32 protein-coding genes (1 of these 32 only partly in view) are annotated in these 46,197 nt (G+C 67.0%); 18 read left to right on the forward strand and 14 right to left on the reverse strand.

What is annotated here, in order from left to right:
• On the reverse strand, positions 1–85 hold the 5' end (the start) of the coding sequence (locus ASD21_RS04680) for a hypothetical protein (RefSeq protein ID WP_056437479.1). Its footprint begins 161 nt before the window's first position; 85 of the gene's 246 nt are visible here — the first part of the coding sequence; its start codon is at positions 83–85; the stop codon falls past the left edge of the window.
• 113 nt (positions 86–198) lie between these two features.
• Positions 199–1,482: an alginate lyase family protein gene (locus ASD21_RS04685; protein ID WP_056437482.1), complete on the reverse strand. Its 1,284-nt coding sequence runs from the start codon at positions 1,480–1,482 to the stop codon at positions 199–201.
• Between the two features lie 567 nt (positions 1,483–2,049).
• Here ASD21_RS04685 and ASD21_RS04690 point away from each other — a divergent pair.
• Positions 2,050–2,394, forward strand: a complete 345-nt coding sequence (locus ASD21_RS04690; RefSeq protein ID WP_056437485.1) for a hypothetical protein — start codon at positions 2,050–2,052, stop codon at positions 2,392–2,394.
• Positions 2,395–2,633: 239 nt separating this feature from the next.
• On the opposite strand, the gene ASD21_RS04695 is transcribed toward ASD21_RS04690, so the two are convergent.
• Together ASD21_RS04695 and ASD21_RS04700 are read right to left on the reverse strand one after the other, a co-directional pair.
• Positions 2,634–3,692 (reverse strand): PAS domain-containing sensor histidine kinase, encoded by a 1,059-nt coding sequence (locus ASD21_RS04695; RefSeq protein WP_056437488.1) that lies wholly within the window; start codon positions 3,690–3,692, stop codon positions 2,634–2,636.
• 20 nt (positions 3,693–3,712) lie between these two features.
• On the reverse strand, positions 3,713–4,381 hold the full coding sequence (locus tag ASD21_RS04700; protein ID WP_056437492.1) for a response regulator: 669 nt from the start codon (positions 4,379–4,381) through the stop codon (positions 3,713–3,715).
• 673 nt (positions 4,382–5,054) lie between these two features.
• Between ASD21_RS04700 and ASD21_RS04705 the strand changes: the two genes are divergently transcribed.
• Complete coding sequence (locus ASD21_RS04705; protein ID WP_082554634.1) at positions 5,055–6,164, forward strand: BamA/TamA family outer membrane protein; 1,110 nt, start codon at positions 5,055–5,057, stop codon at positions 6,162–6,164.
• A gap of 88 nt (positions 6,165–6,252) precedes the next feature.
• Positions 6,253–6,672 carry an EF-hand domain-containing protein gene (locus tag ASD21_RS04710; protein WP_162250205.1) on the forward strand — a complete coding sequence of 140 codons (420 nt, stop codon included), beginning with the start codon at positions 6,253–6,255 and terminating at the stop codon, positions 6,670–6,672.
• A 74-nt stretch (positions 6,673–6,746) separates the two neighbouring features.
• Here the strand turns inward: ASD21_RS04710 and ASD21_RS04715 are convergent, their stop codons facing one another.
• Positions 6,747–7,676, reverse strand: a complete 930-nt coding sequence (locus tag ASD21_RS04715; RefSeq protein WP_056437501.1) for an HAD family hydrolase — start codon at positions 7,674–7,676, stop codon at positions 6,747–6,749.
• Between the two features lie 17 nt (positions 7,677–7,693).
• Positions 7,694–8,605, reverse strand: coding sequence for a formylglycine-generating enzyme family protein (locus ASD21_RS04720; RefSeq protein ID WP_056437594.1), 912 nt, complete (start codon positions 8,603–8,605; stop codon positions 7,694–7,696).
• 399 nt (positions 8,606–9,004) lie between these two features.
• On the opposite strand from ASD21_RS04720, the gene ASD21_RS04725 reads away from it, so the two are divergent.
• The 5 genes from ASD21_RS04725 (at position 9,005) to ASD21_RS04745 (ending at position 13,484) form a co-directional block, all read left to right on the forward strand.
• Complete coding sequence (locus ASD21_RS04725) at positions 9,005–9,391, forward strand: DUF1622 domain-containing protein (RefSeq protein WP_056437504.1); 387 nt, start codon at positions 9,005–9,007, stop codon at positions 9,389–9,391.
• A 275-nt stretch (positions 9,392–9,666) separates the two neighbouring features.
• Positions 9,667–11,205 carry an arylsulfatase gene (locus ASD21_RS04730; protein WP_056437507.1) on the forward strand — a complete coding sequence of 513 codons (1,539 nt, stop codon included), beginning with the start codon at positions 9,667–9,669 and terminating at the stop codon, positions 11,203–11,205.
• A gap of 214 nt (positions 11,206–11,419) precedes the next feature.
• Positions 11,420–12,010 carry a DUF4136 domain-containing protein gene (locus ASD21_RS04735; RefSeq protein WP_162250206.1) on the forward strand — a complete coding sequence of 197 codons (591 nt, stop codon included), beginning with the start codon at positions 11,420–11,422 and terminating at the stop codon, positions 12,008–12,010.
• A 57-nt stretch (positions 12,011–12,067) separates the two neighbouring features.
• Positions 12,068–12,721, forward strand: coding sequence for a MarC family protein (locus tag ASD21_RS04740; RefSeq protein WP_056437514.1), 654 nt, complete (start codon positions 12,068–12,070; stop codon positions 12,719–12,721).
• A 58-nt stretch (positions 12,722–12,779) separates the two neighbouring features.
• Entirely contained in the window at positions 12,780–13,484 is a 705-nt protein-coding gene (locus tag ASD21_RS04745; RefSeq protein ID WP_056437517.1) for a sigma-70 family RNA polymerase sigma factor, read from the forward strand.
• Here ASD21_RS04745 and ASD21_RS04750 read toward each other — a convergent pair.
• Positions 13,469–14,833 carry an alginate export family protein gene (locus ASD21_RS04750; protein ID WP_056437520.1) on the reverse strand — a complete coding sequence of 455 codons (1,365 nt, stop codon included), beginning with the start codon at positions 14,831–14,833 and terminating at the stop codon, positions 13,469–13,471. The two genes, ASD21_RS04745 and ASD21_RS04750, sit on opposite strands and share 16 nt — an antisense overlap.
• Before the next feature lie 131 nt (positions 14,834–14,964).
• Here ASD21_RS04750 and ASD21_RS04755 point away from each other — a divergent pair, with 131 nt between their 5' ends.
• Entirely contained in the window at positions 14,965–15,582 is a 618-nt protein-coding gene (locus tag ASD21_RS04755) for a flavin reductase family protein (protein ID WP_056437523.1), read from the forward strand.
• A 12-nt stretch (positions 15,583–15,594) separates the two neighbouring features.
• Here ASD21_RS04755 and ASD21_RS23805 read toward each other — a convergent pair whose 3' ends face one another.
• The 7 genes from ASD21_RS23805 to ASD21_RS04790 all read right to left on the reverse strand — a co-directional run bounded on the left by ASD21_RS23805 (position 15,595) and on the right by ASD21_RS04790 (position 23,918).
• On the reverse strand, positions 15,595–16,260 hold the full coding sequence (locus tag ASD21_RS23805) for a hypothetical protein (RefSeq protein WP_056437525.1): 666 nt from the start codon (positions 16,258–16,260) through the stop codon (positions 15,595–15,597).
• Between the two features lie 8 nt (positions 16,261–16,268).
• Complete coding sequence (locus tag ASD21_RS04765) at positions 16,269–17,042, reverse strand: DUF2092 domain-containing protein (RefSeq protein ID WP_056437528.1); 774 nt, start codon at positions 17,040–17,042, stop codon at positions 16,269–16,271.
• Positions 17,043–17,169: 127 nt separating this feature from the next.
• Positions 17,170–18,321, reverse strand: coding sequence for a DSD1 family PLP-dependent enzyme (locus ASD21_RS04770; protein ID WP_056437531.1), 1,152 nt, complete (start codon positions 18,319–18,321; stop codon positions 17,170–17,172).
• Between the two features lie 22 nt (positions 18,322–18,343).
• Positions 18,344–19,618 (reverse strand): D-arabinono-1,4-lactone oxidase, encoded by a 1,275-nt coding sequence (locus ASD21_RS04775; protein WP_056437534.1) that lies wholly within the window; start codon positions 19,616–19,618, stop codon positions 18,344–18,346.
• Positions 19,619–19,658: 40 nt separating this feature from the next.
• Positions 19,659–20,360, reverse strand: coding sequence for a TetR/AcrR family transcriptional regulator (locus ASD21_RS04780; RefSeq protein WP_056437537.1), 702 nt, complete (start codon positions 20,358–20,360; stop codon positions 19,659–19,661).
• 94 nt (positions 20,361–20,454) lie between these two features.
• Entirely contained in the window at positions 20,455–21,642 is a 1,188-nt protein-coding gene (locus ASD21_RS04785; protein ID WP_056437539.1) for an MFS transporter, read from the reverse strand.
• The gene (locus ASD21_RS04790) at positions 21,639–23,918 is read right to left on the reverse strand and encodes a TonB-dependent receptor (RefSeq protein WP_056437542.1); all 2,280 of its coding nucleotides are present in this window, start codon (positions 23,916–23,918) and stop codon (positions 21,639–21,641) included. The genes ASD21_RS04785 and ASD21_RS04790 overlap by 4 nt, the downstream gene beginning before the upstream one ends.
• Before the next feature lie 216 nt (positions 23,919–24,134).
• On the opposite strand from ASD21_RS04790, the gene ASD21_RS23810 reads away from it, so the two are divergent.
• The 9 genes from ASD21_RS23810 to ASD21_RS04835 all read left to right on the forward strand — a co-directional run bounded on the left by ASD21_RS23810 (position 24,135) and on the right by ASD21_RS04835 (position 46,087).
• Positions 24,135–24,278 carry a hypothetical protein gene (locus tag ASD21_RS23810; RefSeq protein WP_156390843.1) on the forward strand — a complete coding sequence of 48 codons (144 nt, stop codon included), beginning with the start codon at positions 24,135–24,137 and terminating at the stop codon, positions 24,276–24,278.
• Positions 24,279–24,664: 386 nt separating this feature from the next.
• Positions 24,665–25,015 (forward strand): hypothetical protein, encoded by a 351-nt coding sequence (locus ASD21_RS04795; RefSeq protein WP_056437546.1) that lies wholly within the window; start codon positions 24,665–24,667, stop codon positions 25,013–25,015.
• A gap of 758 nt (positions 25,016–25,773) precedes the next feature.
• A complete protein-coding gene (locus ASD21_RS04805) occupies positions 25,774–29,325 on the forward strand; it encodes a hypothetical protein (protein WP_156398291.1) in 3,552 nt (1,183 codons plus the stop codon).
• A complete protein-coding gene (locus ASD21_RS04810) occupies positions 29,322–30,614 on the forward strand; it encodes a hypothetical protein (protein WP_056437553.1) in 1,293 nt (430 codons plus the stop codon). Before ASD21_RS04805 ends, ASD21_RS04810 begins: the two co-directional genes overlap by 4 nt.
• A 9-nt stretch (positions 30,615–30,623) precedes the next feature.
• Entirely contained in the window at positions 30,624–41,036 is a 10,413-nt protein-coding gene (locus ASD21_RS04815; protein ID WP_156398292.1) for a hypothetical protein, read from the forward strand.
• A gap of 738 nt (positions 41,037–41,774) precedes the next feature.
• The gene (locus tag ASD21_RS04820; RefSeq protein ID WP_235523779.1) at positions 41,775–43,517 is read left to right on the forward strand and encodes a Mu transposase C-terminal domain-containing protein; all 1,743 of its coding nucleotides are present in this window, start codon (positions 41,775–41,777) and stop codon (positions 43,515–43,517) included.
• Positions 43,511–44,383 (forward strand): TniB family NTP-binding protein, encoded by an 873-nt coding sequence (locus tag ASD21_RS04825; RefSeq protein ID WP_056437564.1) that lies wholly within the window; start codon positions 43,511–43,513, stop codon positions 44,381–44,383. The genes ASD21_RS04820 and ASD21_RS04825 overlap by 7 nt, the downstream gene beginning before the upstream one ends.
• Positions 44,384–44,394: 11 nt before the next feature.
• Complete coding sequence (locus tag ASD21_RS04830; protein WP_235524841.1) at positions 44,395–45,372, forward strand: TniQ family protein; 978 nt, start codon at positions 44,395–44,397, stop codon at positions 45,370–45,372.
• 130 nt (positions 45,373–45,502) lie between these two features.
• Positions 45,503–46,087, forward strand: coding sequence for a recombinase family protein (locus ASD21_RS04835; protein WP_056437571.1), 585 nt, complete (start codon positions 45,503–45,505; stop codon positions 46,085–46,087).
• Positions 46,088–46,197 lie beyond the last annotated feature (110 nt).

Here is a 46,197-nt window from a genome sequence, read left to right on the forward strand (position 1 = left end):
CCCGGGCGGTGATCTGGTGGATGCCGATGGATTCCAACAGGGCTGTCCAACGCGTCGCCTGACGCGTGTCCGGATGGTCGGACATGAGGTTCTTTCAGGCTGGCGATCCCGCATGGCGCGGGGCGATCACGAGCTCGGGCAGTATAGCGCGCTCACGCCCCAATAGCTCCGGCGCTTTTGGATCGCGCTGCAAAGACGTCAGGGCCTTGGCGCGACCAGCAGGCGGCTGAGATTGGCCGGATAACGCTCCGCCAGGGTCGCGGCCTTGTCGGCCAGGGCCTCGTCGCCATAGGCCTGGGCCGCCGCCGCGAACAGCGGCAGGGCCTCGGATGAGGCGTCTTGCGGCTTCAGCTCGGGATAGGGGAAGCTGGCCTCCTGGCCGACATAGGGCGCCAGGAAGTCGAACGCCGCGCGCAGGCCGCGGCCGTCGGCGGTCCGGTAGCGCCAGAGGTCCAGGTCCACGCAGCGTCCGAACTGCGCCGTGCCGACCAGGGCCTCCAGCGCGAAATAGCTGTAATGCAGGGCGCGGGTGCGGGTCAGCTCCAGCGGCAGCGAGCCGTTCGGCGCGATCTGGGTCGCGATCCGCCGCGCGCCCGCCTCGGCCACCACCTGGCGGGCCACCGCATCCTGGCGGGCGAACAGCGAGAACCCGGCCAGTTGGTAGTCGAACCAGATGCCGTGATTGTTGGCGGCGGCCTGCTCCTCGCGGCCGTTGGGATCGGTGCGCATCCAGATGGTGTAGTCGGCGAACCAGCGCTCCAGGCCCTTCTGGTCGGCGTTCGACAGCGCCTTGGACGGGGCCAGCAGGCCGACGCCCTCGATCACCCGCAACAGACGATAGGTGTCGAGCACGCCCTCGGCCCGGCCCGTGGTGCGCCCCGGCACGCCCTGGGCGTACTTGGCGTTGGGGTTCATCCGGGTGGCCGGATCCAGGAACCAGACGCGCAGCAGCTGGGCGGCCTTGGCCGCGTACCGCGCGTCGTCGGTGAACCAGTAGGCCAGGGACAAGGCCTCGACCGATGCGCTCATCGCGTCCAGGTCGGACACGTCGAAGGCGTTGGTGGCGCGCTCGGGATTGAACTCGCCGTCGCGGCGCAGATAGGGCTCGCCGTTCGGCCGGGTCGGGTCGGGCCACCAGTATGGGCCCATCGAGATATAGTCGTGCTTGTCGCCGCTGGGCGGGGTGCGGGTCTTGTCGACGACCGTATAGGTCGGCCCGGCCAGGGCGGCGTCGGCCCGCTTGATCACGGCGGCGTAGGCGGGCGCGACGGCGGGATCGGCGCGGTGGGCCTTGGCGTATTCCAGGCCCTCGGGGCTCCAGCGGAAGGTGCGGCGCCCGCCGAAGGCCGCGGCGGTTCCGTCGCCGCCCTGGCAGACGCCGGCCGGGGACGGCGGGACCGAGGGATCGGCGGCGAAGGCGGGAACGACCGCGCCCAGCGACACCAGAGCCGCGAGGCCGACGACAGCCGCTTTCGTTCGCATCCATCCGTCTCCCGAACGCCTCGACGCGCCTTGGAGCCGGCGTCGCTTCGGTCGGCACCATAACGGGTCGGATGAGGGGCGCAAGTAATTGGCCTGACCAAACGTCGCATTTGGTCAGTTGAGTCGACAGGCCTCGTGGCCGGGTCGGTGGGCCTGGTGCGCCAGGCCGCGGCGGAGCTCCAGGGCGCGATCCGGCTCGGCGCGCGCCGTGGCCAATTCTCCACAGTCCGACGCAATGCCTGATCACACATCACTTACTAGGTCGTTTTCCGTGCCCGAAAGCGGGGTTCGCCTGATTTCAGATCGGACGGCGCGCCCCGATAACGGTAACGGTCTTGAAGAAGCATCCCACCCATTGCACTAGTGTCTCAAGCGCGCTCCTCGCGTAGCGAGGATTTGGAACACGCGCGCCGTTCGTTCGAGGCCCGGAAAATTCACGAATGATCGGCTGTCGGCTCACGCTCTCCCAGCTTCTCATTGGCGTTGTTAACAACTGAAACGATCCGAGCAGCGTTTCGTCCGTTCCACCCTGGCGCCGTCGCGGGATTCGCCTACGGGGAGTCGGTCGTGGCGCAGCTTGAACTCCACAGTTATGATTTCTCGGTCGCCGACATCCGACCTTCCATCCGTTCGTATCTGCTCGCCCCCTGGTTTCGCAGCGACATACCGATGACAAATCTTGAGATCCGAGTTGCCGCGCTGCAGTTCCTCAGTCTCCGCCTCTGCGCGGCGCTGTCGCTCGAACAGCTCGAAGAAATCCGACAGTCGACCCTCGACGGCGTCCGGGCGTCGGATCTCGAATCGATGCAGATGCAATCGGAGTTCCTGAAGCTGCTCGACGACGCCATCGACCGGGCGCGCCAGAAGCAAGCCGCCGCGGCCACGATCAAGAATTCGGTTCACCTGGCCTGACGCAAATCAAGCGGTCATAAGGGTTTTCGCGTCTCGTCCTAGGGTTTGGCCCGATGGCGTTCGCGCCACGGCGGCCGCAATCTGGCTGGGCTCGCTCGTCAAGGCGTCACCCCCGATTTCCCTTGGCAAGCCGCGGCTCGCTCATCCCCCAAGAGCGCCGTCGTGGTCGCGAGTCGAGAGCCGGCCCGCATGTCCCGACGCATGTGTCGGGTCGGCTCTCCCTCGACCCTTGAACAGGATCAATCCTCGCCTTCGGGCAGGAGCGGAGCCCAGGCCTCCAGGGCCAGGCCCGGTTCGGCATTGCGCAGCGACAGATGCCCCTTCAGGAACTCGAGACGCAGACGCATGCCCTCGAGCCCGACGCCGGGAATGCTGTCGCGCCTCGGCGGCAGGCCGGAGCCGAAATCGCGAACCGTCAGCAGAACCATCTCGCCGGCGACCCGCAGTCGAACGACCGCCTGCTGGCTGCCGGAATGACTGTGGACGTTGGCCAGGGCTTCCTGAACCACGCGGTAGAGCGCGATCTCGGTGGCGTGAGACAGTCGTGGAAAATCGTCCGGAATGTCGATCGTCACCGCCACGTCCCCGCGTCGCGAGAAGCCGGTCGCGAACTGTCGGATCGCCGCGGCGAGCCCCAGGTGCTCCAGCGCCGGGGGGTGGAGCAGATAGGCGAAGCTGCGGATCTCGTCCAAGGCGCTGGACAGCAGGCCCGACACCTCGTCTCGGACCAGGCCGGTGCTGACCGGATCCTTGGCGTCCAGCCGCCGCAACATCAGTTTCGCGCCCGCCAGATGCTGAGCGGTGCTGTCGTGCAGCTCTCGCGCGATGCGCCGTCGTTCCGAATCCTCGGCATGCAGGAGGCGCGCCGTGGCCTCCCGCAATCCCAGCTCCGCCCGCCGCTGGATGGAGATGTCGTCGTGGGTCACGATCAGGAAGGGTTGGTCCCGGTGGCCGACACGCACCGCCGACAACTTCACCCAGCACGAACCGGTGTCGAGCGGCATGACGTATTCGTGCCGAAAGGGTCCGTCGCCCCCGGCGATCAGCGCCCGCAGGCCGGCGGCCACCGCGGCGGCGCCGGGCGTGCCCAGCCGATCGCAGAAGTTCAGATAGTTGCAGCCGACGCCGTGGTTGGCGATCTTGAGGTCGTTGAAATCCACGAACTGAACCCAGGCGTCGTTCACCGCCAGGATCTCGCCGGTTGCATCCACGACCGCGACGTTCGCCGTGAAGGCGTCCAGGGCCGACTCGTAGAACGCCGGGTCGAACCCGCCGGTCATGCTCTTGCCCGTGTGCATTCAGCGGAGTCTCGGGATGGCTAGGCCTCGATCAGCTTGTTGCGGATCGCATAGCGCACGATGTCCGCCAGTGAATGGGCGCCCAGCTTCCGCATGATGTTGCCGCGGTGGCTCTCGACGGTCTTGACGCTGATGTCGAGCATCGAGGCGATGACCTTGTTGCTGCGGGACTCGGCCAGCAGCTGGACGATCAGCAGCTCGCGCGTCGTCAGGGTCTCGGACCCTTCGATCACTTCCCCCAGCCCATGGCCGCCGGGCGAAAGGTATCCGCGCAGCACGGCGTCGGTGATCCCGGGGCAGAAGTAGGGCTTGTGGTTCAGCAGGGACGCCACGGCGGCGATGATGTTGTCGGTCGAGGCCGACTTGAGCACGAAGCCGCGCGCGCCGGCGCTGAACACCTCGCGCACCAGCTGCTCGCTGTCGTGCATGGTGAAGATCAGCAGCTCGGTATGGGTCTTCAGCTTGCGAACGTCGCGGGCGACGATCACGCCGCTCAGATCGGGCATGCTGATGTCGAGGATCATGACGTCCGGAACCAGTTCCTTGGCCAGGCGGACGGCGTCACGTCCGTTCGAGGCCTCGCCGCAGATGGTCCAACCCGGCTGGGATTCCAGCGCCTCGCGCAGCCCTGCCCGGACGATCGAGTGATCGTCGGCGAGCAGAATGGTCGGGGTGCTAGGCAAGGGCATCTTCGATTCCCGCTCCGATGGAAAAGTGTACTACAATCGTCTGCTTTTAGCTGAAATGCCTGCGGAGTTTTCTGCGCAAGGTTGTGAAAAACCCTATCGACGAACTTCCAGTCACCCCGCGAAACTCGTGTGCATTCCTGGGCGAAATCAGGGTGCGCCGACGACGAGATGGGCCGTCAGGCTGGGCGCCAGCCGGCCAATAGGGCCGGTTTGCAGACTTGGCGCCGTCTTCGGTGGCCGCTTCCTCCAGGAGGGTGGAGGAAATCGCCTCGAAACTCTGGGGGAATTGGCGGCAGGCCCTCGTGGACAGGCCCGCCCGCGGCGCAATCGGATCGATCGACGGCGCAACCGACGCCTGGGGTTTTCCCGCCGCAAATCTCGGCGAAATATCCAATCCCCCGGCGAAAAGCGCCTCGCCCGTGAAGGTTGTGGCCACTCCACGCATCTAAAAGCTCTTCCCTCTGCCCGGAAAGCACGGTTGCAGTGCTTGGGCGTGGTAATCTACCCGGTAAAACCCTTAGTCGACCCTCCTAAATCCCCCGATGGTTTGATGGTCGGGCCGATCCGCGACGCAAATACTGGGGCTTCCGGAAAAGGGGTAGGATTTCACCTGATTGTTCAGGCTCGGCCGGCGCCCAAAGTTGACGGCGACACCCGCTGAAGGCCGTCCGTCATGCGAAGCCTGCTCCTCTGCGGATTTCTCATCGCTTTGCCGACGGCCCTGCGAGCGCAGGATGTCGAGATCTCCACCACCAGTCTGCGCACGCCGGTGGAGCAGGTCGGGGGGCAGAAGGCCAGCTTCGTGGCCATGCCCATCCCGCTGTCGAACCCGGCGATCGGCACCGGCCTGGGCGTGGCCGCGCTCGCGATCTACCAGCCCCAGGGTTCGGTGCGGCCTTGGACCAGCGGCGCGGGCGGGCTCTATACCGACAGCAAGAGCTGGGGCGCCGTGGTGTTCCAGAAGGCCTATCTGGGCGGCGACAAATATCGGGTCGCCGCCGGGGCCGGAACCGGGGTCTTCAATGTCGACTTCTTCGGCATCGGCTCGGACGCGGGCTCCGACGGGCGCTCGATCGCCCTGGAACAGAAGGTCAGCGGCGCGGTCGTCGAAGTGCTGTCGCACCTAGGCACGAACGTCCACGTCGGCCTTCGCTATCGCTACATCAAGATGGACTCGACGTTCGACACCGCCAGCCTGTTTCCCAATTTGCAGTTGCCGCAGATCCAGCTCCAGAGCCAGGTTTCGCAACTGGGCCTCGCCGGCGAATTCGACACCCGGAACAGCGAGTACTTCCCCCAGTCCGGCCTCTACGCCAACGCCCAGTGGCTGGTGTCCGCCGACGCCCTGGGCAGCGACTTCGACTACCCGCGGTTCACCGGAGCGGTGAACGGTTATCACAGCGTCAACGACAAGACCGTGCTGGCCTGGCGAGGGTCGGTCTGCCGGGCGGGAGAGAACGGGCCGTTCTACGACCTGTGCAACTACGGCCAGAGCAACGACCTGCGCGGCTACACCGCGGGGCAATATCGCGACCACGCCATGTTCGCGGTCCAGGCCGAGGTCCGGCGCAAGATCCACGGGCGCTTCGGCGCGGTGGCCTTCGTCGGTGTCGGCGAGGTGGCCAACGAGTTCTCGAAGATGAACCCCAAGGACCTCCTGCCCGCGGCCGGCGTCGGCGCCCGCTTCGAGGCCTCCACCAAATACCACGTCAACCTCAGCATCGACTACGCCATCGGGGACGGCTCCTCGGCGCTCTACTTCTATGTCGGCGAGGCCTTCTGATGATCGTCGCGCGGAGATCTCGCGACGGCCAGGCCGCGCGATCCCCCTGATTTCACCGAGGGCCGAGGCCCGTTCCTTGGAGGTTCATATGCGTAGACTCGTGCTCATCACCGCCGTGGCGTTGCTGTCGACGTCCGCCGCGAACGCCCAGCAACTGCTCGCCGACACCAACAAGGACGGCAAGGTGACGCAGAAGGAATATCAGGACAGCCGCCGGACCTTCCTGATGCGCGCCGACAAGGATAAGGACGGCAAGCTCAGCGCGGCCGAATGGACCAAGGGCGCGGAGCAGGTGCGCAACGAGGTCCGCGCCGAGGGCGTCGACGGCTGGCCGAAGATCGGCAAGGCGGGGCTCTTCGGCATCCTCGACACCGACAAGGACGGCTTCGTGACCCCGGCCGAGGTCGACGCCTATTATGGCCCGAGGTTCGCCAAGTTCGACCTGAACCACGACGGCTTCGTCACGCGCACGGAAGCCGCCAAAGTCCAGAAGGCGGTCGGCGACTAGGCCGTCGCCGGCGATCTTCGAACGCGTTTCCATTCCGTCACGGCCCGTCGACCATCGTCGGCGGGCCCGTCCGCCTAGAGGGTCTTGTCCCGAAACAGCCGCGACCAGTCGTCCTTCATGCTGACGATCGTCCAGCCTCGCTCGATCGCCGTGGTCATGGCCACGTCCAGCTTTCCGACGTGGGTGTCCTTGTCGTAGGCGTATTCACGCTCCGGGTCGTCGTGATGCAGCAGCATCGGCAGGCGTCGGCCGGGACCCGAGGCGGTGTATTCGAGCATCGCCAGGTCGCCGTCGGAATTACCGAACGCCACGATGGGCCGTCGGCCAATGTGCAGGGCGATATTGACCGGCTTTTCCGAATACTCGTTGAACGACTGCAGTTCGGGCAGCTTGCGGATCTCGCCGCGGCGGCCGTTCAGCCGGAACTCGGTCTTGCCGCTGGAGCCGATCACCCGCTCACGCGGCACGCCGTAGATCTGCTCGCTGAACATCCGGACGATGTCGGTCCCGCCGGCGGTGACGATGAAGTTGCGAAAGTCGTTGGCCGCCAGATAGGCCAGCAGCTCGCGCATCGGCTGGTAGGCGAGGGCGGTGTAGGGCCTGTCGAAACGGGGGTGCCGCGCCTCGACCAGCCAGGTCGCCACCTCCAGCGCGAAGGCCTCCTCGGTGGCGTGGGCGTGCAGGTGCAGCAACAGCTCGACCACCGCCTGCTTTCCGCAGGCGGCCAGCCCCGCCATGTCCTGGTTGACGAACGCCTGGAAGACCGGCTTGGCGGCCAGTTCGGGATGTGACGCCGCCATGTGCCTGGCCCGCTCCAGGGCGAACATCCCCTGGGCGTAGAGCGGATGCTCGACCCACAGGGTGCCGTCGTTGTCGAACACCGCGATGCGGTCGGCGGGGGCCACGTAGTCGCGACCGCCGGGGCGGGTCACACGGGCGACGAAGTCCAGGATCTTCCGCCTAGGCGAGGTGTCGGCCCAACTCGGTAACGGCACTTTGGTCATGGTCGCCTCCGAGCGGCTCAGACGCGGGATCTGACAATGCAGCGAAAACCCACATGCGACGCCGAGGTGTCGATCGGCTGCGCGTGTCGCGCCGCCGGCCGATAGCGTTTGCAGTAATTCGGCGCGCATAGATGCGAGCCGCCCTTCAGAACCTTCCTGGGGATCGGAAGCCCTCCGGCCTCGCAACTGTCCTCCTCGAGCCCGCCCCGTGGATTCTTGGCCGCGCAGCAGCGGGGCGCCTCGGCCCCCGCGTCGGGCGTCGACCACCAGTCGGCCGTCCATTCCCAGACGTTGCCGATCATGTCGTGGAGGCCGTAGCCGTTGGGCGGATAGGCGCCGACCGGCGACGTCCTGGCCCAACCGTCGTCCAAGGTGTTCTGATGGGGGAACGCGCCCTGCCAGGTGTTGGCCATGTGGCGGCCGCCGCGCAGGAACGTGTCGCCCCAGGCGAACTCGGCTTCGTCCAGACCACCGCGAGCCGCCAATTCCCACTCCGCCTCGGTCGGAATCTCCACCCCCGCCCACGCGGCGTAGGCCAGGACGTCGACCCAGGCGACGTGGACCACCGGATGATCGCCCAGACCCTGGATGTCGCTTCCCGGGCCATAGGGACACCGCCAGTTGGCGCCCTGGACGAAGGCCCACCATTGCAGATGATGATGCAGATCGACCGGTCCGCGCGGCGGAGAGAACACCATCGACGAAGCGACCAGCAGGGCCGGATCGGCGCCGGGATAGTCCTTCGGATCGGGCGGCAGTTCGGCGAAGGTGACATAGCCCGTGGCGTCCACGAACCGCGCGAATTGCTGATTGGTCACAGGGCTGGGATCGATCCAGAACCCATCGACCGAGACCCGGCGCGACGGCCGCTCCTCGGGGTAGTGATCGTCCGATCCCATGGTGAAGACGCCGCCGGGGATCCAGGTCATCGCTTCCCGAAGCGGCTGGCGCCAGGTTTTCGCGGGCGGGGCGGACAGGGCGGAATCGCCGAGGTTCTTCATGCGCCCCCCGTCAGCCGAACGGACCGTCGCGGAAGACCATGTCGGGGAGGGCAGGGCCATCCACGTCCAGCGAACCGTCATGAGCGGCTGCGAGCGGGACGTGTGACTCTGGCATGGCCTGCCTCCACCGCGAGATCTTCACTAGTGACCATGCGCGGCGGCGCTTATCGATCAGGCGATCCCCCGGGTGCGGAAGGGCAGATTCCCTACCGACCCTTCCGTCCTTGCATGTTTCTCCCCGAGCGCCTCGGCGCTTCGCCGGATGGCGCGCGCGCGCCAAACGCCTTTTGCTGCCCTCTTCTTGAAGCCGGTCCCCCGAGGTCGTTCATGGAAGTGCTGCTGCGAGAATGCGCCAACTACGTCGCGCTCGCCGCGGAGCTGTGTTCGGTGCTCTGCATCGCGGTCGGCATGGTGGAAACCCTGGTTCAGGGCGCCCGCGTCACGGTCGGCCGAAGCGGATCGTCACGTCAGGCGCGGCGGGACCTCTGGGCCCAGTTCGCGCGCTGGATCGTCCTGGCGCTCGAATTCGCCCTGGCCGCCGACATCGTCCGCACGGCGATCGCGCCGACCTGGGACGACATCGGACGCCTGGCGGCGATCGCCTTCATCCGCACCGGTCTGAACTACTTCCTGGAACGGGACATGGAGGAGTTCGCCCCCGCCGCCGAGGGGCCGGAGGAGGGGCGGGTGAAGGACGAGAGGCCCAGGTCATGAGCGCGCCGCTCAGCGCGCTCGTGACCGGCAGTCGGAGATCGGCCGGCCGGACGAGGCCCTGGACGAGGCCGGCGCGCGCGGCTGGACGGTCCTCAGCATGAAGAGCGACTGGAAGACCGTGTTCGCGACCAAGCCGTGACGACCCGGGTGCAACCCCTCGAAGGACTAGGGTGAACTGGCGGGCCAAGCGGGTAGTCCCGTCGATATTCCCCCCCTCGGAGGCGTGATGATCTTGCGCCGCCTCGTGTCATGAGGCGCGACCGCGGAGCACCATCATGCCCAAAGGAAAACCCAACATCCTCGTGATCTGGGGCGACGACATCGGGATCAGCAACCTCAGCTGCTATTCGCACGGCCTGATGGGCTACCAGACGCCCAACATCGACCGCATCGCCCGCGAAGGCATGATGTTCACCGACAGCTACGGCGAGCAGTCCTGCACCGCCGGGCGTTCGTCGTTCATCACGGGGCAAAGCGTGCTGCGCACCGGCCTGTCGAAGGTCGGCGCCCCGGCCGCGCCCGTCGGCATGAACGACAAGCTGGTCACCATCGCCGCGCTGCTGAAGGAACAGGGCTACGCCACCGGCCAGTTCGGCAAGAACCACCTGGGCGACCTGAACCACATGCTGCCCACCAACCACGGGTTCGACGAGTTCTTCGGCAACCTCTATCACCTCAACGCCGAGGAAGAGCCGGAGATGTACGACTACTATCCGGACGAGGACTTCCCGAACTTCAAGAAGAAGAACGGTCCGCGCGGCGTCGTCCACAGCTGGGCGACCGATGTCGACGACCCCACCACCCACGAGCGCTGGGGCAAGGTCGGCAAGCAGAGGATCGAAGAGACCGGCCCGCTGACCAAGGCGCGAATGGAGACCTGCGACGACGAGTTCGTCGAGCACGCCAGCGACTTCATCAAGCGCCAGAAGGCCGACGACAAGCCGTTCTTCGTCTGGCTGAACACCACGCACATGCACATGTTCACGCACACGAAGAAGTCGAGCCTGGGCCAGGCCGGCCGCTGGCAGTCGCCCTATCACGACACCATGATCGACCATGACAAGAACGTCGGCCAGATGCTGGACCTGCTCGATCAGCTGGGCTTGGCCGAGGACACCATCGTGGTCTACTCGACCGACAACGGTCCTCACCGCAACAGCTGGCCGGACGGCGGCATGACCCCGTTCCGCAGCGAGAAGAACTCCAACTGGGAAGGCGCCTTCCGCATTCCCGAGCTGATCCGCTGGCCCGGCAAGATCAAGGCCGGCGTGGTTTCCAACGAGATCGTCCAGCACCACGACTGGCTGCCCACCTTCCTGGCCGCCGCCGGCGATCCGGACATCGTCGAGAAGGTCAAGAAGGGCGTTACGGCGGCCGGCCGGAAGTACAAGAACCACATCGACGGCGTGAACCTGCTGCCCTACCTGACAGGCGAAGTCGAGCACAGCCCGCGCAAGCTGTTCGTCTATATCAGCGACGACGGCGACATCCTGGCGGTCCGGTACGACAACTGGAAGGTCGTGTTCATGGAGCAGCGCTGTGTCGGCACGATGCGGATCTGGGCCGAGCCGTTCACGCCGCTGCGACTGCCCAAGATCTTCAACTTGCGGACCGATCCCTACGAGTTCGCCGACGTCACCTCGAACAGTTACTACGAGTGGTATCTCTACCACGCCTACATCCTGTACGGAGCCTGGGGCCTGGCCGCGCAGTTCGCGGACACCTTCAAGGACTTCCCGCCGGTGCAGAAGCCCAACACCTTCACCATCGATGACGCGATCGCGAAGATGTCCGAGGCGCAGGGCGGCGGCTGATCGTTTCCCAGACGGCTTGACGAGGTCGGCGGAGAAATCCGCCGACCTTTTCTTTTGATCCGTGGAGCGCCGCGCTCAACTCAAGGCATTACCCCCAATGGCCAGGGTTTCACCGGATTGAGGCCCTTACGCGCCGGGCGGAAAGTTCGAACGGCGCCGCACGAAGGCATGGGCGTCGAGTCGAGCAGGAGCCTCTCCGATGCCGTCGAGGATCATGACCAAAGCCCTTCTGGCGGCGGCCATCGCCGTTTGCCTGCCGCTGGTCGGCTGCGAAAGCCCCGGAGGCCAGGTTTCGGTTCTGACCGGCAATACGCCGCTGGCCGGCTCGACCTACGCCTGGGCGCCCGTCCAGTCGGGAAGCGGTGATCCGCGCATCGACAACGACATCATGCGCGAGCGCATCCGGACCGCGATCGACACCAACCTGGCCGCCAAGGGCTACACCCAGGTCGACCCGTCCAAGGCCAAGCTCCTGGTCGCCTACCATGTCGGCCTGCAGAACAAGACCGACTATTCAGCCAGCAGCATGGGCGGGCATCCGGGCATGGCCTGCGGCGTCCGCGGCTGCATCGGCGGCTATGGCTGGGGCATGTACGGCGCGCCGATGGACGTCGACATCCGCTCGATCAACTACACCGAGGGCGCAGTGATGCTCGACCTGGTCGACGCCGCCAGCGGCAAGCTGGCCTGGCGCGCCACCTCGCAGAAACGGGTCGACCAGAAGGACGCCACCCAGGACGGGCTGAACGCCATAATCGCCGACATGGTCAAGGCCCTGCCGCTCGGCGCGCCGCCGGCCGGTTAGCCCGCCGGAACGCCGACGCTATCCGCTCTGTCACGAACAGGATCAGTCGAGACCGCCATGGCCGCGCCCATCAACCTAGGCTTCATCTTCGCGATCTTCTTCCTGACGCTCGGCCCGTTGAAGCTGATCCCGACCTTCTATGGCGTCACTCAGGGACTGGACCGCAAGACCCGGATCGGCCTTGCCCTCAAGAGCGCCGCCCTGGCGTTCGCGATCCTGGTGGCGGCCGCCGTGGTCGGATCGACCCTGGCCACGAATTGGCGAATCTCGCGCGAGGCCCTGACCATCACGGGCGGCTTCCTGCTGATGATCGGCTCGCTGAAGATCCTGTCCAGCGTGCTCGCGCCGCCCGCGCCGCCCGAGGCGCCGCCGGCCGGTTCGGCCGCCCAACGGTCGCTCAGCGTCGTGATCTCGCCCCTGGCCATTCCCGGCATCATCACGCCCTGGGGCGTGGTGGCCCTGCTGCTGTTCGTGGGCGTGGCCGAGGATCAGAACCGCCTGGGCGGCGTCGCCGTCGCCCTGGTGGTGATCATGCTGCTCAACATCGTCGGGATGATCTTCGCCGGCCCGGTGATGCGCACCGTCGGATTGCCGGCCATGAGCGTGCTGGGCTGGGTGTTCAGCATCCTGCAGGCGGCGCTCGGGGTCACCTTCATGCTTCGCGGCCTGATCGCCGCGCTCGGCATGCCCTGGCGTTCGACCCCGCTATGACCATCGACACGCACAGCCTCGACGCACCCCAACTGACGCCTGACTATCGGAGTTCCTGATGATGGACCGCAGCCCGACCGAGAAACTTCGCGAGACTTCCGCCCGCTGGAGCGGCTCGAAGGCCGAGGTCGCGCCGGAGCCGCGCAGCTTCGCGCGCCCCGCCGAGCGGCCCGCGGCCCTCGACGAGGACGATTTCAGGCGGCTGGTCGTGTCCAGCATTCCCGTTCTTCGCTCGTTCGCCCGCGGCCTGTGCGGCGACATGGCCAGAGGCGACGACCTGGCCCAGGACGCGCTGCTGAAAGCCTGGCAGCACCGGGCTCAGTTCACCCCCGGCACGAACTTCAAGGGCTGGATCCTGAAGATCGCGCGCAACCACTTCTACTCCCAGCGCCGTCGCGTCTGGCGGGAGACGCCCCTGGACGCGGCCATGAGCGCCCAGATCCCGGCCGTCGGCACCGACCAGGTGCAGTCCCTGATGCTCAACGACCTGCGCAACGCCCTCAACGCCTTGAGCGACGAACAGCGCGAGGCGACGATCCTGGTGGGGGCGGGCGGCTTCTCGCATCGGCAGGCGGCCGAGATGTGCGACGTGCCCGAAGGCACCATGAAGAGCCGCGTCTGCCGGGCGAGAGCCAAGCTGGCGTCCTTGCTGGAAAGCGGGGAGGTGACCCACGACGCCGAGCCCGCCTGGCTGGCGGCTCAGCTGATCATGGCTGAGCTGTCGAGCCTGTCCGCCAGCCGGATCGATCAGAACCGAGCCTGAACGATCAGCATCGCGAAGTCGACGGAGCGTCCGCCCAGGGCCCTGACGGCGTCGTCCGCCGATTGATGCACCAGTTGGCCCTGGAGCTTTAGATTACGGCTGACCAGCCAGGTCGCGTCCAGCTGAAGCGCGTCGCCCACGGCCTTCGATCGATTGGGGCCCACGGGCGCCAGAGGGGTCGAGGGCTGCAGGTAGACGGCGTCCGCGCCCGTCTGCCGCCAGCGCATCAGGTAGCTCAGCTCGAGACTGACGTCGCGGCTGGGCGCAAGGCCGAGGCTGGGACGGACAGCGACCAGGTTGCTCCAGCTGGTCAGGCTCGTTTCGTTGAAATAGCTGCCCTTCGGAAACAACGGGTTGAAGGTCCCCAGCTCGCCGTCGTCGGGATCCTTGTCGCCCGAACCAGCGTCGAACCGCAGACCCAATCTTGGCGACCAGGGCCGGACCAGGGTGTAGCCGCCGCCGACGCTGCCGGCCCAGGCCTGGATGTCGCGGCCGGCGAACCGGCCGCCCTGGATCACGCCCTCGACCTCATAGTCGATCGCGCCGCGCTTGCCGGCCAGCCGCGCGCCGTAGCTGGTCCGCCGCTCGTCGCCGCGCACCGCGCCGAACCGGACCCCGTCGCGATCCAGTTCGAGCGCGTAGAGGTCCAGCGAGACGGCCTTGCTCAGCGTCTTCGAAACATAGACGCCGTAGAACTGTTGCTGGCGGTTGCTGCTGTCGTCGAAGGCGCCGGTCTGGATCGTCACCGGGCGGACATAGAAGGCGTCGAACCGCAGATCAGCGGCCTGGCGGGTCGCCCGCGCGCCATCGAAGCTCTGGCGGATGTTGGGGCTCTCGCGCACCGAGACGAAGCGCTGGGTCGCGTTGAAGGCGATCTCCTGGCGGCCCAGGCGCAGCCGCCAGCGGCGGTCGGCGTCGGGCGTCACGTCGACGAAGGCCACCTGGGCGTCCACGTCGCTTCGATCGCTGACGGCCGGCGGGTCCTTCTTGTCGAAGTCACGATGCAGGCCCAGCTGGCCATAGATCCGCACCCGCGAGCCCAGGTGCAGGTCGGCGCTGAACAGGGCCCGGCCCAGGCCATAGAGATCGGCCCGCGCGCCGGCGACGCCGAAGCGCGGGGCGTCGAACGAGTCCACCCGCAGCCGGGCCTCGCCGCCCAGCGACAGATAGGCGTCCGGTCCCAGCGGGATGTAACGCAGGTCGTCCAGGCCCGCGCCCGGCTTGTCCGCCAGATAGGCGTAGCTCTCGTCCGACCGGATCAGCTTGAAGGGCGGCGCGTCGGCGGCATGGGCGACGTCGCCGATGACGAGGGCGGCGGCCAGGGCGAGGGCGACGGTCCTAGGCTTCACGCGACAACTCCGACGGCAATGCCGATCAGGATGCACCAGAAGCCCGGGACGGCGAAACCCGAAGCCGAGGCGACGACTGGCGGGCCCCGGCGCCGCGCCTTAAAGACAGACCTCGGCAAGACGAGGCGCCCATGACCGCGATCCACTCCTACGACCCCAAGACCGGCCATGGCCTGAAGCACGACCCGTTGAACGCCATCATCGCGCCGCGGCCGATCGGCTGGATCTCGACGGTCAGCGCCGCGGGCGTCCGCAACCTCGCGCCGTACAGCTTCTTCAACGCCTTCAACTACCGCCCGCCGATCATCGGGTTTTCGAGCACGGGCTGGAAGGACTCGGTGCGCAACATCGAGGAGACCGGACAGTTCGTCTGGAATCTGGCGACGCGGCCGTTGGCCCAGGCGGTCAACGCCACCTCGGCGACGGTTCCCGATCATGTCGACGAGTTCGCCCTGGCCGGACTGACGGCGGCGCCGTCGGAGCGGGTGATCGCCCCGCGCGTCGCCGAAAGCCCCGTGGCGTTCGAATGCCGCCTGACCCAGATGATCCGGCTGACCGACGCCGACGGCGCGCCGGTCGACGCCTGGCTGACCCTGGGCGAGGTGGTGAGGGTCCATATCGACAAGGCGCTGCTGGTCGACGGCGTCTATGACACCGCGGCGGCCGAGCCGATCCTGCGCGCCGGCGGCCCCGCCGACTATTTCGGGATCAGCGAGGCTCACAAATTCCAGATGCGCCGGCCGGCCTAGAACAGACGGCGCTCAGTACGGTGCGTTGACCACGACATATTGCACGTTCGTCCCGGAATACTGCGGCGCGTACCAGGTGCTGCCGCACTGCGAATAGCTGACCCCGTTGCTCACCACGGTCGTGCAACTGGGCGGCACGGTGTTGACGATCGAGCCCACGATGGCCGCGCCGGCGCCGATGGCCATGCCGGCCGCGATCGGGTGATGGTCCCAGCCGTCGTTGTAGCCGTAGCCGCCGCCGTAGTTGCCATTGACGTTGATGTTGGTGTTGCGATTGACGTTGGTGTTGCGGTTGACGTTCCGGTTCGAGTTGACGTTCGAGCCGCGGTTGACGTTCTGACTGGCGTTGCTGCGCACGTTGCGGCTGTTGGCGCCGCCGCCGGCCTGCGCCCTCTGAGCCGAAGCGCCGCCGCCGGACCGAGCCGCTCCGCCCGAGGATCGGGCGGCGGCGCCGCCTGAAGGCCGGGACGCTCCGCCGCCGGAGGCCCGGGCTCCGCCGCCGCCGCCTCCGCCTCCACCGCCGCCGCGTCCGCCCCGCTGGCACTCGGCGGTCGAAGCCGATTTGGGCAATAGGCTTTGGCCGGCGAAGACATCGGCCGCGAGGGTGGTGCCCGGGACCGCCAGTCCTTGCACGGCGATCGCCGCGGTCATGACCAGGGCCTTCTGGAGCTTGTTCATGGACGGCCTCATTTCGCGCTCCCCGTCTTTGCGTCGGCGAGGGTGATGCGGTGTGCGTTGGCGGGCGGGTTGAAGGTGTAGGCCGCCTGGGGCGGAGCGCTGGACTCCCACTTCATGACGGCCGTGTATTGCGGCTGGGCCGGATCCTGGGTCGTGGTGACCACCATCTTGCAGGGCAGGGCGGGGCCGTCCGAGCTGATCCAGACCTGCCAGTCGGCCTCCTTCTGGCGGAAGGCGTAGTGCTCGCACTTCTTTCCATCGACCGTCGCCGGGCCGACGTCGAAGCCCGACTGGATCTTGGCGGTCAGGGCCGGATCCACGCCCAGGGAGAACAGGTCGGCCAGCGGGACCTCGACGCCGTACTTGTCGCTGACGTAGTCGAGGGTCGCGCCGATGGTCGAGGGCGCGGGAACCGAGGCGTAGTAGCCGATCGTCGGCGCGAACACGGTCAGCGACTTGCCGTCGTAATAGATCTCCCGTTCCTGACGCTCGGACTTCGTGGAGATCTTGAACGCGCCGGGCCGCTGGGCCTCGATCCTCACATCGCCCCCGTATTGCAGCTTCTGGCCGTTCTCGAGGACCTGTTCGGTCGTGACGTCGGCGGTGATCGTGAACGCCGTCAGGGCCCGCAACGCCGCGCCCATCTTGTTGAGCGCCGCCAGGGCGTCGGCGTCTGGCTTTGTCGCGGGCGCGGCCTTTGCCTGGGCATGGGCCGCCGCGCCGAGCCCGATCGCGAGCGGCAGCGCGATAGAGCCGGCCAGAATCTTTCGAAGCACGCTCATGGGTCTGGCCTCCGGCCTTGTCCTTGAAGGCCGGCAGGATGGGCTTGGAGGGCGTGCGGTGGGTATAGAGCGTTTGCCCTAGCTGGGGGCGTCCAGAATCCTCATGTCCGAAGCCCCTCCGGGGGCCCTACCGCGAACGTCCCCGCGCCGAGACCGGCCACAGCGCCACCAGGGTGTCGCCGTCGACCACATGGTACGTGTCGTAGAGATTCACGGTCGGATCGCAGTGCGGTGCGCCCAGGATCACGCGATCGTCCAGGCCGGGCGGCGTCGTTCCGGGCGGCGGCAGGATCGCGCCGTGCTCGTCGCCCATGAAGAAATAGCGCGACCCGGCCGGCGCCCCGCCCACCACCGAGGGCGGTTCGGCGTCGGTCGACAGCGCCTTGAAGCCGGCGTCGACCGTGACCATGCCCGGGGTGTTGGCGCTGACCACCCGCGCGTCGATCAGCAGCGAGGCCTCGTACGGGCTCTCGTCCGCCCCGTCCCCGGCGATGTCGCAGACCAGGTACTGGCCGTCCATGAACACGTACGAGCCGACCTGGAACTCGGTGAAGATGTTCAGCTCCGCGTCGATCCGATGCGATCCGGTGCCCGAACCCGAGACGATCGGCGGCGGACCGCCGGCGGCGGTCAGGGCCTCGATCACCGAGCGGATATAGGCCCCGCGATCCTCGAGATTGGCCTTGCGGTCGGCGAAGTTCTCGATGTGCTGCTGCATGCCGCAATAGCACTGCAGGCCGGCATAGATCAGGCCGGGCTGGGCCTGGATCGCCTGCAGCAAGGCGACCGCCGCCTCGGGCGAGGCCACGCCGGTGCGGTGGATGCCCGGATCCAGGTCGATGACCACCTTCAGCAGCTTGCCGGCGGTCGCGGCGGCCTGGCCCAGGGCGGCGACGTTGACCGGGTTGTCGGCCACCACCATCAGGTCGGTGGTCACGGCGTTCAGCGCGATCAGCCGGGCGACGGCCGAGGCCGAGACCACCGGCGAGGTGATCAGCAGACCGGTCGACACCCCGCCCTCGGCCAGGGCCTCGGCCTCGCCGATCTTGGCGCAGCACAGGCCCACGGCCCCGGCCGCGATCTGCAGCCTGGCGATGTCGACGCTCTTGTGGGTCTTGGCGTGAGGCCGCAGCTTAACGCCCTTGCTCGCCGCGAACTCCGCCATCCGGACGATGTTGCGCTCCAGGGCCGGGCGGTCGATCACCAGCACCGGAGTGTTGAGCTCGCGGCGCGAGCCGGGGGCGCCGATCAGGCCGGCGTGCAGATCTTGGTCGGTCATGGCGTTTCCGTCAGGGGGCCCGTCAGAGGCCGAAAAGTTGCGTCAGGTGAGTATTGGCGAACTTACCGGTCGGATCCCAGGCCTGGCGCACCTTGAGGAAGTTCCCGGCGCGCGGATAGAGCCGGTGCACGTCGGCGGTCGTCAGCGTGTGGCGCTTGGCCCAGTGCGGGCGGCCCGCGCCGTCGCGCAGCACGGTCTCCATCTCGGCGAAGACCAGCCGCCAGGGCATCTTGGCGTACTGGTGGAACGAGATCGAGGCGCCGGGACCGGCGTTGAACGGGCTCATCCAGATGTCGTCGCCGGCCGCCAGGCGGAACTCGAACGGGAAGGTGATCGGCAGGCGGCGCTTGCGGATGTGGGCGATGGCCGCCCGCAAGGTCGGCAGGCCGGCGGCGCGCGGCAGCTCGTACTCCATTTCCTCGAAGCGGATGTTCCGCTCGGAGGGAAAGATCTCATGGGCCGGGCCGGCGCGGCGGCTGGACTTGCCCATCATGCGCATCATCAGACGCTGCAGCGGCGGGGTGAGGATCGGCACGGCGGCGCAGATGTCGCAGATCGTCTTGAAGGTGGCTTCGCTGTCCTCGCCGATCTCCCTGGCCGGTTGGCCGGGCTCCTCGATCTCGACGGGGTGCAGGGTCTTGAAGATCACATCGTCCGAATAGGGAAAGACGAAGAACTCCATGTGGCGCGTGGCGGCGGCCAGCTCGTCCAGGCGCTCGGCGACCTCGGCCAGCGGCCGGCGCTCGACCCGTTCCTCCAGGTGGTAGGCGGGAACGACGTGGATCCTGATTTCGACGGCGACGCCCAGCAGGCCGAGCGACAGGCGTTGGGCCTCGTAGAGTTCAGGATGCTGGTCTGGCCCGCACTCGACGATCGCGCCGTCGGCGGTCATCAGCCGGAAGCCGCAGGCCTGGGTCGACAGGCTGCCCAGCTCCGCGCCGGTGCCGTGGGTTCCGGTCGAGATGGCGCCGGCCAGGGACTGTGGATTGATGTCGCCCTGATTGATCAGCGACAGGCCCTGCGCCCACAGGGCCGCCGTCAGCCTCTTCAGGCTCCAGCCGGCCGGGGCCCAGACCGTCTTGCGATCCGGCGCGATCTCGACCGCGCCTTCGTAGTCGGTCAGGTTCAGCAACAGGTCGCTGGTCTCGCACAGCGGCATGAACGAGTGGCCCGCGCCGACCACGCGGACCTTGCTGGCCTGTGCGACCAGCGAGGCCAGTTCACCGGCGTTGCGCGGCCTGGCGATCAGGCGAGGGGAGGCCGCGACGCTGCCCGACCAATTGCTCCACCCCGTCATCCGCATCTCCCCGTTCGCGATCCAGGGATGATAGTAAAAACTACTGTTCTTGCAACATGTCGTTCCAGGGAACCAGCGACGGATCGCCGAAGGTGTCGAAATAGCGCTCGAACAGCAGGCAGACCTCGCGGCTGAGGGCCAGGGCGTCCTGGTTGGGATCCTCGACGGCCATCTCGGTGGCCGAATAGGTCAGTTCGACCATCATCCGCATGGCCAGCCGCACCCGCGCTTCGGACGCGCCCGGGTATCGCGCCTTGAGAATCTCGCCGAACTGCTCGGCGACCATGTCGCGCGAGGCGAAGCGCAGCTGCTGCAGCATGGGCACGGCGCGCAGCGCTCGGCCGATCGCCGCGCCGCCCGGGAACCGGCGCGTCAGCTCGATCATCTCGGTCATCATGACCGCGTTCTTCTCGACGCGCTCGGCGGCGGTGTCGGCGTCCAGTCCGCCGGCCTCGATCCAGGCGAAGACCCGTTCGTCCTGGGCCTTCATCAGCCGGTCGCCCAGCTCCTTGAGGATCGCGTACTTGTTGGGGAAGTAGCGGTAGAGGGCCGGCGGAGTCAGGCCTGCGCGCTTGCAGATGGCGTTGGTGGTCAGCTGTTCGAAGCCGGTCTCGCGCAACATCTCGCCGGCCGTGGCCAGAACGATCTCGTAGGTGTCCTGCCCGCGGGCCTGGGTCGGCTGAAGCTTGGCGTCCAGCGCGATGTCGGGGCTGGCGATCTTCTGGGCCGTCGCCTTCGGCATGGTGCTTCTCCTTCAAGCCGGTCTGGCGAGCCAGTCCGGCAAGTCTCTCCTGAACTAGAGCGCTTCGCCGGAAAAAGCCAATCGGCCCGAACCCTTAGCGTGGCCTCGTCACGTGCAGGAAGGCGACGATCACCAGAGTGACCAGCGCCAGGCCCGCGCCCAGCCAGCCCGCCGGCCGTACGTCGGCGCCGCTGACCACGAACGAGGCCAGCAAGGGCCCGGCGCCGCAGCCCAGCAGACTCGCGCCAGGGCCCAACAAGGCGGCGCGCCGGCTCGGATCGGCCTCGATCGCCAGCGGCGTCAGATAGGGCGAGGCGAACAGCCAGACGAAGCCGAACACCGCCGAAGCCGCCAGGAACATCGCCGCCGACGGTAGGCTGGCCATCACCAGCAGGGCGACGGCGGCCAGGATCACGGCGACCGTCAGCGACCAGAACCAGGACAGTCGCCCGGCCAGGGCCGTGGCCGCCGCGCCGCCCGCGACCTGGGCAGCCAGCGACAGCGCGAAGGCCGTGCTGGCGACGCTGGTCGGATGTCCGGCTTGGCGCGACAGGGGTTCGGCATAGATCCAGACCGCCAGGATGAAGGCCTGGAAGCAGAAGACGGCGGCCAGGGCGATCCAGCCGCGCGAGCTGGGCAGACCCTTGGGGTTCTCCGCGGTCTCGACCAGGGGCGCGTAGGCGCCTGGGATCGCCAGACCGGCGAGAACCGCGGACACGGTGAGGGCGGCCAGCAGCATGAAGCCGCCGTCCGGACCGAACGGCTCGATGACGAAGGCGCCGATCGCGGTCACCACGCCCAGCTGCAGCAGGGTCTGGATCGTCAGGTAGAGGCCCGCCCAGCGTTCCGGGCGCGGCGAGCGGACGATCATGCCGGTGATCAGCCAGATCATCGCCCCGGCCGGAAGACCCGCGACCGCGCGGACCAGGATCAGCAGGTCGCCCGAGGCGCGGGTCGTGGCCAGATCCAGCGCCGCCAGCAACAGGCCGCAGGTCACCGCCGCCAGCCGCAGCCGCCGCTCGCCGAACAGCGGCCCGACCACCGCCGCGCCGATCCCCATCGCCACCAGCTCGGCCATGCCGGCCAGGCCCAGCTGGTTGGCGCTCAGCCGACCGGCCGCCTCCATGCCGCCCAGCAGCAAGGGTCCGACGCCGGGAAACAGCACCCCGACCAGCCCGATCCAGAACACCGTCAGGCGCTGGACCAGGCTGGGCGGCGCGCCGATCCAGACGCCCGCGAAGGCCGGCGGCGCGCCGTCCGCCGGGAGGTCTATCGCGCTCAATACTTGGCCCGGAAATAGACGCCGTAGGTGCGCGGCGGGCCCATGCTGAACACGTCGAAGCCGAAGGCGGCGATCGGCGTGATGTCGGAGATGTTGGTGGTGTCGGCCAGGTTCTTGCCCCACACGCCCAGTTCGTAGCGGCCGTCGGCGAAGGCCCAGCCGACCTGGCCGTTGACATAGGCGCGCGCCTTGTCGCTGAGCCGTTCGGTGTTGGCCGTGTCGTAATAGACCTTGCCGCGATAGGTGAAGTCCAGCTGGGTGATCAGGTCGCCGCCGCCCAGCGGATGCTCGTAGCGCGCCGCGCCGTTCAGGCTTGCCTTGGGCGCGGAGGGCAGGGTGTTGCCCGAATAGTCGAGCGGCGGCATGGACGGATCCGCATACGAGATGAAGTCCTTGTATTCGGCGCTCAGCAGGGACGCGCCCAAGGTCAGGCTCAGCCCGGTGACGGGCCGGGCCTCGATCTCGGCCTCGCCGCCATAGACCCGCGCCGCGGAGGCGTTGGTGAACAGCTGGACGGGCAGGCCGTCGCGCTGGACCTGGGTGTAGACCTGCAGGTCCTTGTAATCATAGTAGAAGGCCGAGACGTTGACCCGCAGGCGACGGCCGAGGAACTCGCTCTTGGCCCCGACCTCGTAGGCGTTGACCGTCTCGTCCTTGTAGGGGCCCAGATCGCGGGGATCGGTCGTCTGGCCGCTGAAGAACCCGCCGCTCTTGGTGCCGCGATTGTAGGTCGCATAGACGTTGGCGTCGTCGCTCAGGGCGTAGCGCAGGCCCAGGCGGCCCGAGATCGAGCTGAAGGTCTTGGCGTTGTCGTACTCGAACAGGGTCAGCAGGCCGTAGTCGACGTCGCTGACATAGTGGAAGGTCTTCTTGTCCTGCGACCACCGCAGCCCGCCCGTCAGGGTCAGCTTCGCGGTCAGGTCATAGTCGACCTGGCCGAAGGCGGCGTAACTGGTGGTCTTCTGGTGCAGGGGCCAGCCGAACACGCCCACGCCGTTGGCCGGATCCATGCCGGTCGGGTTGTTGACCGGATCGGGGACGCGCAGCACCTCCAGGACATTGTAGTGGCTGTTGTTGTCCAGGTTGTCGCGGGCGGCGTAGAGGCCGGCGACCCAGCGCAGCGCGGTCGCGCCGTTCGACTGCAGGCGGAATTCCTGGCTGGCGGTGTCCTGCTCGGCGATATAGCGGGCGTCGAAGATCGAGATCGGGTTGGCGTCCGTCTCCTCCCAGTCGTCACGTTCGGCCTTCTGATAGCCGGTGACCGAATAGAGCGTCACGCCGCCGAAATCGTAGCTGATCGCGGACGTCGCCCCGAACAGCTTGACGATGTCCTTGCCCTCGAAGCGGTAGTCGCCCTCGTACTTGTTGGTGCTGGTGTTGGCGTAGCCGGCGACGTTCGTGCACTGGCCCGACGTGTAGTGGGTCGGCTTGCAGAAGATGTAGCCGTAGGTCGGATCGGGATCGGTCGTGCTGGCCGCCTCGGCCGTCTGGGCGACCAGCGAGCGGTTGTAGGTCAGGATCGAGCCGCCCGTGGACTTGCTGTAGCTCGCCGACAGATCGACCGTCAGCTTGTCGTCGGGGGTGTAGCGCAGGGCGAAACGCGCGGCCTTGCGCTCGGCGTCGTTGCCCTTGTGGCCGGTCAGGCGATTGAGCGTATAGCCGTCGCTCTTGTCGTAGAGGCCGGCGATCCGGAAGGCCAGGGTGTCGCCGACGACCGGGCCGCCGAAGCCGGCCTGGACATTGAGCGTGCTGAACCGGCCGTAGTCGACGGCCAGGTCGCCCTGCGGCGTGCTGGTCGGCTTCTTGGTGGTGACATTGATCGCGCCGCCGGTGGTGTTGCGGCCGTAGAGCGTGCCTTGCGGCCCGCGCAGCACCTCGACCTGCTGCAGGTCGTAGAAGCCGGCCATCTGGGCGAGCGGGGAGGCGACATAGACGCCGTCGACATAGACGCCCACGGCGCTGGCGGTGGCGGGGTTGAAGTCGTTGACCCCGATGCCGCGGATGAAGATCCGAGGATTGGCGGCGTTGTCGTCGGTCTTGATCTGCAAGCCCGGGGACAGGCCCGACAGCGCCAGCACGTCGCCCACGCGCTGGTCCTTGAGCTGGTCGGCGGTCAGGGCGGTCACCGACACCGGCACGTCCTGGAGGTTTTCCGATCGTTTCTGGGCGGTGACGACGATCTCGTCGAGCGCCGTCGCTTCCTGCGCCGACGCCTGTCCCGCCGCCGCCAACATCGCCGCCCCGGCGACGCCCGCGAACACCTGAACCTTCCGCATGCCTTACCCCCGCTACTGTGTCTATGGGGATATAGTAGTTGCAGCTATCGTTATGGCAAGCAACGTTCGTTGAGCGATGTTTGGCCGCCAAGACCGTCGCCAACCGAGGCGTTCTTCATCCAACTCCGCTCGAATTCCGAGCGCGCCGCATCAGGGATCGCCCCGATTGGCCTGCGGTGTGGAGGGCGTAAACTGTGCAGGCTGAGGGAGCACGCCATGCACACATCACATTTCTGGCAAAGCGCCGGGCTGATCGCCATTATCTTCGGAGCGGCGATCCTGTCGGCCATGATCGGGTCACGCGCCCATGCGGCGACCACGCCGGTCGCACCGGCCTTGGGCGCGGCGCAGACGTTCTGATCTCGGGCGTCCCGTCTCTTCCTGAGAGCACGACGCCAACCCACGCGCGGGGCTCCACGACCGCTTTGAGGGCGTTCCGAAGCGAGGTCCCGAATCTCGGCGACGCCTGCTTGGGATCACGACGGTCCATCCGCGCCCAGCGTGCGCGAAGATCGCGACGACGCGGGACATCGCGGCCAAAGCCGACGCCGCCCGGAGGGCGATGGGGCGGCAACGGCCCCTGTTGTGAAGCCGATACTTAGAGCATTGAATTTAATGCTCTTTTTTCAACAAAGATTCCTGATGGTTGTGACGGTTTTGCATTAATCGAATAAGTAGCGCTTGTCCATTGACTCGACAATTAAGCCGAGATTTAGTGCGCCCACCCAACCAGAAGGTGTGAACCAATGCCGACGTATAACTGGAACCTAAACGCCAACGTCAATATCCAAACCGTGGTGTCCTCCCAGGGCGGATCGACCAACAACGTCGCCACCGTCAACATCATTTCCGCCGGCCAGACGCTCTGGAGCACGACCCTGATCCAGACGTCCAACGTCGGCGTCGTCTCGGGAGACCTGGTCATCGGCACCGGCGCTTCCGCCACGACGATCTTCGCCGGCACGAACTTCACGCTGACCGTGCCGACGTCGCTTCTGAACGGCAACATGGCCGCCAACATCACCTATTCCGCGCCGAACGAGCCGAAACACAACTACAGCGGCTTGATCGCCACCTGGACGCTTACCTCGGCCTGATGGCTTGATGCTCCGCTTCAGCGTTCTGGCGCTGGTCTTTGTGTTATTTTCGGGGGCGCTGGCGCGGGCTCAAGATTGGTCCGGCCAGCGCGATATCTCCGGATTGACCATCGACTACGCCGTCAGCGGCGCTGTCGCGCAGGTCGGCGTCAAACTGACCCTGAACGGTCAGTTCGTCGATGACGCCGTCCTCACCTACGCCGCCCCGACGCACAACTTCTCGGTGGCGGCCAATGGGATGAGCGCAAGCGGAGCCATAAGTCTGGCGGTCGTTCAGGAGCCCAGTCCGTCGAGCTTGGTTGGAGACTTCGCCGTCGTCGACGCCACCGGTAAAAGTGTTCCGTTCAAGGGCGACATCACAACCTGGATTTCGCCGGACAATTTGGAGTTATTTCGCGTCAATTACAATCTCACGGGAAACCTCAGCGCGAGAACAATAGTCCTCAACGGCGCGCGCTACGGGGCCCAAGTCGATTACCTGACGGGCACGACGCTTCTTTACAGCAGTCTTCTGCTGCCATCGGCATCCATGTCCGTGACGCCATTTGACCTGGTTATCGGCGATCTGAAGTTGAACAAGGGCGCGCAGCTGACGCTGACGCCACCCTCCGCCTTGTCGAACGGCATGGTCGTTTTGGACTGCACTTTCTCGTCCGAGATGATCCCGCCGACACGATTTACCGGTGCGATCGCCTCCTGGCCGCTTCAGGGGGTGCTCCCGATGCAGCAGGACGGCGCCATCGTCGGAGATTCCAAAGATGTCGGTACAATTCGAGCAAGTCTCCGAGTCCGACCTCTATCAAGTCGCAGGTGGCGGCTCGACCGCATGGTGCGGCTACATGTTCCCGCCCGGCGGCGGCAATCCCAACAAGCCGATCTCGCTGGATGACGCGCTGAACACCTACGGCGGGTCGTTCCTGTTCGCCCCGCTGGCGCCGAATTTCACCGACACCGCGACCGCCAACACCTTCGCCTGGGCGGTGCAGGCGTGGCTCGCCGACGGCGGCACGTTCTTCGGGCGATACTTCGTCTGGCTGCCGCGCGCGGCGAATCCGCCGGTGTTCGGATCGCCCACCTACGCGCCGAACGCCTCCAACGGCTTCGCCTTCTCGTTCTCCCAGCAGTCGGCCGGATGGACGCTGCAGAGCAGCTTCAATTCCCTGGTCGGCCTCAACATGTGGCTGTCGATCGCGGCGGGCGTCTATATCAGCGTGCAGAACGACACCCTGCAGTTCTACGGCCCGCAGGCGCCGGGCATAGGCTACAATTCGCCTCAGGCGCTGCAGCTGACCGTTCCGTCCAACCTCGCCGTCATCCCGTTGGCCGGGCCGTCGGCCGGCTGCGTGGTCCTGGGCGGCGGCTTGACCGTGGCCAGCCAGCTTGGCGGCTTCCTGATCGGGATGCAGTACGCCTTCGGCCAGGCGTCGTCCGCGAGCGACGTGGTGCAGCAATTCCAGGTTCTGGACGTGACGAACACGCCCAGTCTCGATTACGTGGCGGCCTTCGATCCGATCGACCCCTTGTGCACCGGCCCGGCCTCGAACCCCGCGGCGGGGATCTATCGCACGATCATCGCCGCGGCGCCGGGAACCGCCGCGCTGGCGAGCCTGTTCCGAACGGTCAACAACGACCCGGTGGCCCTGACCCCGCGCAGCACCGCGAGCCTCGCGACCGGACCGTCGCCCCAGGACGGCGGCTTCATCTTCCAGCCCGTCGGCCCGCTGCAGATCGGGGCCAACCTCCTGCCGGTCCAGGCGAACGTCTACATGACCCCGGCGGGGGACTACCTGACCGGCGCGGCGGGAACGAACGGGACCGTGGTCCTGATCCCGGGCCTGGCCGGCACCGAGAACTTCGCTCTGGATCCGGTCGGCGCCGCGTCTGCGGACGCGCTGCGGTTCGTTGGCGTCTGCCCGGCCTACACGCCGCAGTTTCCCCTGCCGCCGTCCGACATCGCCAACCCGACGACCGGCAAGGCCCAGCCCACGCTGCCGGTCACCAATCCCCCGACCTACATCACCAGCTGGGCGCAGGTGGTTCCAGGCCAGGGCTCCACGCCGACCTACAGCGCCCAGCCGCAAGGCAACGCGCTCTACGGCCCCGGCGGCGCGTTCAGCGGGAACAGCAAGACCGTGGCCGGCGCCTTGCGGCCGACCACCTCCATCGGCGCCGTCGATTTCCCGATCGTCGCCTGGGCCGGCGCCTCGGGCGCCATCCCCGTCGCCGGCTGGGGGGAGTACGAAAGCAAGGTTCTCAGCGCCACCCGCCGCAACGCCTTGCAGAGCCTGGCGCGCGCCCAGGCCAAGGCCGCCAAGACGCTTCGCGCCGCGAGCCTGGCCGCGCTCAACGCGACCGCCGACGCGACCGTCGGCGCGACGATCACGCCGAACGGCACGACCCCGCAGGGGCTGCTGGCCCAACTCGACCAGAGCAGCGGCCATTCGAACTACGAAGCGGTCATCCTGGCCCAGTCCGACGACCTGGGCACGCCCACCTCGCAGATGTCGTTCCAGAACGTCGATGCGGTGTTGCAGGGCCTGTTCCAGACCAACCAGCTGTTCGCGGTCATCACCAACCCCGCCCACCTTGGCCAGTTCGCCAATGTCGTCGACATCGCGGGCTGGAAGATGGAGGCGAACGTCGGCGCCAAGTCCGCCTCGTCAAATGTCAGCAACGTCATGATCATGAAGTTCTGCGAGGGGACGCTGAGCGACCTGGTCGACAAGCCCAGCGCCTGGACGGATCCGGACGACTTCTCCAACCCCGACCCGAGCATCGGCGTGGCCGTGCTGTCCCAGGCGCTCAGGCAATATATCGACATCGCGATGAAGGCCGCCCAGGGCGGCAACACCCTCTACAGCAACTTCGCGGACATCGTCACCAACCCCGAATGGCGGGGAATCCTGGTGCTGGGCGCCGACATCTCGCCGACCGACCTGCCGCCCCAGTTGGCGGGCCTGGCCGCCGGGATCAATTTCACCAACTTCCGCGCCCACCATTTCGGCGTCTCGGTCAGCCCGGTCAGCTATGACGGACAGACCCTGAAGATCCCCGGCTCCAGCAGCCTGTTCGGCCTGGTGGACTACCAGCTGCCCGCCTTCGCGCAGAGCGTGGCCGGGGGCGCGCCGCCCTCGCTGCCCCTGGCCCTGCCGTCGAGCGGCGCCTACGACTTCACCGTCCTGCAGCTCCAGAGCCTGTTCGAGAACAGCGCCCTGGTCGATTTCCGCAGTCACGTGCAGGTCACGACCAACGTGCTGTTCGGCTCGAAGGTCACCGCGTCCTTCTTCAACGCCACCCGCCAGGCGGCCAACAGCGTGGTGCTGACGGGCTACTACCAAAGCGAGGGCGGGCAGGGCACCTATCTGTTCGAGAGCGACGTGCCCACCGTGATGGTGACCGACAGCAACGTGCTGCGATCGGTGCTGGTCTCGAAGGTCGTCTTCAACACCCTGACCAACAACGACAAGGGCACGCCGCCCAGCATCCTGAGCCGGATCCTGATCACGGGCAGCTTCAACTTCGCCGTCCTGATGAGCCAGGCCGACACGGCGTTCGACCTGATGTCCTACGGCATGGCGGCCGACGCCCCTCCCGCCACGGCCAGCGGGGGCCTGGCGTTCTCGAACCTGCACATAGACATGTCCTCGCCGGTGGCGAGCCCCAATGTCACCACCTACACGATCGTCGAGGACAATCTGGCGTTCGATCTGGCCAACAGCCTGCTGCGCGAGGGCAGCGTGGTGTCGGGCCTGACGCTGCAGCCGCAGGCCTTCCTCGTCTCGGCGGCCGGCACGACGCCCGCCGCGCGGGGCTATCTGCCCGTGGTGCTGGACGAGGGCGCGCCGCCGCAGACGGCGGTGACCCAGGTCTGGTACGGCGTGTCCTGCCTGATCAACATGGGCGGCCCGGGCGCGCTGGCCTCGGCGGCGGGCTTCAATTCGACCCTGCTGATGGCGTGGAGTCCCCAGACCCTTCAAAGCGCGACCAGCTATGCGGCGTTCGCCGGCCTGCAGCTGCCCGGGGCCTCGCCCGGCGCCAGCGCCTTCAGCCTGCAGGGCGTCGTCAACCTGAAGGTCGACACCATTTCGCTGTCGCTGGGTCCGGTGGCGGGCGGCGGGCCCGACGCCTTCACCCTTCGGCTCAGCGACATCTCGCTCAGCTTCCTGGGCATAGCCAAGCTGCCGTCCGGATCGAGCATCGACCTGTTCGTGTTCGGCTCGCCTGACGGGAAGGGGGCCCTGGGCTGGTACGGCGCCCTGGTTCAGGACCAGGGCCAGTCCGCGGCGGTTTCCGGGGGAGCTTCGACATGACCCGGGTTCTTTACTGGAACATCGAAAACTTCGCGATCAACAAGATCCAGAACCCGCAGGCGAAGCGGAAGAGGGGATCTTCCGGGACGGAGCAGGCCGCCTCGGCGGACCGGCTGACCTACATCTCCAGGCATGTCACCGAGACCGATCCCGACATCTTCATCGTCGTCGAGGTCGAGACTCCCTACAACAACAACCGCGGCGTCCTGTGCGGCGGGGGCGGCGAGACAGGGATGCTGGCCCTGCTGGGCCATCTGCAGGGATTGGACCCGAACTGGTGTCTGGTGCCGCCGCTGATCGCCGGAAACAAGGAAGCCGTCGGCGTCTTCTTCCGCGCCGACCGCGTCACCTTCACAGGTCCGGACCAGTGGAACGGCGGGGTCGGTCCCACCGTGCCGGGCCTGGGGGTGCCGATGGCCCAGGCTTATCCCGCGCCGTGGAACAATTGCCTGCCTGTCGGGAACTACTCCGCCGCCCGGGTCCAGTTCCCCGGCACGGTCGGCATGCCGCCGCCCAACGTCAATTTCGGGCTCGATGTGCGTCACCCCTACCAGACGACGTTCCTCGACGCCGGGGGGCGGACCATCAACATCTTCACGGTGCACTCGCCGGCCAACTTCGTAGGGGCGACGGCCTTCCTGCAGAACATGACGACCATGGCCGCGATCGCCGCCCCCGGGGCGATGAACGAGCTGCGGCTGGTGCTGGGCGATTTCAATCTCACGCTGCTGCGGGTGGCCGACAGCACCTACACCGACTGCTACGCCCCGCTCACGGCCCTGGGCTACAACGTGGCGTTGGAGCCCGCCTTCGGGCCGATGCCCAACCCTCTGCTCGGCTACGCCGGCTATTTCGCCACGCACATGCGTCCGACGGACAGCGCGCGTTGCTGGAGCGAGAACCAGTCGCCCGCCTACTATCCCGCCTACTTCTACTCGGGCGACAGCAACGGCGCGGCCAACGCCTCCATCGACAACGTCCTGTACCTGGCCGGCGCGGGCGGCCTGCCGGCCGCGGCGGAGTTGACGGTGATCAACGGCGTTGTCGGCTCCCCCTACGCCAATGCGGGCGCCAACCCAGGCGGCTGTCCGCAGGGAACCCAGGCCTTCAACGTGGAGCTGAACTGGGACTGGGCCGGCCTGAACGCCCAGTGGGTGAACGGCGAAGCCCCCGATATCGCGCCTCAATTCGCCCAGCAGCAGGGTGTCCGGGCGTGGTTCCACGGCTGGGGCGTCTACGGAAAGATCCGCAGCACCAGCGACCATCTTCCTTTGTTCTTCAACGGATAGGGGGCGGCCTTGTCACTCCAGACGCTACAAGCCGCCTTCGCTTCCGCCACCTGGCCGGTCGTGCTCGACGCCACCTATCTGACCAGCAACGGCGTGACGCCGCCGCCGGGCTTCGACGCCCTGCTGAAGCAGGCCTTCGTGCTGGCTGGAACCGACGGCCTGTCCGTGGGCGAGGGCCAGGTCGGCGCCGTGGTCGGCGACAGCTTCACGATCACCGCCGCCAGCCTCACCAACGGCGTGTTCGGCGCCACGGCGGCCCAGACCGCCGTCACCCTGACCTTCACCCTGCCGGACACCGCGGGGGCCGTCCTGCTGGTGCAGATCCGCACCGACCTGTCCGGCTGGACCTTCCCAACGGGCTTTCCGTGGATGGTCGGCGGCGTGTTCGACAATCTGACGTTCAGCCAGTCCAGCCTGCTGTTCTCCACCGCGGCCGGCACGGCCGCCTGGCCGGCCTCCGACGGGGCGTTGGTCGCCCTGACGCCCGGCATGACCTTCGCCGGCGCCCTGACCCTGAGCCTCTACGCCAACACCGTCCTTCAGATCGCCAACCTGACGGGGGCAGCGGTCCCCAATCCGCTGGTGATGTCCGGGCCGATCGACGCCTCGGGCGTCAACGACGACACGCCGTTCCCGGTGATGAACCTCACGGCCCCCTTGTCCGCGGCCACGTTCACCTTCCTGTTCCTGGAAGCCAGCGATCCCTTCTTCGGCTTCGTGATCGAGCCGGCCCCGCCGGCCGAAGGTCCGGTGAACGAGGACGATCCGCCGCCCGAACAGCTGGTGAGCTACACCTTCGGCGGCCTCGTCACGACCACCACCTCGCCGCCGCTCGCGCTCGGATTCACGGTGCAGATCCAGAGCGCCACCAACAACTTCGCCATCGCCCTGGCGCCGCCGGAGGGCGCCACCACGCCCCTGACGCCGGCGAACATCGCCACCATAGCCGGGGTCAACGCCAACTACATCGCCTACGTCCCCGCGCCGCTGCAGGGCTTCTTCACCGAGATCGCGTTCAAGGGGCTGCTGGTTTCGACTGTCATGTCGAAAGGCAAGACGGTCCCGACCATCACCTCGACCGCCGTTTCGATCGGAACGCTCGAAGGGTTCCAGTACCAGCTGATCAATGACCCTTCGGGCAATTTCGACCTCACCATCAAATCACTCGACCTGCACTGGACGGTGCTGAATCCGACCGGGGCTTCCCGCCAGCTTCTGCTGTTCGAGACCACCTTCACCTTCATGCCCACCGTCTTCACCGACGCGCAGGGCAATCCGGGCGGCGAGTTCGCGCTGTCGATCGACCAGGACTTCACGATCCTGGCGGAATTCCAGGGCCAGGTTTCGCTGGCCAACCTGCTGCCGGCCGTGACCGGCGGCCTGGTCCAGATGCCGGACGGGATCTCCGTGGTCTTCAGCGACGTGCAGCTGATGATCGATCCGCCCAACACCAGCTATGCGTTCTCGTTCGGGCTGGACGTCACCGTCGACATCATCACCTGGAACGGCCAGCCGCTGATCAGGCTGGACGGCATGCGCATGGCGCTGTCGGCCCAGACGCCGCAGCCCACCCAGCCGCCGGCGGCCAAACCGCCTTCGACCGCCTATTCGGCCTCGATGTCGGGCCTGATGGCGGTCGGGCCGATCGCGATCGACATGTTGATCGCCTACGAAGGGCAGGGGACTTCGCCGCAATGGCGGCTGCAGAGCTCCCTGGCCGCGCCGCTGGACCTGGGGTCGCTGTTGCGCGACCTGTTCGCGGTCACCGATCTGGACAAGTTCCTGCCGGACTTCCTGCCCAAGACCCTGATCGTCGATCGCTTCGCCGTCGGCGCGATCATCCCGACGGCCTCGGGCGCCCAGTCGCAATACACCATCGCCGGGGCCCTGACCTGGGAGACGACGGTGCTGCCGGGCCTGCCGATCGCCTGCACGGCCGATCTGGCCCTGGCCTATGACGGCTCCAAGCCCGCGGGCAGCGAATTCTCCGGTTCGGTGCTGGGCACGATCTCGGTGGCGGCGGTCCAGGGGCTCACCGTCTCGATCGCCTACGCGTTCAACCAGCCCGGCAGCGCCGGCGGCTCGACGCTGGCGGTGCAGTGGGAAGGCGTCACCGGCACCTATGACAGCACCGCCGAGACCATCACCGTCACCCTGAACGGGTGGAGCCTGGGATCGCTGATCACTTCGCTGGTGCAGCTGACCGGCCGCTCGTATTTCTCGCTGTCCGGTCCATGGGCGGTGCTGAACTCGATCTCGCTGGACGGCCTGTTCCTGACCTTCCATCTGGCCGCCAACGCGCCGACGACGGTCAGCGCCGGCTACACGCTGTCGTCGCCGATCGACCTCGGCTTCCTGGTGATCGACGGCTTCAACTTCGCCCGCGATCCCAAGACCGGGAAGGTCCTGTTCACGATCTCCGGCCGTTCGCCGCTGTCGTCCGACCCTTCATTTCAGCCGCTGTTCAGCGACGACCCGACCAAGGGCCAAGACGTCACCAAGATGCCGGAGGTGCCGGGCCGCGGGAACGCGCTGTTCGACCTGCGCCTGCTCGCCCTGGGCCAGCACGTGTCGATCAACGCCAGCGACATGAGCAGCACCCAGGCCGTCATCAAGTCCCTGGAGCAGATCCCCTCGACCGGCTCGGGCAGCGGCAATCCCGTCGACCCCACCAGCACCCAGGCCAAGCAGCCGCGCTACAACGCCGACAGCAACTGGCTGATCGCCACCGACATCGGCCTGTTCCGCGTCGGCGACGCCAAGAGCAGTCTCTATTCGATCGAGGTCATGGTCGTGTTCAACGATCCTGACCTCTACGGCCTGAGGCTCGGCTTCAACGGCGACAAGATCCCGGTCCTGAAGGATCTGGCCATCGACATCATGTACAAGAAGGTGACGCCGACCATCGGCGTGTACCAGCTTGACCTGGTGCTGCCCGGCTCGATCCGGCAACTGAACTTCGGGGCCCTGAACGTCACGCTGCCGACCATCGGCATCGCCATCTACACCAACGGCGACTTCACGTTCGACCTGGGCTTCCCCTACAACATGGACTTCTCCGGATCGTTCACGATCCAGGCCATCGTCGGCCCGTTCCCGGTGATGGGATCGGGCGGATTCTATTTCTCCAAGCTTAGCAACGCCACCTCCACCAAGATCCCCAAGACCGACAAGGGGACCTTCGATCCGGTGATCGAGTTCGGCATCGGCCTGCAGATGGGGCTGGGCTATTCGATCGACAAAGGCATCCTGTCGGCGGGCTTCTCGGTCACCTTCTTCGGCATCATCCAGGGCGTGTTCGCGCCCTGGCATCCCTATGACGGGTCCAACGCCGTGACGGTGGCCAACGGCACGGCCCTGGCCGCCACCAACAAGGAGGTCCAGGCCGACAACTATTTCTGGCTGCGGGGCCAGTTTGGCATTCAGGGCAAGCTCTACGGCACGATCAATTTCGCGATCATCTCGGCCAGCGTGTCGGTGTCGATCGTCCTGGCGCTGCAGATCACCTACGAGTCGTATCGCGCCATTCCGATGTCGGTGTCGGCGTCCGTCTCGGTCTCGGTCTCGGTCAAGATCGATCTTGGCCTGTTCTCCTTCTCCATCAGCTTCTCCTTCGCGACGACGATCTCGGAGGACATGACCATCGGCTCCGACAGCACCGCGCCCTGGGATCCCCAGCCCAAGATGCTGGCCTTCGCGGCGTTCGGCGAGGTCGAGACCCAAGCCCGGCCGCGCGCTCTGGAACGGCCGGCCAAGGTGGCGCTGCGGTTCGCGCCGCAGCCGCGCGTGATGAGCCTTTCGGCCTCCGCATCCGCCGATGCCAACGCCGACACGACGCCCACCTTGACCATCGTGCTCACGCCGCAGTTCACCGTGCTCGCGCCGGACATGAAACAGCTGAGCCTGGCCAACCAGCAGGGCGCCTTCGTGACCCTGTTCTCGATGGACGCGCCGACCGCGGCCGGCGACGGCAACGCGACCGGTTCGTCGTTCGCCGCCCTGTGCGACGCCCTGCTGCCCTGGGTCATCGCGTCCCACCCGGCGACGCCGGACAGCGCGGCTCAGGCCGAGACGCCGGTCAGCGTCGCCACCCTCAAGGAGATCCTGGCGGTTCTGGCCGACCCCGCCCAGCAACCGGCGCTCGCGGCCTCGGACATCCTGGCGTTCCTGAAGGCCAACTTCACCGTCGATCTCGTCACCAATCCCAGCAAGGCGCAGCAGGACGCGCTGAAGGCCGGGGCGGTGATCTTCCCCGTCATGCCGGGCCTGAGCCTGACCGTGCCGTCGCCGGCGCCGACCACGGGGGGCGGCACGGTCACGATCGACTTCGAGGCCTGGACCGCGATCACCCCGGCTTATCGCACCGCGGTGATCGCCGCGTTCGACAAGCTGGCGGCGACGCTGAACAACGAGATCAACGCGCCGGCCCCCAAGGCGCTGTCGCTGGACGAGACGCCGGAATCCCTGGCTCAGGTGCTGTTCGAAGACGCCTTCGCCATGATCTCGCGGCAACTGTTGCAGGCGGCGATCGACTGCTACGCCTCGTTCCCCTACGCGCTGCGGCCGAAGGATTCCCTCAATTCGATCATGGCCTTCGTCCAGACGGGCGAGGCCAATCCGCGCTTCACCTTCGAGGACCTGGTCAACGGCAATCCGCAGAACCCGCTGACCGTCGGGGGGACGCTCTATTTCGACGGCGTCACCGCCAGCGTCCAGAGCCGGGTCGACGGCGCGACGACGATCATCGAGTCGCTGTCGGCCATCGCGGCCCGCTTCAGCGCGCCGCAGTTCACGACCACCCCCGCGGCGCTGATCGTCAGCAACCAGAACGCCACCAACCTGCTGCAGGCGGGCGTGACGATCACCATTGGCGCGGCGTCCGCCACCACCCAGCTCGGCGACAGCTTCGACAGCGTGGCCAAGGCGCTGAACGTCTCGATCGACGTCCTGGCGGCCCAGACCAGCCTCTATGACCTGAACACCCTGCTTCTGGTCGGAGCGCCGCTGATCATACCGACGCTGGTCTACACCACCGTCGCCGGGGACACGTTGGGCGCGCTGCTCGGCCGGTTCGGCGTCGGCGCGACCGCGTTCGTGGCGCGGACGGAAAACCTCGCCCTGGCGGATATCTTCGACGCCAAGCAGGAGCCGCTGGTCCATCTGTCCAAGCTGGACTTGCTGACCGGCGACCAACTGAGCCAGGGCGTGGCGGCGGGCGAGACCGTGGGCCAGACCGCCGGCATGGTCTCGCGCTTCATGCTCCAGGGGCTGCGCCTGCCCAACACCACCGGCCTGACGCTGTCGCCGAAGTTCCTGTATCCGACCAACCAGTCGGAATACGGCCTCTATCAGCTCACCGGCCAGCAGTTCCCGGTCACCACCTATGGCGTCCCCTACACGGTCACCCTGAACAAGGACACGACCAAGCTGGACTGGGTGCAGGTCAACGGCTCCGTCGCCAACGCCAGCGGCGACACCGACCTGACCCTGGCCGCGGCCAATCTCAAGGTCGTGCTGAACTGGGCGGTGACCTACGGCTACAATCCCAGCGCCTCGACCGTGGATCCCGATCTCACCCTGGCGCCGGAGCCCCCGCTGGCGCTCACGCCCCAGCAGTTCGCGGCCGCCGGCTACGCGCCGTGGAACACCTCGGGCATGAGCGAGATCACTCAGATCACCGCGCCGCCCGGAACGTCGCAGACGGCGGCGACCGGCGGCTCGGGCCAGGCCCAGCCCTATCTGTGGCGGCTGCCCCCCGCGTTGCTGAGCCGGATCGAGACCCAGCAGGCCGCCTTGACCGAGGACATGCCGCTGTCGGCGGCCATGAGCTATCTGCCGGTGTTCGCGCCGGCGACCCTGACAACGGATCCGGCCACCCAGCTCCCGATCGTGACCGCGGTCGACGACTACGCCTACGCCACCCGCATCGACTTCCAGATCCGCAAGCTGGAACAGGCGGCGGGCGCCCAGACCCCGACGGCGAACTCCAACACCGTGCTGCCTCCCGGCGACGGGAACACGCCGCCGGTCACCCAAATGGCGCCCAATGTCTATCAACTGATCGGTCCCACGCCGAGCGACGCGGTTCTGCTCGAGCGCATCCTGATCGAGATGAACACGCTGGGTCCGAACATCGCGAACGGCGTGCTGGTCGCCTATGCCGACCAGGGCTCCAACATTCCCGGCCTGGTCGGCCACGCCGCCTCTGACGTCTACGCCTTCATCACGCGCTCCAACCTGTCCACCAAGGCCAATCCGCCGCCGCCGCGGTTCAAGGCGAGCTTCGCGGTCGAAGAAGCGCCGCCGGTCGTCAACGACCTGTTCAACCAGCCCGCCGACGCCATTCGCCTGCTGTGGGAGATCTCGACGGTCCAGTCCGGCGGGTTCAGCTTCTATTGGGACGAACTGGTCAAGGGCGCGCAACTGCCGCCCGGCCTCTTCAATTCGGCCGGCTACGCGACCCTGACGCTGGTGGTCACCTACGCCCGGTCCGCCGGAACGCCGGTGGGGGCGCGCCTGAGCAATGTGTGCAATGCGATCCTGACCAGCGCCAGCATCGATCCGACTCGGTCCACCCTGGTGCTCGTGTCAGAGTCCGCCCCCAACACCGCCGTGTTCGAAGCCGGCGACAGCCTGGCGGCCTTCGGTCTCCGCTACGGCATGACGGCCGGCGAGGTCGCCCGCGACAATCCCCAGGCGGCCCTGGCCCAGAGCGCCCAGATCGTCCTGAACGGCATGTTCCATGAAGTGACGCCGGCCGACGTCGCCGGCGGCGACGTGTGGACCACCGTCGCGAACTACTATTCCAAGAACGCGCTCGCGCCGATCACCTCCGCCCAGCTGCAGGCCTATAATCCGAACGTCACCGCCGCCCTCTACGCGGTCCTGATGATCCCGCCGGTGACCTATGTGGCGGCCGCCGGCGACACCTTCTCGAGCGTGGCCGGCTATTTCGGACTGACCCTGGAGCAGGTGGGGGCGATGGCGCAGAGCCAAGCCGGCCTGCTGGCCGGCACGCCGACGCTGAACGTCGATCCCCAGAGCTTCTCGTCGAACCCGTCGATCGGCGTCGGCAACGTCGGCCTGACGCTGACCCGCGCCAATCTCGCCCCCCCAGGTGCGAGCACCGACGCCACCTACGGCCAGCAGTACATGTTCTCGCTGTATTCGCTGCTGGACGCCGGCTTCCTGGGCAACCAGTTCTTCACCCTGAGCGCCCCGGGCCTGCCGTTCGGCCCGACCAGCGACGGCTCGTCGTCGGCGCCGAACACCAAGAGCGCGCTGATGCGGGCAAACGCGCCGGCCCAGACCCAGGCCGACATCCGCAACCCGACGTCGCGGCGCATGATGCTGCAAAGCCAGGCGGCGTCGCCGACCATCGCCTACCAGCAGGCGTTGAACGTCTACAACAACACCAAGATCAACCCCGCGCCGGCCAATCCCCAGCCGAACCTGCCGCCAGCCGCCCAGAACCCCTATCAGGGGGTCGGCGGCGTCGCGCAGCTCAGCCTTCGCTGGCTGGACCTGTTCGGCAACCAGACGGTCACGCCGTTCAACACGCCGCCGGCGGGCTATGACGGGCCGCTCAACAACCCGCCTGTCGCCATCACCTATACCGACACACTCATCGCCCTCAGCCAGTGGCCGAACGTCAGCGCGTCCTACGTCTACACGGGCAGCGCGGGCGCGCCCCAGCTCCAGATCACGCTGGCCCTGAACACCGACGCCTACCAGCCCTCCGGGGGCGTTCCGGCCCCGGCCGCCGCCAACGACGCCAAGGTGTTCGCCGCCGTCTACTACCAGCTCAACCAGAACTACGACGGGCAGAACGTGCCCGGAGTCAGCGGCCCCGCGGTCACCTTCTCGCTGCTCAACAGCCTGACCGGCGGCGTCCAGGACATGGATGCCGCGCTCGCGGCCAAGTTCGTCGCCTTCGCCAACCAGTGCGCCCAGACGACCGCGGCCGCGGCGGGCGGCACGGCGCCGAGCGGCCCCGTCGGCGCCACGCTTACCGTTCCGATCGACCTGACCCAGGTGGTGGCGGACAATGTGGTGCGGCTGCGCCTGTTCCTGATGCAGAGCCGCAATCCCCGTCTGGTCGACGCGCAACTTCTCGACGTCGACGGCGGCGTGACCGTGCAGACGGAAATCCTGCCGTACTCGACCACCGCCCAGGATTCGCAGGACGCCCTGAAGCCGTTCGCCCAGCAGATGGAAACGGCGTTCGTCACCAGCGCCTGGCAGTATCGCGTCGGCGCCGGCCCCGCCGACCCCGACGAACCCCTGGCCAACCAGCTCTACACCGTGTGGGCGGCGCGGTTCGCCGCCCAGGGCTCCAATGTCGGCCTGACCATGACCGTGGGCGACGAGCCGGTGTTCTACGCGCCCAAGCCCGTGGCCAAGTCGCAATCCTCCGGCACGGTCACGCTGCCGGCCTATGTCACCGGCAAGGGCCTGAGTCCGGGGGAGGGGGCGTCGACCACCTTCACGGGCGTCGACCTGAACGTCTGGTGCGCCCAGGCGCTGACCGCGATCGACACCTTCCTGTCCCCGACCTACGCCGCGCCGGCCTTCATCGTGGCGGCCCTGGCCGGCAAGGATCCCGACCAGGCCGGCGATCTGTTCGACATCCTGGCCCAGAAGGCCGCCCTGGCCGAAACCATCTCCGGCACGATCGAGCCCGTGCTGGTCGGCGCCGACGCCCCGACGCTGAAGGCCGCCGCCAAGGAGGAGCTGAAGCAGTCCTTGCTGCAGCAACTGGCCAACGCCTCGGCGGTGACCTCGGTGGCCGTGGTGCCGGTGACCGGCGCGACCACCAACGAACCGCAAGCGCCCGGCACGGCCAGCCCGCCCGCCTTCTATGGCGCGCCGGTCAACACCGCGCCGCCGCTCGACCTGCCCAACTACGCCCTGTCGGTGTCCAGCATCGCGCTGAACGCCAAGGGCGCGACGAGCACGGACTCGGCGATGGCCTTCCTGTTCACCTGCTCGGATCCGACGCTGGAGGCCTCGATCCCGCTGACGCTGAGCTATCAGCTCACCCACCTGCAGAACGACATCACCAAGGTGCCGGGCATCGACGGCTACACGCAGAGCAGCTGGATCGCCTTCACCACGGGCCCGTTCGCCTATCCGATCGGCTCTGGCCCGCTGCAGTTCCCGGTTCCGCTGCGGTCCCTGCCGCCGCCGCCGACGGCCCAGGGCCAGACCGGGGCGGGCTCGGGGATCGCCAATCCGACGCCGGCCCAGCTCTCGCTCTGGGACTACACCTTCACCTACACGGCGCGGCGCGCCGCGCAGGACTCGCTGCTGGCGACCGTGTCGTTCAACGCGCCGGCCACGCTCGCCGCGCCGCCCGAGGATCCGGCGACAGGACTGTTCGTCGCCCTGGCGAACCTGATCGGATGCGCCCCGGCGATCTTCGCCGACTTCGACGCCTATCTGACCCAGGTGGCGCCCGACACCAAGCTGACCAGCGCCACCTACGTCAACGCCGCCGCGGCGCTGACCGCGTGGAACACCCTGGTCTCGGGATTCTCCACGGCCTATGCCGACTGGGCCAAACCGCCGGCGCCGCCGACCCTCAAACTGGCGGCGCCTTCCGGTCCGCCGCCGGTGAACCTGAAGTTCCGCGTCGAGGTGGCTCTGAACGACGATCAGGCTCCGGCCGTGATCGTCGTCACCAACGTGGGCGGGGCCAGCGCCCCGTTGCCGCTGATCCAGATCCTGCCCGAGACGTTCACGGTCCAGCCGGTGACGCCGCCTCCGGGCGCGTTGGCCGCCTATCAGTACGTCAACACCGTCACCGGGGCCTATCTGACCACCAGAGAGGCCAAGGACGCCCAGTCCCAGACGATCGCCTTCCCCCAGCTCAGCGCCATCCTGTTCCAGTCGGCGGACACGGCGATCCAGATCCAGCGCAATGTCGATCTGGAAAACGGAACCAAGACGAACGACGCGTTCGTGTTCACGACCATCCCGGTGGCCTTCGCCACCCCGATCACGCCGCTGATCCGCTACCCGACCTACAACCTGGCCACGCTCGATCCGCCTGTGACGCCGCCGGCGGCGATCTCCACCTATCTGCACGAGTTCTTCGAACAGCTTCTGGGCGCGGACGGCGCGACCTACCTCACCACCCAGATCGGCGCCGACAGCCGCTACCCCCTGAACAGCGATCCGGCCAGTCCGGTGATCGACCTGCCGATCGGCCTGATGCCGCCGACCGCGCCGACCTCGGCGGCCCTGGGCGAACTGGCCGGGTTGGTGAACGGCTGGCTGCAGGCGAACCGCCAGCCCCTGGCCGGCATCGGCGCCACGCTGAGCTTCGAGGTGATCCTCTACAGCACCCTGCCGGGGGCCACGATGCCGCTCGTCAAGGTGTCCAGCGTCTATATCGCGCTGGACGACGTCTCATCATAGGCGCGGGATCGACGGAGGCGTGCGGAGCAGGGCAGGGCGACCACCCTGCTCCTCGACAGGATCCATGACAGGCGGGCCGATCTGAGAGATAAATCAATCAATAGGCTGAATTATCTCAATTTTACCCACCCCAAATGATCCGCTCAGACGTTGCCGCGCGTTACGAGCGCCCAGGAAGCAGATCGTCTTGCAACGCATTCGCATCTGTAGCCGCTCGTCATCGACGTGCGATTGCGCGGCGCCGTGGCCGCATTGGCCAGGCAGCCCCAATCGCCATTCTGGACGCCAGTTCAGTCTTTGCGGCATATCTGCCCGTAAACAGCGCCTGCCAATCTCGCTCGGCAGGCCTTCGCCGCATTTCCCGCGCGTCGCTTTCGGCCGGTCACGGCCAAGCCGCGCACGCCGCCTGGCCGCTGGATCTGACGCCTGAGCGTCTTGCTCGCGCCACTGACGCCGAGCCGCCGGAATAGAGCTGCTTCGGCTACTGCGCTGGATGCTCCATGACATGGCTTGGCTTGGTGTTGCTGTCGTAGAGCGAAATAAGCGCGACTGATTTTCGGCGCAAACCCTTGTTTTCTAACAGGCGGCCCGTTCGAACTAGACGCGAATTATCGAATAGCGTTCTGTCGTAGAGCGAAATAAGCGCGACTGATTTTCGGCGCAAACCCTTGTTTTCTAACAGGCGGCCCGTTCGAACTAGACGCGAATTATCGAATAGTCGCGGGTGAAGATGCGGACGTGTCCCTCTGGCGTACGTTCGCGTTAATTTCGATCCTGCGCATCCGCATCGACTCAGGCATTCTTTTGGTGAACCTGCGCTTGCGAGGACGATCGCCAATGGCCGCTGGCCCGGATCTACCTCTAACAGGAGCGGCCGAGCAGCGCTGGCGCAAGGCGCTTGGACGCCAGCCCGAACTACGAAAACTAATCGAGGCGCCAAGGCGCAGCCGAGCCGACATGGAGCAGGCTGCTAGCCGGCTCGGACTGCATATCTCGACACTCTATACGCTGCTGCGCCGCTTCGCGGCGGATCAAACTGCGGAATCGATCACGGGTGAAGCGCGCGGTTGGCGCCCAGGACGCAGCCGCGTCCCGGCCTCGATCGAGACCGTGATCGACGCGGCGATCCAAGACTTTTTCCTTACCAAGCAGGCTCCGTCTGCAGCGGCCTTGCATCGGGAGATTGCACAGCGCTGCCGGGCGACTGGACTGGCGACGCCGGCAATTTCGACCGTCCACCGGCGACTGCGCAAGCTCAGCCGCAAGACGGTCGCGGGCCGTCGTGAGGGGAGGGGAGCGGCGGAAGCCCAGACCATGCGCCCTGGGGCCTTGATCGTCGATCGGCCGAACGCCCTCTGGCAAATCGACCATTCTCCGGTGGACGTGGTGATCGTGGACGTTGAGACGCGCCGCCCGATCGGGCGGCCGTGGGTCACACTGGTGATCGACGTCGCGTCACGCGTCATCACCGGCCTGCATGTGTCGCTGGAAGATCCATCGGTCGTATCCGTCGGCCTAGCGCTACGTCACGCCATTCTGGATAAGGCCGGCGTCCTGAGGGAACGGGATGTGGCTGCGGACTGGCCAGCCTTCGGTTTGCCGGATGGTGTCCACAGCGACAACGGCTCCGATTTTCGAAGCGCGACGTTCCAGCGGGCTTGCGCCAACCTCGGTATCGAGATCGACTATCGGCCCCTGGGCGCGCCGCGCTATGGCGGTCATATTGAGCGCTTGATCGGGACCGCGCAGCAGGAGATGCACCTGCTGCCGGGTACAACCTTTTCCAATGTCGCGCAGCGCCGTGACTATGACAGTGACGGGTCGGCCGCGCTCACGCTGGACGAGCTTGAGACCTGGCTCTGGCGGTTCATCGCCAGCGACTACAATATGCGGATCCATTCCGTCACGGGGCGGCCGCCGCTGGTGGCCTGGCGCCGCGGCGCCGATGGCCAGGGCTTTGTTCCGCGGACGCCGAGCGATCCGGAGCGCCTGGCCTTCGAATTTCTGCCGTCGGTTTCGCGCGCCATCACCCGCCAAGGCGTTGTCTTCAACCGCATCCATTATTACGAGCCGTTCCTGGAGCCGCTGTTCGACACTGGGGATCGCAAGTTGATCGTCCGCTACGATCCGCGCGACCTATCCCGTCTTTACGTGCCCACGGCGCAGGGCGTTCAATCCATTCGCTACCGCAACCTCGCCCGGCCACCCATGAGTTTGTGGGAACTCCAGGCGGCCAGGCGATGCCTCGCCGCCGAGGGCGCGGCCCACGTCAATGAAGACGCACTGTTCGAAGCGAGGCGACGCAATGTCGAGCTGGTCGGGCGGGCCAAGAGCGAGACCCGCCGTCAGCGCCGTGACGCCGAACGCCGCGACCGCGGCTATGCGGCGGCGTTGGCTCCTGACCCGCCACAGCCCGATCCGGAGCCGGTCGCGGCGCTGGGGCCCATCAGCGGTCGGATCGGGGAGATTGAGCAATGGTGAGCGGAGCCGACGCCGACGACGAGACGCGAGTCGCCAAGATCCTGGCCGACCGCTGGGTTCACTATCCACAGGGCGAAGCGGCGCTGACCCGGATGGCCGAATTGCTGCGCGGCGCACGCCGCACCCGCATGCCTTCGCTGCTGGTCGTCGGTGAACCCGACGTCGGCAAGACCACGATCCTAAAGAAATTCATGCGCGCCCACGCGCCGATCTTTGACTCAGAGACCGGCCGGACCTCAAGCGAGGTCGTGGCGATGGAGGCCCCGCCGGAAGCCGACGAAGCGCGGCTCTATTCCGCGATCCTGCAGGCCATTGGCGCGCCCGAGGGTGGACGCCTCATTGATATGGAGCGGATCGTACACCTGCAGCTCAAGCGCCTTGGCGCCCGCCTGCTGATTATCGACGAGACCAACAACCTGGTGATCGGCACGGGGTCAGCGCAGCGCAAGACCTTGGCGGCGCTCCGCCGGCTCTCAAACCGGCTGGAGCTGTCGCTCGCCTGTTTCGGCACCATGGAAGCTCTCCACGCCCTGACCTCCGATCCCCAGGTGGAAGGCCGGGTGCAGCCTTTTCAGCTGACGCGGCTTCGCAACGATGCCGACTACGCGACGATCGTGCGGTCGGTGATCGCCTTCTTCCCGCTGCGCCGGACTTCGCAGGTCGATCAACCACTTGTCGACGGCGTTCACGACCTGACTGCCGGCAGTCCTGGCAAGACCTTCCGCCTGCTCAACGCGGCCGCCGTGCACGCCATAGACACGGGCGAGGAACAGATCACATTGAAGACTCTGCGACTTGACGATGTCACCCGCCATGTCCGCACCGCCGCCGCCATGCGGCGCCGGGTGAGGGCTGCGGCAGGCTAAGGATGCCGTCGTTGCCGTTCGCGCCCCGGCCAATGGCCGGCGAGGGTCTATCGTCGTGGGTGGCGCGTCTGGCGGCCCACAATTTCGTCACCGCGGCTGACTTCTGGTCCGGGCTGGGTTGCGACGATCCTCAAGACCTTGCGCCACCCGACGGCCTGTTCGACCAGCTGTCGGAGAGCACGCGCCTGAATGCGAACGAGCTGCGCCGTTTCTTCGCGCCGGACCCGGCGACGATCGCGGCTCCGCTCGCGCTCAGCCGGCCTGCCTTCATTCGTGGCGCGGCTTGCCCGGCCTGTTGCCGTGACGCTGCGGACAGGGTTGGCGATCACTTCGTTTCGGCGTCGAGCGCCAGCTCGTGGCGTTTCAGTTGTCCAAAGCACCGAGTCCGCTTGGCCGGCCTCGACGGCTACGGGCTTGTCCTACAGGACGGCGCCGCGCGCTTCGTTCATGAAGGCTCGCGTACCAGCATCGGCGCAACACACTTCGCCGGCCGACCCGCTGAATTCACTCTGGCGTTCGAAGACGCCCTCATGCGAGCCCTGAGCGGGCAACCGCCTGGCCCCCAGTGGCTACCGCGCACACCCGCGACCTTCCTCGTCAGCGCGACTGCGCTGATCGAGGTCGTACTCTGGCGTCCGGGAAGTACGACCACGTTCGCTCACCAGTTCGACGAGATCCGCAACGGCAGCGCGACGTTTTCCATCGGCGCCAGCGACCGGCGGCACGGCACGGCGTTGCTTGCCGATCAAGGTCCGCGCGATCGCATGAATGTCTACGCCGCCGTGGCGACTTTGCTGGCCTGGCCCCAAGCACGGAGCCATCCGTTCTCAACCGTCATGCGATGGAACGACCCGCATAGCCCCGGCCCGTTTGTCTACGCCTTCGACGAATTGGACGATCGGCTGCGTGCGATCCTCACGGACCGCCTGCAGGCCTGGCCCGGCTGCATCGCGACACCGGCCCGCCGAGCGCTGCAGAGACCTCGCTGAGTCGTTGGAGTCTCGGCCCGTCCGAAATCGTTCGGTTTCGGACGGGTGGGCCCGCTATGTCCGAAAATTAGCTTGGAGCAATTCCGGACGCGCGTTATATTCCGGACATCCTTTTCGGACAAAACCGGCCATGCCACGCACCTTTGCCTATGTTCGCGTCTCCACGGTCGGGCAGACAACCGAAAATCAGGTGCTGGAGATTCAGGCTGCCGGCTTCAAGGTCGAACCGCGGCGGGTCATCTCCGAAACCATTTCCGGAAGCGTCGCCACCAGCCAGCGCAGCGGCTTCAATCGTCTCATGGACCGGCTCGAACCCGACGACGTGCTGGTTGTCACCAAGCTCGATCGGCTCGGCCGCAATTCCATGGACGTGGCCGGCACCGTGTCGAAGCTCGCCGAGATCGGCGTGCGGGTGCATTGCCTCGCGCTTGGCGGCGTTGATCTGGCCAGCTCGACGGGCAAGCTGACGATGAACGTCATCAACGCCGTTGCTGAGTTCGAGCGTGACCAGCTGATCGAGCGCACCCAGGCCGGGCTTAGCCGCGCCAAGGCCGAAGGCAAGATCCTCGGCAGGCCGCCGAGTCTGACGCCCGATGGCCGCGCAGATATCCAGCGGCGCCTCACCAACGGCGACAGCGTTTCGGCGCTCGCGCGCGAGTACAGAACCAGTCGTCAGTCGATTTTAAGGGTCAAGGCTGCTATGGTTCCCGCATGATCCGGTCAGTCGCGTCTATTTCGCGCGAAATATCGAATAGTCGCGTGAATTTGGGTCGAAAATCCCAAACCACAGCGCCAGTCGCGTCTATTTCGATATGTGACACGCCG

Source organism: Caulobacter sp. Root1455 (genome assembly GCF_001426905.1).
GTDB lineage: Bacteria > Pseudomonadota > Alphaproteobacteria > Caulobacterales > Caulobacteraceae > Caulobacter.

Coding starts and splice junctions, on each gene's coding strand:
- ASD21_RS04730 (WP_056437507.1), top strand. CDS start 9,667: ATGCCCAAAGGAAAACCCAACATCCTCGTGATCTGGGGCGACGACATC.
- ASD21_RS04805 (WP_156398291.1), top strand. CDS start 25,774: ATGTCGGTACAATTCGAGCAAGTCTCCGAGTCCGACCTCTATCAAGTC.
- ASD21_RS04700 (WP_056437492.1), bottom strand. CDS start 4,381: ATGCCCTTGCCTAGCACCCCGACCATTCTGCTCGCCGACGATCACTCG.
- ASD21_RS04740 (WP_056437514.1), top strand. CDS start 12,068: ATGGCCGCGCCCATCAACCTAGGCTTCATCTTCGCGATCTTCTTCCTG.
- ASD21_RS04685 (WP_056437482.1), bottom strand. CDS start 1,482: ATGCGAACGAAAGCGGCTGTCGTCGGCCTCGCGGCTCTGGTGTCGCTG.
- ASD21_RS04725 (WP_056437504.1), top strand. CDS start 9,005: ATGGAAGTGCTGCTGCGAGAATGCGCCAACTACGTCGCGCTCGCCGCG.
- ASD21_RS04790 (WP_056437542.1), bottom strand. CDS start 23,918: ATGCGGAAGGTTCAGGTGTTCGCGGGCGTCGCCGGGGCGGCGATGTTG.
- ASD21_RS04715 (WP_056437501.1), bottom strand. CDS start 7,676: ATGACCAAAGTGCCGTTACCGAGTTGGGCCGACACCTCGCCTAGGCGG.
- ASD21_RS23805 (WP_056437525.1), bottom strand. CDS start 16,260: ATGAACAAGCTCCAGAAGGCCCTGGTCATGACCGCGGCGATCGCCGTG.
- ASD21_RS04775 (WP_056437534.1), bottom strand. CDS start 19,618: ATGACGGGGTGGAGCAATTGGTCGGGCAGCGTCGCGGCCTCCCCTCGC.
- ASD21_RS04710 (WP_162250205.1), top strand. CDS start 6,253: ATGCGTAGACTCGTGCTCATCACCGCCGTGGCGTTGCTGTCGACGTCC.
- ASD21_RS04735 (WP_162250206.1), top strand. CDS start 11,420: ATGACCAAAGCCCTTCTGGCGGCGGCCATCGCCGTTTGCCTGCCGCTG.
- ASD21_RS04780 (WP_056437537.1), bottom strand. CDS start 20,360: ATGCCGAAGGCGACGGCCCAGAAGATCGCCAGCCCCGACATCGCGCTG.
- ASD21_RS04770 (WP_056437531.1), bottom strand. CDS start 18,321: ATGACCGACCAAGATCTGCACGCCGGCCTGATCGGCGCCCCCGGCTCG.
- ASD21_RS04695 (WP_056437488.1), bottom strand. CDS start 3,692: ATGCACACGGGCAAGAGCATGACCGGCGGGTTCGACCCGGCGTTCTAC.
- ASD21_RS04705 (WP_082554634.1), top strand. CDS start 5,055: ATGCGAAGCCTGCTCCTCTGCGGATTTCTCATCGCTTTGCCGACGGCC.
- ASD21_RS04755 (WP_056437523.1), top strand. CDS start 14,965: ATGACCGCGATCCACTCCTACGACCCCAAGACCGGCCATGGCCTGAAG.
- ASD21_RS23810 (WP_156390843.1), top strand. CDS start 24,135: ATGCACACATCACATTTCTGGCAAAGCGCCGGGCTGATCGCCATTATC.
- ASD21_RS04765 (WP_056437528.1), bottom strand. CDS start 17,042: ATGAGCGTGCTTCGAAAGATTCTGGCCGGCTCTATCGCGCTGCCGCTC.
- ASD21_RS04720 (WP_056437594.1), bottom strand. CDS start 8,605: ATGACCTGGATCCCCGGCGGCGTCTTCACCATGGGATCGGACGATCAC.
- ASD21_RS04825 (WP_056437564.1), top strand. CDS start 43,511: ATGGTGAGCGGAGCCGACGCCGACGACGAGACGCGAGTCGCCAAGATC.
- ASD21_RS04810 (WP_056437553.1), top strand. CDS start 29,322: ATGACCCGGGTTCTTTACTGGAACATCGAAAACTTCGCGATCAACAAG.
- ASD21_RS04745 (WP_056437517.1), top strand. CDS start 12,780: ATGATGGACCGCAGCCCGACCGAGAAACTTCGCGAGACTTCCGCCCGC.
- ASD21_RS04795 (WP_056437546.1), top strand. CDS start 24,665: ATGCCGACGTATAACTGGAACCTAAACGCCAACGTCAATATCCAAACC.
- ASD21_RS04835 (WP_056437571.1), top strand. CDS start 45,503: ATGCCACGCACCTTTGCCTATGTTCGCGTCTCCACGGTCGGGCAGACA.